This window comes from Streptosporangium sp. NPDC005286 (genome assembly GCF_040607515.1).
Taxonomy (GTDB): domain Bacteria; phylum Actinomycetota; class Actinomycetes; order Streptosporangiales; family Streptosporangiaceae; genus Streptosporangium.
In genome coordinates this window covers 1-56833 of sequence record NZ_JBEXGU010000037.1, presented here as the reverse complement: position 1 = coordinate 56833, position 56833 = coordinate 1, and the positions used below count along the sequence as shown (strand labels likewise).

Here is a 56833-nt window from a genome sequence, read left to right as displayed (position 1 = left end):
CCGAGGCGCCCTTGGCGTACGTGATCCCGTCGAAGTTGACCTCGACCGCGTGCATGTCGACGATGTCGGCGGCGATCGGGTGGGTCGAGGGCAGCTGGTCCTGGCGGTAGGCCCAGGACTTCTCGACGTTGGCGAAGGTGGTCCAGGCGCTCTGGCCCCAGCGGGTGGCCTCGGCCTGGCAGAGCACCGAGGCGTAGGTGGCGAACGACTCGTTCAGCCACAGGTCGTCCCACCAGCGCATGGTGACCAGGTCACCGAACCACATGTGCGCCATCTCGTGCAGGAGCGTCTCGGCGCGGCGCTCGATCATCGCGCCGGTGACACGCGAACGGAAGACGTAGTCCTCCAGGAAGGTCACGCAGCCCGCGTTCTCCATCGCCCCGGCGTTGAACTCGGGGACGAAGAGCTGGTCGTACTTCCCGAACGGGTAGCGGACGCCGAAGATCTCGTGGAAGAAGTCGAAGCCCTGCCTGGTCACCTCGAAGAGGTTCTCCGGGTCGAGGTGCTCGGCGAGCGAGGCCCGGCAGTACAGGCCCAGCGGGATGCCGTCGTGCTCGGAGGTCACCTTGTGGTACGGCCCGGCGCACAGCGCGGTGATGTAGGTCGACATCACCGGGGTGGGCGGGAAGTGCCAGCGCTTGGCCGCCTGGAGCGCACTGTGCTTGCCATGGTGCTCCGCCAGCTCCTCGGCCGAGTCGGGCGCCGCGTTGGAGATGACCTCCCAGTGGGACGGCGCGAGCACGGTCAGCTCGAAGGTGGCCTTCAGGTCGGGCTGGTCGAAGCACGCGTACATCCGGTGCGCGTCGGCCGTCTCGAACTGGCTGTACAGATAGACGCTCTTGTCGACCGGATCGACGAAGCGGTGCAGGCCCTCGCCGGTGCGGGTGTAGGAACAGTCGGCGTCCACGCGCAGCTCGTTGGTCTCGGCCAGACCCGGCAGCGGCAGCCGCCCGGTCTCCAGGTCATAGCCGCTCACGTCCAGCTCGACGCCGTTCAGGACCGCCTTGCGCACTTTCGCGCCGGCCAGGTCGACGAACGTCTCGGCACCCGGGCGGGTGCTGGTGAAGCGGACCGTGGTGACGCTCTCGAAGCGCTCCTCACCCTCGGTCAGGTCGAGCTCCACCGCATAGGACTGCACACTGAGCAGCCGTGCGCGCTCGCGCGCCTCATCACGGGTCAGATTGCCTGCCACTACCGCTCCCTCTTCACAGCTTCCCCCGCTCCGTTGCTAGGGGGTGACTGAATCCTGCCATGTAAGGCCGCGACGCGCGGCGTTGGCACAACCTGTGGGCTGATCATTAAATTTGAGAATAAAGCCACATGTAAAGGTATTAATCCACCCATGGAATAGGGAACTCGGCTGTCCGGGTTGTCGCTGTCGACGAAATCTTACGATCAGGAAGCCAAGAAGATGACTGAGCGAACCCCCGTTGACCTCTGGTTTGACCCCTTCTGCCCGTTCGCGTGGATGACCTCTCGCTGGCTGCTGGAAGTGGAGAAGGTGCGGCCGATCGAGCCGCGCTGGCACATCATGAGCCTCAACGTGCTGAACGAGGACAAGGAGGTCCCCGACAGCTACCGCGAGATGATCGCCAAGGCCATCGGCCCGGTCCGAGTGGTCACCGCGGTGCAGGAGAAGTACGACTCCGAGACGGTGGGCCGCCTCTACACCGAGCTTGGCACCCGCTTTCACAACCAGGGCAGGGTCAAGGAGCTCGACACGCTCCGCGAGACCGTCGAGGAGGCCCTGGAGGCCGCCGGGCTCGACCGCGCGTTCGCCGACGCGATGGACTCGACGGAGTTCGACGAGGCACTGCGCGCCTCGCACAACGACGGCATCGACCGGGTCGGCCAGGAGGTCGGCACCCCGGTGATCTCGGTCGAGGGCGTCGCCTTCTTCGGCCCGGTCATCTCGCCCGCGCCCAAGGGCGAGGACGCGGGCAAGCTCTGGGACGGGGTACGGCTGGTCGCGGCCACCGACGGCTTCTTCGAGCTCAAGCGGTCTAGGGACCGGCGTCCGATCTTCGACTGATTCGCGGCTCCGTCCTTTCCCCAGGCCCGCCGGGCGTGACCGCGGCGGGCCGGGGCCGGGCACGCCCGGCCTCCCCGGAGCCGTGGTCCGCCGGGCCGGTGGAATCGCGGTTGTGTCCCCGTACAACGATGATCTCTGTGTGATCGCGGTACCCGCCGCGCCCTCGCGAAACAGGGGCACGCGCGCAAAGATGAGGGGCATGCGTCACCTTTATCTGGATGGAGCCTGGCAGCCCTCCGCGTCGGGCGAGAGCATTGACGTGATCAACCCGGCGACCGAGGAGCTGATCGACAGGGTGCCCGCCGGGACGCCCGCCGACGTCGAGGTCGCCGTGGCCGCCGCCCGTGAGGCCTTTCCCTCCTGGTCGGCGACGGCTCCCGCCGAGCGAGGCCGGATCCTCGCCGCCGCCGCCGGGCTGATACGAGAACGCTCCGACCAGATAGCCAGGATCATCGCCACGGACATGGGCGCGCCGTACGGCGTGGCGATGAGGGTGCAGACGCTGATGCCGGCCGGGGTGCTGGCCTCCTACGCCCAGCTGGCCGAGACCTACGACTTCGAGGGCGGGCAGGTCGGCAACTCCCGCGTCTTCAGGGAGCCGGTCGGGGTGGTCGCCGCCATCACCCCCTGGAACTACCCCCTTCACCAGGTCGTCTGCAAGGTGGGCGCCGCGCTCGCCGCGGGCTGCACCGTCGTGCTGAAGCCCAGCGAGGTGGCTCCGCTGGCGGCCTTCGCGCTCGCCGGGATCTTCGACGAGGTCGGGTTGCCCGCCGGGGTCTTCAACATGCTCAGCGGTTACGGCCCGGTGGTGGGTGAGGCCCTGGTCACCCACCCGGAGGTGGACATGGTGTCGTTCACCGGTTCCACCGGGGCCGGGCGCCGGGTCGCCTCGCTCGCGGCCGAGACGATCAAGCGGGTGGCCCTGGAGCTCGGTGGCAAGTCCGCCAGCCTGGTCCTGCCGGACGCGGACCTTCCGGCGGCGGCCAAGGCGACGGTGGCCAACGCCTTCCTCAACTCCGGCCAGACCTGCTCCGCCTGGACCCGCATGATCGTCCACCGGGACCAGTACGACGAGGTGGTCCGTCTCGTCGTCGACGCCGCGCGGAAGTACACGGTCGGCGATCCCTTCGACGAGGCGACCCGGCTCGGCCCGCTCGTGTCGGCGGCCCAGCGTGACCGGGTGATCCGCTACATCAACCGAGGCCAGGAGGAAGGTGCCCGGCTGGTCACCGGAGGCACCGACCGGCCGATGGAGCGCGGTTTCTACGTGGAGCCCACGGTGTTCGCCGGGGTGGAGCCGGGGATGGTGATCGAGCAGGAGGAGATCTTCGGCCCGGTCCTCACGATCATTCCCTACACCCGGGGTGAGGACGAGGCCGTCGCCATCGCCAACGGCACCCCGTACGGCCTGGCCGGTGCGGTGTGGGCGGGTGGCGAGCAGCGCGCGGTCGAGGTCGCACGACGGCTGCGCACCGGCCAGGTGGCGATCAACGGCGGTCAGTTCAATCCGCGAGCCCCCTTCGGCGGCTACAAGCAGTCGGGCCTGGGCCGCGAGCTGGGCGAGTTCGGCCTTGAGGAGTATCTGGAGATCAAGGCGATCCAGCTCTGAGGGCGCCGGGCGCGGCTGTCCGCGCCCGGCCGGCCCCGCCGGATCAGGGCGCCTGGAGCAGGACCTTCCTGGCGGCGTCCTTGGCCAGCCGGTCCACGTAGAGCATGCCGTCGAGGTGGTCGGTCTCGTGCTGGAAGCAGCGTGCCAGCAGGCCGCGGGCCCTGAGCCGGATCGGCCGCCCCAGCCGGTCCAGGCCGCTTACCGTCACGCCGGCGGCCCGGGGCGTTCTGGCGTAGAGCGGGGTGCCGGTCTCGCGGCTGGGAACGGACAGGCAGCCCTCCTCGTCGAGGACCTCGGAGTCGTCGTCCACGGTCAGCTCAGGGTTGATCACGTGCCCCTTGCGGTTGCTGCAGTCGTAGACGAAGATCCTTTTCGACACGCCGATCTGCGGGCCCGCCAGGCCGACGCCCTGCGCGGCGTACATCACGTCGAACATCTCGTCGATCATGCGCCGCAGGTCGCGGTCGAACTCGGTGATCGGCTCGGCGGGCGTGCGCAGGACAGGGTCACCGACCACTCGGATGTCACGCATGTGGAGTTCTCTCTTGTAAGGGTTGGGTGAGCATAGGGACTATTACTCTAGCCGGGGCCGGGTAAAGCCGCCCGCGCACACCTGCGAAACTGGGTGGGTGCGCGTCTACATCGGTGCCGACCATGCCGGCTATGAGCTCAAAAACCACATCGTCTCCTGGTTGAAGGAGCACGGCCACGATGTCGTGGACTGCGGTCCCTTCGTCTACGACGCGGAGGACGACTACCCGCCGTTCGTGCTGCGCGCGGCCCAGGGCGTCGTGGACGACCCGGGCAGCCTGGGGGTCGTCATCGGTGGTTCGGGCAACGGCGAGCAGATCGCGGCCAACAAGGTACGCGGCATCCGCGCCGCCCTGGCCTGGAGCGAGGAGACCGCCAGGCTCGCCCGCGAGCACAACAACGCCAACGTCGTCAGCGTCGGCGCGCGGATGCACCCGGAGGAGGAGGCGACCCGGTTCGTCGAGGTCTTCCTCAACACCTCGTACTCCGGGGCCGAGCGCCACAACCGCCGGATCGCACAGCTCACCTCGTACGAGACCATCGGCCAGCTCCCGCCGCTGCCGTAGTCCTCACCGCCTGCGCGTGGGCTCCTTGCGGGGCGCCTCGTCGCGCAGCGGGCGGCGGTCCGCGCTGTCCTGCTGCTCCTGTGTCGGGCGCGAGACATCTCGCGCCCGCATCGCGGTGATCGCGTTGATCTGCAAGCTCTGCAGTGCCATGCCGCAACCATAACCCGCCCGGCCCGTCCGGGCGGGTCCACTCCGGGCCCGGCCCGATCGGCGGGCTGGGCGGCCGTGGTCAGAAGATCATGCCGCCCCAGGGGGCGGGACCCCACGACATCGCGGTGGACAGCTCCCGCAGGACCCCCGCGCGCGACTCGCGTACCACCCCCGCCGCCAGCAGGGCCGCCAGTGGGCGCCCGCCCAGGTAGGCCGCGCCCAGCACGGAGACCGGCAGTGCCAGGTCGGCCGGATCGTCGCAGGGCACGCAGCGGGCGGCGGAGGTGTCGGCGGTCAGCCGCCAGCGGCGCGCGTTCCACGGGCAGACGTCGTCCTCGACGTCGATCACCACGTCCACGGGCGCGGAGTAGCGGCGGGCCGGAAGGGCCCGCTCGACGTCCACGACGCGGATCCACAGCTCGTCCAGCCAGCGCGCGTGGAGCATCCGAGGTTCGGCCAGCAGGTGGATCAGCGGGTCGTCCGAGGGACGGTTCCTGGCGGTGACGTGCGAGACCAGGTCGCGGTCCAGGACGTGCCGCCAGAGCAGTGCGTAGGCGGCGGGATCGAGACCGAACAGCTCCTTGATCTGCAGTTCGCCGTCGGGGACGTCATCCTCGGTCCAGCTCTGCCTGATCCTGAAGAGCGCGTAGCCCCGCGGACCGGCGTCGTCCTCGACGATCACGGCGCGCAGCGGTCCGGCGCCGCCCTGGTCGGCCTCGTGGTCGCTCAACGCCGTGTCCCAGCGCCCGGGCGTGCGGGCGTACAGTCCCGGACGCTCGCCGAGCACCGACTCGTAGACCTTCTCGAAGGTGGCCCTGGCGTCCTCGGGCCTGACGACGCGCAGCCGCAGGCCCGGATCGACGGGGGCGTGCGGGGTGAAGGCCGCCTTCGCCGTGGGGATCCGGAAGACCAGGCTGTCCGCGGCCCTGCCGTAGCCGTAACGTCCGTAGATCGCGGCCTCGGAGGCGTAGAGCGCGGCGACCGCCTCACCCCGCTCGTGCAGGTCGGACAGCTGGCGGGTCATCAGCGAGGAGAGGACTCCCCGGCGGCGATGGGAGGGCAGCACGCCGACGGCGGTGATGCCGCCGACCGGGATCGGGCCGCCGGGCACGGTCATGGTGAAACTGCACACCGCCGTGGTGCCCACGAGCAGATCGCCGTCGAACACCCCGAGCGAACGGTCGAACTCGGTGACACCTCTGTACAGCTCCGCCCGGTGCGGGGGGACGGGAGCGCCGAACGCCTCCTCGTCGACGGTCATCCAACCTGACCACTCGGCTTCGGTGATCGGACGCAGGCTAAGAGTCATTTTTCACACGGTAGATGGGACAAACAGTTCCGGCCAGCTAATATCCACGCTTAGTGATCAAGGCATTGGTCAAGTCGGCTGCCCAAATGGGGGATAGCCAGATACAGTCAGGCGCATCATGAGTTCCCGTCCGGTGCCGCTGCTTCCCCCGGCGCTCCGTGCGTTCCTGGTCCGCATCCCGCTTCTCGTCCCCATCGTGCGTCTGCTGCGCCGGGGCCCTCTGGCGCGCGACAGAAACCTGCTCATCACGCTGATCCTGCTGACCCTGTTGATCGGTGTGCTGGCCGCGCGGGTCTCCATGGAGTGGTTCTCCCCGGCGCTCATGATCCCGATCACCCTGGTGGCCGGGCTTCAGCTCCGGCTGAACAGCCTTGTCAAGCTGCTGTGCGCGGTCGCGGCCTCGCTGATCTACGTGGCCGTGGTGCGAGGGGTGGACTACATCGGCCCCGGCCTGCTGGTCACCTTCGGTTTCACCGCCGTGCTGGCCGCGCTGATGGCCCGTACCCGGGGCAAGCTCGGCGTGCAGGGCCTGCGCGGCGACGCGATGCTGCTGGAACTGCGCGACCGTCTCAAGAGCCAGAGCGACCTGCCCTCGCTGCCCAAGGAGTGGGGCTCCAAGGTGGTGCTCAAGCAGGCCGGAGGATCCTCCTTCGGCGGTGACTTCCTGGTCTCCATCCGCGAGGGCGACACGATGGAGCTCGCCCTGGTCGACGTGTCGGGCAAGGGCGTCGACGCGGGCACCCGGGCACTGCTGCTGTCGGGCACCTTCGGCGGGCTGCTCGGCTCGGTCGACGACTTCCTGCCCGCCTGCAACACCTACCTGCACCGCCAGCGCGAGGCCGAGGGCTTCGTCACCGCGGTCCACCTGCGGCTCAACCTCGCGACGGGCGAGTACGTCATCACCTCGGCCGGTCATCCCCCGGTGGTCAAGTACGAGTCGGGCGCGGGAACGTGGCGGGTCTCCACGGCCAAGGGCGTCGTCCTCGGTGTCGTGCCCGACCTGCACTGCGAGGCGGACCAGGGGATGCTCCGCAAGGGCGACGCGCTCATGCTCTACACCGACGGCCTGATCGAGCAGCCGGGGCGCGACATCGACGCGGGCCTCGACCGCCTGCTGGGAGAGGCCGAGCGTCTGGTGCCCTCCGGGTTCCGCGATGGTGCCCGTAACCTGGTCACCTCCATGTCGGCAGGGCACAACGACGACTGCGCCCTCATCCTCATCTGGCGCCCCTGAGGTGTGAGAGGCGTCAGAGCCAACCGGAGTCGGCGGCGATGCGCACGGCGTCGAGACGGTTGCGGGCCTGGGTCTTGCACATGATCCGTGACAGGTGGTTGCGGACCGTTCCCACGGAGAGGAACAGCTGGTCGGCGACCTCACCGGACCTGGCGCCCCGCGCGACCAGCCGGAGCACGTCGAGCTCCCGGCGGGTCAGGGGGTTGTCCGCCGACCTCAGGGCCGCCACCGCGAGTTCGGAGTCGACCGCGCGGCGGCCGGCCGCGACCCGGCGGACGCCGTCGGCCAGCTGCCCGGGGTCGGCCTCCAGGCTCATGAAACCGAGCGCGTGGGCGGCGAAGGCGCGGCGGACCTGGCCCGGGTTCGGGGCGCGGGAGAGCAGCAGGACACTGCAGCGGGGAGCCTCCTCGTACAGCCGGAGGGCGGTGGTGAAACCGTCGGCCCCCGGCAGGTCGAGGTCGATGACCGCGGCCTCGGGCGCGTGCCGCAGAACGGCGGGGACGACCTCCTCGCCGTCGGCCACGTCGGCCACCACCCGCATGTCGCTCTCGCCCTCCAGCGACGCCACCAGCCCGCGCCGTATCAGGGGTAGGTGTTCGGCAACCAAAATTCCGATCAAAACGCTCCGATCTCTCGTCCTCACCATCATCAAAGAGTGATTGTGTGATCGCTTAATGTCAATGAAATGTGGCCGATCGGCAAAGTGCCCGCACGTGACTCGATGAGGAACGGGACCGTGAAGGCCGGATACTTCGGCTAATCTCTTATGGGGCATTGTCGGTGAAACCGCGATGGGAGTATGAACCTGTGAGCTGGCTCTCCGTGGTCGGAGTCGTTGTGTTCCTGGTGGGACTGATGGTGTCGATCGGGTTGCACGAGATCGGCCACCTGGTGCCGGCCAAGCTGTTCGGCGTCAAGGTCACCCAGTACATGGTCGGTTTCGGTCCGACGATGTGGTCGCGCCGCAAGGGCGAGACCGAGTACGGGATCAAGTGGCTCCCGCTCGGCGGCTACATCCGGATGATCGGCATGCTGCCGCCCCGGCCCACCGACGCCCCGGGCAAGGTGCGCTCGGTCTCCACCGGGCCATGGCAGGGCCTGATCGAGAACGCGCGTGACGTGGCCCTGGAGGACGTGCAGCCGGGCGACGAGAACCGGGTGTTCTACCGCAAGCCCTGGTGGCAGAAGGTCATCATCATGTCCGGCGGTCCGGCGATGAACTTCGTGCTGGCGTTCATCCTGTTCGGCGTCGTGCTCATGGGGTTCGGCATCCCCGTGCAGAAGACCGAGATCGCCTCGATCCCGCAGTGCGTGAAGACCGCGGCCGACTACGCCAAGAACCAGGAGTGCACCGCGGCCGACAGGCCCAGCCCGGCCAGCGTGGCGGGGCTGAGGCCGGGGGACGTCATCGTGGCCGTGGCGGGCAGGCCCGCCGCGAGCTGGGACGCCGCGACGCGGGCCATTCGCGACCACGGCGCGGGGCCGATCGCGATCGGTATCAGGCGCGGGGAGCAGGAGCTGACCGTCAACGCCACCCTCATCGCCCAGGACCGCGAGTCGCTCGACGAGCCCGGAAAGATCGAAAAGGGTGTCGGATACCTCGGGGTCAGCCCGAAGATCGCCATAGAGCAGCAGAGCTTCGGCGCCGTGACCGAGCACATGTGGGACCTCACCTCGGCCACCGCCTCCGCGCTGCTCAGGTTTCCCGAGAAGATGGTGGGCGTCTGGAACGCCGCCTTCTCCGGTGACGAGCGTGACAAGAACGGCCCGATCGGCGTCATCGGCGTCAGCCGCATCGGCGGTGAGATCGCCGCCTCCGCGATCCCGCTGGAGAACAAGATCGTCGTCTTCATCAACCTGCTGGCGGGCTTCAACCTGGCGATCGGCCTGTTCAACCTGATCCCGCTGCTCCCGCTGGACGGCGGCCACGTCGCCGGTGGCCTCTGGGAGGGCCTCAAGCGCGGCTTCGCGCGCGTCGCCCGCCGCCCCACCCCCGGCCACGTCGACATCGCCAAGGCGCTTCCGCTCACGTACGCGATCGCCTTCCTGATGGTCATCATGGCGGGCCTGCTGATGTACGCCGATCTGGTCAACCCGGTCCGCCTGGCCGGCTGACCGTCTTCTGGCGGGGGCGCCCGTCGCCCCCCGCAGGCGTTAGGGTGGCGCCGTGAACGAGGGGACGCCCGGAGCGGTGATCGATGTGGCCCTGTTTCGGCTCCGCCGGATCTGGTCGCGGCCACTGCGCGCGCGCAGGGCCGAAGAGCCGCAGCGGCCGGTGCACATGTCGAACGTCATGGTCGTGCACGCCGTGCACAAGCTGAGTCTGGACGTGCCCGAGGTGACCGTGGGTGCCGTGGCCGAGCAGTTGGACGTCGATCCCTCCACCGCCAGCAGGCTGGTCAACGACGCGATCGGCGCGGGGCTCGTGGAGCGCGAGGAGTCGGCCGTGGACGCCAGGCGGGCCAGGCTCGTGCTGAGCGAGCGGGGCCGCCGCGTGCTGGAGGTGGTGGTCCGCCACCGGCGCACCTACCTGGACGGCCTGATGGCCGACTGGGACGAGCAGGACCGCGAGGTCTTCGCCCGGCTCCTGGCCCGTTTCGCCGATGCCGCCATCGCCCGTCCGGCGAGCCCGGCCAACCTCGACCGGCTGATCGCCGAGACGCTGGCGGAGACCCCCGCCCCCAGCTGAGCCGCCCGCTGCCGGTCCGCCTGGTTTCCGGCAGGCCCTGCCTACTCCCCGGCGACCCCGTCGATCCGCTCGCGGATGATGTCGGCGTGGCCGTTGTGCCGGGCGTACTCCTCGATCATGTGGACGAGGATCCAGCGCAACGACACGTCATGGCCGTGGCGTTGCGTCTTGCCCACGGTGTCGATGGGGAGCCCGGCGGACACCTCGCGAGAGTGGGCGATCTCCTCCCGCCAGCGGGCGAAGGCCTGCTCCGTCGTGGTCGTCTCCAGGGTGTCGAAGTCGCCGTCGGGATCGTCGTCGGAATAGTAGAACGGGCCGATGCCCTCACCGTTGAGGACGTTGCGGAACCAGTTGCGCTCGACCTCGGTCATGTGGCGGACCAGACCCAGCAGGGAGAGCGTGGACGGCTCGGCGGAGCGCAGGCGAAGCTGCTCGTCCGACAGCCCGGCGCATTTCACCGCCAGGGTCTCCCGGTGCCAGTCCAGCCAGGAGCACAGCATGGTGCGCTCGTCGGCGATGAAGGGGGTGTCAACGCGTGTGTCGGTCATGGGCCCGATCCTTTCGCCGTAGGTGGCCGTTGTCATGAGTTTTTCGCAGCCCGGCGGGCGCACACCGGGTCCGCGAAGGTGCCGGCGACGAGTCGTGACGAAGGGGAGGGCTTGTCCCGGATGTAATCGTTTAATCGTAAGGTGACTCCGGTGAAGGCGATCGGGGGATACGAGCTCAGGCGTGAGCTGGGCCGGGGCGGTATGGGCGTGGTGCACCTCGCCAGCACCCCGACCGGTGGCCTGGCCGCGGTGAAGGTGATTCACCCGGAGCTGGCCGGTGACCCGGCCTTCCGGCGGCGCTTCGACCGCGAGGTCACGGCGGCGCGCAGCGTGGCCAGGTTCTGCACCGCTCCCGTGCTCGACGCCGGGATCGAGGAAGGTTCCGCCTACCTCGTCACGGAGTACGTGAGGGGACCCGACCTGGCGCAGGCCGTACGCGAGCAGGGGCCGCTGACCGGCGCCAACCTGGAGGCGCTCGCGGTCGGGATCGCCACGGCGCTGCACGCCATCCACGGGGCGGGGGTGATCCATCGCGATCTCAAGCCGTCGAACGTGCTGCTGTCGCCGCTCGGCCCGCGCGTGATCGACTTCGGTATCGCCCAGCTCGTCGACCACCAGAGCCTGACCAGCCAGACGATCATGGGTACGCCCGCCTTCATGGCCCCCGAGCAGGTGCGCGGCGAGCCGCTGACGCCCGCGATCGACGTCTACGCGTGGGGCGGGATGATCGCGTTCGCCGGCACGGGACGGTTGCCGTTCGGCGGCGGTCCGCCGCCGGAGGTCCTCTACCGGATCCTCAACGAGGGGCCGAATCTCGACGGCCTCGACGAACGCATGCGCGCCGTCGTCGAGCGGGCCATGGCCAGGGATCCCGCGCGGCGGCCGAGCGCCCAGCAGTTGCTGGACGAGCTGATCGGCGGCCGGCCGACCCCGGCGGCGGCAAGCCAGGTGGTCGAGCGTGCCTGGGCCGTCACCGGTGCGCCGGGCGCATCCGAGGGACCGGTCACCGCAGAGACACGGCCCGGAAGGGGCACCCGGCGGTGGCCGTGGATCGCGGGCGCCATCGCGCTCGTGGCGCTCCTGGCAGGCGGATGGACCGCCTACGCCGGCCTCGGCACACCGGCGCTGCCCTACCACGCGGACTTCGCCGAATCCTGGGCCGTCGGCGTGTCCGACGGTGGCAGGGCCGAGCAGGACGGTGGGTCCTACCTGCTGACCGCGAACCCCGGCTGGCGGCTGTGGAAGTCGGCGCCCTTCTCCGCCGAGCCCGCCGAGGGCATCGTGGTCAGCTCCAGGATCCGGCTGGAGCGGGGCTCGGGGGAGTTCGGCGTCTGGTGCCACGGCGACGCGAGTACCGGTGACCGCTACGACTTCGCGGTCACCGGTTCGGGCAGCGCCTCGATCACCAAACGGCACGGCGGGCAGAGCACGGTCCTGCACGGGCCCGTACGGGTGAAGAAGTCAGCCGACAACCGGATCGTCGCCCAGTGCGAGCAGCGGGGGGACCGGGTCGCCCTGAGCATGTGGCTCAACGATGAACTGGTGAGCGAGGCCGCCGACACGCGGAACCCCTACGGCCCGGGGGACACCGGCGTCTACGCGGCGCCGGACACGGCCGAGCCCGTCCAGGTCAGGTTCCGCTCGTTCGAGCTTCGCCCGGCGAAGGGCTGAGCGGTGCGGTTCGGCGTGCTGGGACCGCTGCGGGTCCTTGACGGCGACCGTGACCTCACGCCCGGACCCGCCAAGCACCGGGCGCTGCTGGCCGCGCTGCTGCTGCGGCGAGGGCGGGTGCTGACCGTCGACCGGTTGATCGCCGAGGTGTGGGGCGAGGAGCCGCCGGCTTCGGCCGAGCCGGTGCTGCGGGTGTACGTGAGCGCGCTGCGCAAGGTGGTGGACGGGATCCGGACCGTGCCCGGAGGCTATCTCCTCGACGTCGACCCCGACCAGGTGGACGCGCACAGGTTCGAGCGCCTGGTGAGCGCCGGCAGGCGGGCCAGGGACGCGGGCAGGATCGCCGAGGCGGCCGACGAGCTGCGCGCCGCCCTGGCGCTCTGGCGGGGACCCGCGCTGGCCGGCATCGACTCGGGGCCGCTGCGGCTGGCCTATGCCGTACCACTGGAGGAGTTGCGGCTCACCGCGCTCGAAGAGCGCGTCGAGCTGGACCTGGCGCTCGGCCGCGGTGCGGAGCTGACCGGGGAGCTGCGCGCGCTCGTGGCCGCGTACCCGCTGCGGGAGCGGGCATGGGGGCAGCTCATGCTGGCGCTCAACCAGGCGGGACGCAGGCCGGAGGCGCTGGGCGCCTACCAGGAGGCGCGGCGGCTGCTGGTCGACGAGCTCGGCCTGGAACCCGGTGCCGAGCTGCGGGAGGCGCACGAGCGGGTACTGGCCAAGGACGCGTCTCCGAGAGCCGTGCCGAACGAGATGCCGCCGGACGTCGTCGATTTCGCCGGGCGAGAGCGCGTGCTGGACTGGATCCGCGGGGCGGTGCCCACGGCCGGTAGCGCGCCCGTCCACCTGGTGCTGCACGGCCCGGCGGGAGCGGGCAAGTCCGCGATGGCGATCCACGCGGCCACCGCGCTCGAATTCCCCGACGGACGGCTTTACGCCTCGCTCAGGGCCAGGACGCCGGGCGCGGTGCTGGAGGACCTGCTGCGCTCGCTCGGCTGCCCGCAGGGGGCCGTGCCCATCGAGCCGGCCGAGCGGGCCCGTCTCTACCGCAGCATGGTGAGCGGGCGGCGGCTGCTGGTGGTGCTGGACGACGCGGTCGACGAGGCACAGGTGCGCCCGCTGCTGCCCACCGGGCCCGGCTGCCTGACGCTGGTGACCAGCCGCTCGCCGTTGCTCGGCCTGGAGGCGGCGCGCGCCTGCGAGCTAGACGTGTTCGATCCCGGCGAGTCCGTGGCGATGCTGGCCAGGGTGGTGGGCGAGCAGCGCGTGCGGGCCGAGCCGCAGGCGGCGGCGCGGATCGCGGCGCTGTGCGGCGGGCTGCCGCTGGCGCTCAGGATCGCCGGGTCCAGGCTGGCGCGGCGGCCGGACTGGACACTGAAGCACCTGGCGGGACGACTTGAGGACGAGCGCGGCCGCCTCGACGAGCTCAGCGCGGGCGATCTGGCCGTACGGAGCAGCCTGGCGCTCGGCTACCACGCGCTCTCGGATCGGGAACGCCTGCTGCTGCGCCGCCTCGGTGCGCTGTCCGCGCCCGACTTCGCCCCGTGGGCGGCCTCGGCGGTCCTCGGCGCGCCCGCCGATCGGTTGCTGGAGGCGCTGGCCGAGGCGGGCCTGCTGCAGGTGCGCGGGCTCGACGCGACCGGCCAGGAGAGATACGGCTGGCACGATCTGACCAGGCTTTATGCCGCCGAGCGCCTGGACGAGGAGGAGGGCGAGCCCGGGCAGGTCCTCGCCGTGGCCGGACGGGAGATCCTTGACCGCACCCGGCGGGCCAGGGCACTGCTCCTGCCCGCGGAGCCGGGCTCGGGCCAGACCCTGGCCCATACGGCGGAGCAGGTCATGGCCCTTGCGACCACGCGGTTCAGGGAGTCGGCCCGCTGGCTGGCCGCCGAGCGGGGGTTCCTGGTCGCGGCGGTCGCCGACTTCCAGCGGGCCGGCCTGGACGAGGCGGCCTGGCGGCTGGCCTTCTACCTGACGCCCTTCTTCGAGCTCGGCGCGCACCACGAGGACTGGCACATGGCCGCGGAGATCGGCCTGCGGGCCGCGAGGCGGATGGGCCACCGCCACGGCGAGGCGCTGCTGTTGCGGTCCACGGCAGATCTGCACCGGGTGCGGGGCCACCTGGTGGCGGCGGCCGAGGCCCTCCAGCGGGCGCTTTCGCTGGCGGAGGCGGGAGAGGTGGCACGTACCCGGCACCGGCTCGGCCTGGTCCACCTTGCCAGGGGGCGGCCGCAGGAGGCGGAGGCGTGTTTTGTGGCCTGCCTGACCGCGTTCTCGGCCGCGGGCGACCAGCGCGGCAGGGCCGATGCGTTGCGCGCCCTCGGCGGGTTGCGGCGTGCGGAGGACCTGCTCGTCAGGAGCCTCGCGGCCTATCGCGAGCTGGGTGATCCGCGCGGCGAGGCGGCCGTCTCGCTCGACCTCGCCGGGCTCCATCTGGACCAGCGGCGCCCCATCGAGGCGCGTGAGCGGGCCGAACGCGGTCTCGGTCTGCTCAGGCGGCTGGGGGATCGGCTGCCCGAGGCCGCGGGACTGGTGATCCTGGCCAGGGTGGCCATGGCGGAGGGCCGGCCCGACGTCGCCCGCGGGGCCGCGGAGGAGGCGCTCGGTACGTTCCGCGAGCACGCGGACCGCAGGGGGGCCGCGCAGGCGCTGCTGACCCTGGCCGCAGCCCTTTTGGACCTTGATGAGATAGATGGTGCAGTTAGTGCGATAACAAGCTCTATGGGAGAGTTTGACGTTCTCGGTGACCGGCATGGCCTCGCCGGGGCAGAAGAACTCGCCGGCGAGGTACGGCGCCGCCGCGGCCTGCGCCTTTAGCGCACTATGCGGATCCTGAAGGTGTCTTGCCTACGGTCGGGTTCGATTCGATCCATGACGGCTACTAGAGGTGGGACGCGTTGAGAAGAGGAATCACGCCGGCGGTGGCCGCGTCCGTGCTGGCGATCGTGCTGGCCGGTTGCGGGGTGCTTCCCGGGCAGCAGCGCGGTGGCGGCGGCGAGGAGAAGCAGGCCACCGGCTCCACCGAGCCCGTCGACTCCGCTGACTCCGCTGACTCCGCAGAGCCTTCCGGGTCCGCCGAGCCTTCCGAAGCCGCTGGGGCCACCGAGCAGAAGGCCGCGCCCGCCGAGCAGGGCGAGGTGATCGCCGATAGGGAGGTCAAAGCCGGTGGTGCCGACCTGACCGTGCAGATCACCGGCCTCAAGCGGCAGGGCCGGCTCTCCACGCTGACCTGGACGGTCACCAACAAGGGCGACGAGCGCTGGCAGATGAGCAGCGACATGGGGGACACCCCCGGTGGCCTCGGCCTGACCGTGGCGGGGATCAGCCTGGTCGACCCGGTCAACGGCAAGCGGTACACCGTCGCGCGCACGGGCAAGTACCCCAGGGCCAAGTGCCTGTGCTCCGACTACGACGTGTTCACCGAGCCGGGCGAGGTGCTGCCGCTGCACGCCACGTTCGCCGCCCCGCCGCCGGACGTCACGAAGATCAATGTGGACCTCAAGGTGCTGGGCGTGTTCACCGATGTCCCGATCTCCTGAGCGTCTCGCGGTCCTCACGCTCGCGCTCACCCTGGTGGCGGGCCCGGCCGCGGTCGCGTGGGCGGATCCGGAGGACGCCGTGGCCGGGGTGGAGGACATCGTCGCCCCCGTCGAGGACGTCATCGCCGAGGTGGAGTCGCTCGACGGCGCCGAGAGCGAGTCCAAGCAGGGTGATCAGGTCACCGTGGCGCTCACCAGCGACGTGCTGTTCGCGCTTGACAGGGCCGCGCTGACGCCGCAGGCGCAACAGCGGCTGCGGCGGGTCGCCGAGCGGATCCAGGCCGACTCCGCGGGAGGGGTGGTCAGGATCGAGGGGCACACCGACGACCAGGGGAGCGACGCCTACAACGACGAGCTGTCCCTGCGGCGGGCGCGGGCCGTGCGGCAGGTCCTTGCGCAGCAGCTGTCAGGCGTGACCTTTCAGGCCGTGGGCTTCGGCGAGAGACGGCCCAGAGTGCCCAACGCCGTCCAGGGACGGCCGGTGAAGGAGAACCAGGCGAAGAACCGGCGGGTGGAGATCGTCTTCGACGCCAAGCGGTGATCCGAGCCCTGTCCGGCGCATCGGTGCGTCGAGATCCGATCCGTCATAAGCCACGTACCGCCCGGGAAAGGTCACTTGCTGAAACCGGCCGTCAGGCCGCTGAGCAGCTGACGGCGGCCGACCACGTACAGGATCAGGAGGGGGAGCGTGGTCAGCACGACGGAGGCGAGTACGGCGGGCACGTTCACGCTGTACTGTCCCTGGAAGGTCCACAGCGCGAGCGGCAGCGTGCGCTTGTCGGGGCTCTGGGTGAGGATCAGCGGCAGCAGGAATCCGTTCCAGATCGTCAGCGCGTTGTAGATCGTCACCGTCACCACGGCCGGCAGGGTGAGCGGTAGGGCCAGGCGCCAGAGCGTCGTCATCTCGCCCGCGCCGTCCAGCCGCATCGACTCGAACAGCTCTTTGGGCACGTCACGGATGAAGTTGGCCAAGACCAGCACCGACAGCGGGATCGCGAAGGCGATGGACGGGAGGATCAGCGCCGCCAGCGAGTCGTAGAGGCGCAGCCGGATGATGATCAGGTAGATCGGGATGATGGTCGCCTGCAGCGGGATGGCCAGCCCCATGAGAAAGAGCGAGTTCACCCCGCGCAGGAAGCGGTGGGCGCCGCCCCGGACGATCGCGTACGCCGCCATGAACGCGACCGTGACCGCCGGGACGACCGCGCCGACGGTCACGATGAGGCTGTTGAGGAAGTACAGCGGGAAGTCGGACTCGATGACCATCTTGTAGTTGCTGAGGGTCGGCTCGGTAGGCGGCGCCAGCGGATTGGTGGCGTAGTAGGTGCTCTGTGCCTTGAAGCTGGTGATGAGGATCCAGTAGATCGGCACGATCACGATCGCCAGCCACAGCCAGCCCGCGGCCCCGCCCAGCCAGTTGGGGCGTTCGCCGCCTGGACGCGGTCGGCGCCGGCGCGGTTCCGTTTCGGCCGCCGGGGTCCGCTTGAGCCCGGTCGTGTGGGTCAAGCCCATGGTCAGGCCCCTTCCATCTGGCTGGCTCCTGCGTCGCCGCCGCCGAGCCGGCGCAGGAGCAACGCCAGGGCCAGGCCCACGAGGACGAGGATGACGGCGATGGCACTGGCCGGTCCCATGAGGTTGGCCTGGAACCCGCGCTTGTACATGTCCAGGGCGAGCACCCGGGTGGCGTCGCCAGGACCGCCCGCGGTCAGCACGAAGATCAGGTCGAAGAAGGTCAGGGACCCGACGACCATGAGGGTGGAGGACGTGATGATCGTGTACTTGAGCTGCGGCAGCGTGATGCTGAAGAACTTGCGGACGCGGCCCGCGCCGTCCAGTTCGGCGGCCTCGTACATGGAGCGCGGGATCTGCCGTACGCCGCCCTGGTAGATCAGCGAGTGGAAGGGGATGAACTGCCACGACACCACGAAGATCACGACGCTGAAGGCGAGGAAGGGCTCGCCGAGCCAGTCCTGTGCGAGCAGCCCGATGTGCAGCCCGGCACCGAGCCCGAAGTTCGGATCGAGCAGCGCCTTGTAGGCGATGGCGACGGCGGCCGAGCTGAGCAGCAGTGGGATGAAGTACAGCACGGCCAGCAGCGCGCGATAGCGCTGGTGCCCGGCCAGGAACACCCCGATCAGGATGCTGATCGGCGTCTGAACCGCCCAGGAGGCGGCCATCACCAGCAACGTCACCCACAGCGCGTGCAGGAGGCCGGGGTCGCTGAGCACGGCCCACCAGCTGGTGAGCCCGGACATCTGGATGTCGCCGAGCCCGTCCCAGGACGTGAAGCTGAGGAACAGGACCCCGACCAGTGGAATTACCCCGAAGGCGACGAACACCGCCAGAGCCGGCACGGCCAGCCACGGGAGGACGCCGCCTCGGGCCTCTCGCGTGGCGGCCGGCGGCGTCCCCCTCCGAACGGGGGTGGCGAACGCGCTCAACTGCCGATGACCGCGTTCATGTTGGACACGAACTGCTGCGGCGTGATCGACAGCTGGAACAGCTTGGCGATGTTGTCCAGCAGCACCTCGGCTGCGGTGGGGCTGAGCGCCTGGTCCCAGGACTGGGCGAACGACTTGGCGTTGCTGGCGATGCCGTAGACGAACTTCAGGAAGTCCGCGTCCTTGGCGGTGGCGAACGCGCTGTCGGCGCCGTTGACGATCGGCACCGCGCCCGTGCCGGCCCACTCCTTGACCTCCTCGTCACTGAGCACGGCGGTGGCGAAGAACTTCTTGGCGATCTCCTTCTGCTCGGCGGTCGCGTTGGACGAGATCGACAGGTATTGGCCCGGGTTGCCGACGGTGTTGCTGGGGTCGCCCTTGCCGCCCTCGACCGGCGGGAAGTTCATGTAGCCGAGGTGGCCGCCGGAGACGAAGTCACCGCCGTCGGTCGACATGCTGCCGTACGTCCAGCCGCCGTGCAGCATCATCGCGGCCTTGCCGGTGTACAGCAGGGCCTGGTCGGCGTTGGAGTCGGCCGTGATCGAGGAGAAGCCCTTGATGAACCCGTCCGCCTTGACGAGGTCCTGCAGCTTGGTCAGGGCGTCGAGGGCGGCGGGGTGGGACCAGGCGTCCTTCTTGCCGTCGAACACGGCTTGGAACACCTCGGGGCCGCCGATGCGGTCGAAGAGGAACTCCAGCCACATCATGTTCGTCCAGCGGGACTGGCCTCCAAGGGAGAACGGGGCGATGCCGGCGGCGTTGAACTTGGGGACCAGGGCCATGATGTCGCCCCACGACTCCGGCGGCTGCACGCCGACCTGGTCGAAGATTTTCTTGTTGTAGTACAGGACGATGGGCTGCATGGTCTCGCACGGCATCGCGTAGATCTTGCCGTCGATCGTGGCCGCCCCGAAGGAGGAGGGGAACAGCCGGTCCTTCACGGCGGCGTTCTGGTCGAACCACGAGGTGAGGTCCTCCACCTGGCCGGCCTGCACGTACGTGCGCAGGGTCCCGCCGCCCCAACCCCAGATGATGGTGGGGGCCTGGCCCGCCCCGATCGCCGTCTTGATCTTCGTCTTGTACGCGTCGTTCTGGAGGATCGTCCCGGTGATCTGCCCGTTGGGGTTGGCCTTGTTGAACCGCTCCACGGCCCGGGTGCGCACGCCCTCCTGTGGCTGGACCGCCAAGTACCAGTAAGTGGCCTTGGTCCCACCGCCTCCGCCTCCGCCCGCCGCTGTGGGGCCGGAAGTGCCACAGGCCGCCAGCGCGGCTCCCAGGGGGATGCCCATGGAGAGGGTGAGGAAGGTGCGGCGAGATGGTGTCGTTGACTCCACGCTGATCTCCGTATGTCGAATGCCGAGCTGGGCGCGGCTCCGTGTGAAACATCAGTGGCGGTGGTCGTCGGTCGTGGATCAGCACCTCCGCTGCCAGGCATCCGCTCTTCTTGAGCCCAGCATGTCGAAACATTTCCGAAACAGGCCGCGTGGCACGCAAATTTAGATTTCCGCTACTTGCCTGTCAAGGGGTGGCCTCATATCGGCATGAGCTTCGTATGTAAGGTATGTAATGTACTCTCATCTGGGGCTTTTCCTGGTCATCTGAGGTGCGCCAGGATTCGAGCAGGGCTACCGCAACACACCGAAAAGTTTCGGAAAGTTGTCCGGATGAGTTTTTCTTGAGGAGAGAGCAGATGACGGCGCTAGATGGGGCCTCCGCGGCGGGCCGGATCCTCCGTCCGTGGCAGGACCCGGCACTCCCCGTGGCCGACCGGGTCGACGCCCTCCTTGAGGAGATGACCCTGGAGGAGAAGATCGGCCAGCTCGGCAGCCGGTGGCTCGGCAACGACATGCAGGCCGACCAGGGCGGGGAGCCCGAGGGGGAGGCCGAAGGCCCGGCGAACGTGGCCCCGATGCAGGACGTCTTCGCGGCCTCTGGGAGGGTGCCCTTCGAGGAGGCGATCCGCCACGGGCTCGGCCACCTGACGCGGGTGTTCGGCAGTGCTCCGGTGACCGCGGCGGAGGGCGCCGCGGAGGTGGTACGGCTGCAGTCCGAGGTGGTGAAGCATTCCCGGCTCGGCATCCCGGCGCTGGTCCACGAGGAGTGCCTGACCGGTTTCACCACTTACGGCGCGACCGTCTACCCGGCGGCCATCGCCTGGGGCGCGACGTTCGACCCGGACCTGGTAGAGCGGATGGCCGCCGCCATCGGGCGGGACATGCGCGCCGTGGGCGTCCACCAGGGCCTGTCGCCGGTGCTGGACGTGGTGCGCGACTACCGCTGGGGCCGGGTCGAGGAGACCATGGGTGAAGATCCGTACCTCGTCGCGATGCTCGGCGCGGCCTACGTGCGCGGCCTCGAGAGCGCCGGGATCATCGCCACGCTCAAGCACTTCGCCGGCTACTCCGCCTCCCGGGCGGCCCGCAACCACGGCCCGGTGCCGATGGGCCGGCGCGAGCTGATGGACATGATCCTGCCGACGTTCGAGACCGCCATCGTCGAGGGCGGCGCGCGTTCGGTCATGAACTCGTACTCCGACGTGGACGGCGTTCCCGCCGCGGCCGACTCGTGGCTGCTGACCGACCTGCTGCGCGACGAGTGGGGGTTCACCGGGACGGTGGTGTCGGACTACTGGGCGATCCCGTTCCTCGCGACGACGCACCAGGTCGCCGCGGACACCGACGAGGCCGGGGTGCAGGCGCTGACCGCGGGCATCGACGTCGAGCTGCCCGACACGCTCGGCTTCGGCCAGCACCTCGCCGGGCGGGTGCGGCGGGGCGAGCTGCCGGAGTCCCTGGTCGATCGGGCCGCCCGGCGCCTGCTCACGCAGAAGGTGCAGCTCGGACTGCTGGACCCGGACTGGACGCCGGAGAAGTCGGTGGCCGGGGCACGGGCCGTGGACCTGGACTCGCCGGCCAACCGGGCACTGGCCCGGGAACTGGCCGAGCGGTCGATCGTGCTGCTCGACGCGGGCACCGCGCTGCCGTTGCTCGGCGAGGGGCGTCCGGGGCCGCGCCGGGTGGCCGTGGTCGGCCCCTGCGCCGACGACCCGCACACGTTCATGGGCTGCTACGCCTTCCCCAACCACGTGCTGCCCCGTCATCCGGGGCTCGGGCTCGGCGTGGCCGCACCCAGCCTGCTCGACGCGCTGCGGGCCGAGCTGCCCGATGCCGAGCTGATCCACGAGCCAGGCTGCGACGTGCGGGGCGACGACCGCTCCGGCTTCGTCGCCGCGCTCCAGGCGGCCCGTGAGTCCGACGTGTGCGTGGCCGTCGTCGGCGACCTGGCGGGGATGTTCGGGCTGGGTACGTCGGGCGAAGGCTGCGACGCCGAAGACCTGCGGCTGCCCGGCGTGCAGGAGGACCTGCTGGCCGAGCTGGCCGCCACCGGCACGCCGGTCGTGGTGGTCGTCGTCTCGGGCCGTCCATACGCGCTGGGCCGGGTGTCCGGGACGGCCGCCGCGCTCGTCCAGGCGTTCATGCCCGGCGAGGAGGGCGGGGCGGCCGTCGCCGGGGTCCTGTCCGGCAGGGTGCAGCCCAGCGGAAAGCTGCCGGTGCAGATCCCACGCGGCCCGGGCGGGCAGCCGGGCACCTACCTGCAGCCGCCGCTGGGCTCCAACAGCCACGGCATCAGCAATCTCGACCCGACCCCGCTGTTCCCGTTCGGGCACGGCGCCTCGTACACCACCTTCGAGATCGACGACCTGCGGATCAGCGACGCCGAGGTGCCCACCGACGGCGAGTTCACCGTGTCGGTGCGGGTACGCAACACCGGGGGCCGGGCGGGAGAGGAGGTCGTCCAGCTCTTCCTGTACGATGTGGTCGCCCAGGTCACCCGACCGGTGCGGCAGCTCACCGGGTTCGCCCGGGTCCGGCTGGAGCCCGGCGCGAGCGCCCTGGCGACCTTCACCGTGCCCGCCGACCGGACCGCGTTCACCGGGCGCGACCTGCGGCGTATCGTCGAACCGGGGGACCTTGAGGTGCTCGTGGGCACGTCGGCGTCCGACCTGCCCTGCCGGGGCCACATACGATTGACCGGTCCGCTGCGTCACGTCGGCCTGGGCCGCCGGCTGGTCACCCGCGTGGATGTGGAACCGAGACCGGGCTCTTCCGCCACACAGCAGGGAGGAACAGATGCCGGCCAGTCCTAAACGGGCCACGCTGGCCACGGTCGCGGCCTCGGCGGGCGTGTCGGTCGCGACCGTGTCGAAGGTGCTCAACGGCCGAGGTGACGTCTCCCCGGTGACCCGCTCCCTCGTGGAGTCGTTGCTGGAGCAGCACGACTACGTCGCGCCGCCGCAGCGCCGCCGGGGCGACGCGGCCGTGCTGGACACGATCGAAGTGGAGCTGGACGCCGATCTCAACGCGTACTCGACCGAGATCGTCCAGGGCGCTGTGCAGGCCGGGGCCGAGGTCGACGCGGCGATCGTGGTGAGCATCCGGACGAACGCCGACCGCGCCGGAGCCTGGGCGCGCGGCCTGGTCACGGCCGGACGGCGGGCCCTGATCGCCATCACCAGCGAGTTGACCGCCGGGCAGCTCGCCGCCCTGTCCCGCGTGCGGTTGCCACTGGTCGTGATCGACCCGCTGAACCTGCCGCAGACCAGGGGGGTCACCAGCGTCGGCTCGACGAACTTCGCCGGGGGCCTGGCCGCGACGCAGCACCTGCTCACGCTCGGACATCGGCGCATCGCCTACCTCGGCGGCCCGGCCACCGCCGCCTGCAACCAGGCCCGGCTACACGGCTACCGCGCCGCCATGGAGGCCGCAGGCGCTTCGGTTCCTCCGGGTTACGTACGGGCGGGGCACTTCCGCTACCAGGAGGGTGTGACGGGCGGCGCGGCCCTGTTCGACCTGCCTGAGGTCCCCACTGCCATCTTCACCGGCTGCGACGACATCGCGCTCGGCGTGCTGGAGGCGGCCAGGGCGCGAGGGTTGCGCGTGCCCGAGGATCTCAGCATCGTCGGCTTCGACGACACCCAGGTCGCCTGTATGGCCTCGCCCCCGCTGACCACCGTACGCCAGCCGCTGCGAGAGATGGGCGGCGTCGCCGTACGCACGGCCCTGCGCCTGGCGGCAGGCGAACGAGTCGACTCCCACCACGTCGAACTCGCCACCGAACTGGTGGTACGCGGTTCCACCGCCCCCGCCCCACCCGAGGGCTCCACCGGCCGCAACTGACCCGCTTACGACCGCCCACCGGAGGGTGGCGCGTGCCCGTCTCGCCGTCCTCATGGACGTGAAGATGCCGGACATGGACGGCATCGAGGCGACACGGCGTATCTGTGCCGACCCGGCCGACGCCGGCATCCGCGTACTGATCCTCACCACGTTCGATCAGGACGAATACGTCTACGCGTCGCTACGGGCAGGTGCGAGCGGCTTCCTCCTCAAGCACGCCACGGCGACCGAGCTCCTGGCCGCCATCAAAGTCGTCGCCGCCGGCGAAGCGCTGCTCGCGCCCACCGTCACCCGTCGGCTCATCGCCGAATTCCTGCGACGCCCCCACCCCGCCTCGGCCGCGCGAGACCTCGACGACATCACCCAGCGCGAGCGCGAGGTGCTCACCCTCATCGGCAGGGGAATGTCCAACTCCGAGATCGCCGAGCACCTGCACCTCACCGTCGGCACGGTCAAGACCCATATCGGCCGACTCCTGGCCAAACTGCACGCCCGGGACCGGGCTCAGCTCGTCATCGCCGCCTACGAAGGCAGGCTCGTCAACCCGTCGCCGCAATGATCACCAAGCTCGCCGGCCCCAGCCGCGGTCAGGCCTTCCCGAACCGGCGGCCTGCCTCTGCGTGATCACCTACCGACACGAACATCATTTCAGCTCGTGTATGCATCCCTTCTAGTACATCGAGATGTGCGGGTGGTCGTAGTGGTTGGCGGTGATGCCGCCGCGGTTGGACATGGTTCTCCAGCCGGAGCCGTGGTTGATGCGCTGGCGCCAGATCACGTACTTCACTCCGAGCTTGGACTTGTTCTTGATGGCCCAGGCGGCGATCTCGTCGCCGAGCCGGAGGTTGGCGGCTGAGGGCATCGTGCCGCCGGTGCTCATCATGAAGTCGCAGGCGCGGCCGAGGGGGTGCTCGCCGCCGTCGTTCGCGGACCGGTAGCAACCGACGGCGTACGGGAGGTTGAAGCGTCTCTTGACGGCCTCACGCATGATCCGGGTCCGGTCGGTGATGTTGTCGGCGCCGGTGGGGAGTTGCGGGGCCCAGCTGCCGTCGGCGCGGCGCCCGGAGCCGACGGGGGCGAGCTGGTCGAGCCTGTTCTTGATGTCCTTGATCAGATCTTCGACCTCGTCACGCTGGGTCTGCATCTCCTTGGCCTCCTCACCGATTTCGTCGGTGAGCCTGGCGGCCGTCTCGGTCGCCCTCTTCCTGCGTTCGAAGCTCTCGGCGAAGCCCTGCAGGTGCGCGCTCTGCTGGGCGGTGAGCTGCTCCATCACCGCTGCTCCACCCATGTCGTCGGCGAACAGCAGCGCGGGCAGCCCTCCGATGCTGCTCTGGTAGCGGAGCTGGACTATGGAGTCGACCTGCTTTTCCGCCCTGGCGTAGAGGTCGGAGGCCCTGGCCAGGTTCTGCTTGGCGACGGCCTCGGCCTTCTGTGCCTTCTTGAGGGACTCGCGCTTGGCCGCGTATGCTTCGATCAGCCCGTCGACCTTCTTGCCGAGCTTGGCCAGCTCGGCGCGGAGTTTGGCCTCGGTCGGCTTGGGTTCCGCGCTTCCCGCGGTGGGGGCACCGAGGGTGAACGTGGCGACCAGGCTCAAACAAAGGGCCAGAGCCGCATGCCGACGGAACGTGGGGGACGGGGCCGCCACGAACTCTCCTCTCCTTCCGCCTACCGGGTTAGCTGACGGGTTCGGGCTGGAGAACGCCCTTCCACCGAAGTGGTTTCACCCCAGGTGCGGTGGTTCCCCGGCTCCCGGGCGATGCGCCTGGGATTAGGCATATCGGCTGTTGCAGCCGATGTGGGAAGGATAGTAGTGGTAAACACAGGGTCACGCGACTTCAAGACGAGACCAATTGGTGATTAGTTCGTGACAACAGAGCGCAGAAGGTGTGCTGCCTCCTCGGGCAGTACGTCGTTCACGAAGGCACCCATGGCCGACTCGGAGCCGGCGAGATATTTCAGCTTGTTCGGCGCGCGGCGGATGCTGAACAGCTCCATGTGCGCGTACGACAGGTCGCGACCGGTGTTGACCGGCGCCTGGTGCCAGGCCGCGATGTAGGGCATCGGCACGCCGAACAGCCCGTCGAGGCGGCGGAGCACGTCGGTGTAGAGCGGTCCGAACGCCGCGCGCTCCGCGGGCTCCAGTCCGACCAGGTCGGGGACCTGCCGGTGGGGGTAGAGGTGAACCTCCACCGGCCAGCGCGCCGCGGCCGGGACGAACGCCGTCCAGTGCTCGTTCGAGGCCACCACCCGGACCCCGGCCTCCCGCTCCGCGGCGAGCACGTCGGCGAACAGGTTGCCGCCGGTCCGCTCCCGGTGGCGCCCGGCCGCCCCGAGGGTCAGCTTGGTGCGCGGGGTCACGTAGGGGTACGCGTAGATCTGGCCGTGCGGGTGGGCCAGGGTGATGCCGATCTCTGCTCCCCGGTTCTCGAAACAGAACACCTGCTCCACGCCCGGCATCGCCGACAACTCCGCCGTACGGTCGATCCAGGCCTCCATGACCAGCTCCACCTGCTCGGGGGGGAGCATCGCGAATGAGGAGTCGTGCTCGGCGGTGAAACAGACCACCTCACAGCGGCCGATCCCGGGGCGGACCTCACTCAACCCGCCAACCTGCTGATAGTCGCCCAGATAGGTGGAGAACGAGGGGAACCTGTTCTCGAAGACCGCCACGTCGTAGGCCGCGGAGGGGATCTCGGTGAGGTTGCCGGAGGTGGAAGGGCAGAGCGGGCACTCGCTGGCCGGGGGCAGGAAGGTGCGGCCCTGGCGGTGTCCGGCCACCGCGATCCACTCCTCGGTCAGCGGGTCGTAACGCAACTCGGAGGCGGCGGGGCGGGGCGGCAGGTCGCGGCTGTCGACCGCTCCGCGGTCGGTGTCGTCGCGGCGGTCGAAGTAGAACAGCTCCCGGCCGTCGGCCAGGTGGGTGATCGTACGCTTCATCGGCCGACGCTCTCGCTCTCCTGCTGTGGCTCTGTGATGATCAGCTCTCCCACCGAGGCGGCGAGCTCCTCGCGGGCCTCCTCGGCCAGGCCGGAGTCGGTGACCACGATGTGGGCCTGGGCCAGCTCGGCGATCGTGCTGATGCCGACCGTGCCCCACTTGGTGTGGTCGGCGAGCACCACCAGGCGGTGCGCGGAGGCGACCAGCTCGCGGTTGGTCTCGGCCTCCAGCAGGTTGGGCGTGGTGAACCCGGCTCGGGCGCTCATCCCGTGCACGCCGAGGAAGAGGGTGTCGACGTGGAGTCCCCGGATCGCCGTGACCGCGACCGGGCCGACCAGCGCGTCGGAGGGGGTGCGGACCCCGCCGGTGAGCACGACCGTGCGATCGGCCCTGGGGGAGCGGTGGAAGACGTCGGCGATCCGGATCGAGTTGGTGATCACGGTCAGCTCGGGCACGTCGGTCACGTGGTGGGCGAGCGTCCAGGTCGTGGTTCCCGCGGAGAGTGCGATGGCGGTGTCGGGCCGGACGAGCCGGGCGGCCTGCTGGGCGATCGTCTCCTTCTCCGCCTGCTGGCGCGCCGACTTGGCGGCGAAGCCCGGTTCCTCGGTCGAGCCGGACCCGGTGGCGGTGGCGCCACCGTGGACCTTCTCCACCAGCCCGCGCTCGGAGAGCACCTCAAGGTCGCGCCGGATCGTCATGTCGGACACGCCGAGCTCCCGGACGAGATCGGCGACCCTGACCCCGCCCCTGCTCCGCACCCTCTCCAGGATCGCCTGCTGCCGCTGCTGGGCGAGCATTGACTCACTCCCTTTAATTCACCAGATTCCACCAAAATACCACGGCGGGTACCGGGAAATACTGTTGAATTATGGTGGTCACCTGCTCACAGCCGCTCAAGCTCCGCCATGATGTTCGCCCGCGCCGCCTCCTCCAGATCGGCGATGTGGAAGATCGCCGCAAGGTCGAGCAGCGAGCGCAGCACCGCGGCCCTGCCGGACCTGAAAGCGTCGTCGGGCACGAAGGCGTACTCCTCGCGCACGGCGGTCGCGTAGGCGGCGTAGACCTTCGGCGACGCGCCCAGGATCGCCAGGTCCGCGTCGGACAGCACGGCCCCGTCCGCGTCGCCCGGTGCGGGGGCGTGCGTGACGGTCAGCCTGACCAGCCGGGCGACCGTGGCCACCGCCTCGGGGGAGAGCCCCATCTCCGGCAGCGCGCGCTCGGCCAGGATGGCGCTCCGCTCCTCGTTGTCGCCGCGCCGCGGGTCGTAGACGGCGTCGTGGAACCAGGCCGCCAGCCGTACCAGGTCCGGGTGCTCGGCATGAGAGGCCAGGGTGTCGATGTGGGCGAGCACGGCCTCCAGGTGGGTGGTGGTGTGATACCTGCGGTGCGGCTCGTCGTACCGGGTGATCAGTTCACGGCCGAGGGGTTCGGCCTCGGGGCCGGACAGGGACAGCCAGCGGGCCATCAGCTTCTCGCGCATGAGGGCGAGCCTAGAACCTGGCCGGAGGGGAGGATCCTCAGGTGCGGGAGGCGCTGATCGTCAAGGTTGGGGCAACGCACCCACCGGAGCGGGGCGGATCGCGGTTCGGGCCTTGTGCGCCGGGCGTCGCAGGAGGAACGTGAAGGTCTGAACCGGTGGCATCGAGTCCCGTACGGGTCCGGAATCACGGGTCCGGAATCACGGAGACCGGCACTCGCGGGACCTGGAAGGACCTCAGGGAAGGGGTGGTCGGCATGGCCAGAAGATCGCGTAAGGGCAAGGCCCGCAAGAAGCACAAGGCCAACCACGGCAAGCGGCCGACCGCTCGCTAGCCGTACTGATCACAGAGGCCGAGTCCACGGGGACGGGCGGTCACGCGCGGCGGCCCCAGGAGGCCAGCAGCCGGGTCTGCGCGTCGGTGTCGGAGGGCACCTTCCGGTGCTCTCCGGCCTGGTGCTCCCCGACGGCCGCGGTCTGCCGGTAGCCGGGTTCCGCGTCGGCGAACCAGGTGGCGCAGGCCGCGACCAACTCCGGGTCGAGCCGCTCGTCGGCGCCGATGGCGCGGGCCAGGTCCCAGGTGTGGATGAGGGCGTCGGCGAACAGTTCGGTGATGTACTCCCGGCCGGGCACGTCGCCGAAGGGCAGGTGGACGACGCGGTCGAGGACCCGGTGATCGATCGCCGCCTGGATGGCGGGCACGGCCGAGGTGTCGAACGCCTTGATGGGGTCGTCGCCGAGCAGATCGCCCTCGAAGGCGTCGCCGATCTCCGCGTGGGCCCGCCCGGCCAGCAACTCGGGAGCCCACAGGTTCTCGCCGACCACGTGGTTGACGAGGGAGCGCACGTCCCAGTCGACGCACGGCGTCGGATTCTCCCACTGGTCGGGGCCGATCCGGTGGACGAGAGCGCCGAAGTCGTCCAGCGCGCGACGGTAAGCCTCGGGTACGTCGATGGTCATCATGCCCTCCCGATGCCCTCCCGGGTTCTCTCCCGGCCCTCATCTTGACCGTAACCCCTGGCCCGCCAGTAGTCATCGCGTCAATGGACATGACCGGCACGTCCGGGAGCGCATCCGACCGGACGGCTTCATCTCCCGGTCATCTCGGCGTCAGGGGAGAGTCACGGTATGTCGTGAGGATCTCTCCTATGCGCACCACGACCTTCACCCGAGCGGCCGTCGCCGCGGCCACCGGCCTGATCCTGCTGCCCGCGGCCGTGGCCCCTGCCGCCGCCGAATCCGGCCCCCGAGGCATCGAACTGACCTTCCTCGGCCGCTACACCACCGGCACCGTCGCCGCCGGTGCCTCGGAGATCACCGCGTACGACGCCAAGACCCGCCGGGTGTTCGTCGTGAACGCGCAGGCCGGCACCGTTGACGTGCTCGACATCCGCGACCCGCGCAAGCCTCGCAAGGTCGCCACCCTGGCCACCCCCGGGGCCAACAGCGTCGCGGTACGCGACGGCCTGGTCGCCGTCGCCCAGCAGGCCGCGGTCAAGACCGACCCGGGCACCGTCGCCTTCTTCGACGCCCGGAGCGGGAAGAAGCTCAAGCAGGTGACCGTCGGCGCGCTGCCCGACATGGTGACCTTCACCCCCGACGGGCACCGGGTGGTCGTGGCCAACGAGGGCGAGCCGTCCTCCTACTGCGAGGGGGAGAAGGTCGACCCCGAGGGCTCGGTGAGCGTCGTCGATCTGAAGCGCTGGACGGTGCGGACCGCGGGGTTCCAGAAGTTCGACGCCGAGCGACTGCGGGCCAAGGGGGTGCGGATCACCGGTCCCGGGGCCACCGCCGCCCAGGACCTGGAACCCGAGTACGTCACGGTCGACGGTGACACCGCCTACGTCACCCTCCAGGAGAACAACGCGCTCGCGATCGTCGACCTGAAGCGGGTGGAGGTCCGCGACGTCGTCCCGCTGGGCCTGAAGGACTGGTCGAAGAGCGGTTTCGACGCCTCGGACAGGGACGGGAAGATCGACATCAGGCCCAGGCCGGTGAAGGGCCTCTACCAGCCCGACGGGATCGCGCACTTCCGCGACCGCGGGCGCACCTACCTGGTCACCGCGAACGAGGGTGACGGGCGTGACTGGGGCTGCCACGCCGACGAGGTCAGGGTGAAGTCGCTGAACCTCGCGATGCCCGACGCGGAGAACCTCAAGAAGGACGGCGAGCTCGGCCGGCTGAACGTGGCCGTCGACTCGCCCAGGGACGCGAGCGGCGCCTACACCGAGCTGCACGCGTTCGGCGCCCGTTCGATCTCGATCAGGTCCGCCTCCGGAGAGCTCGTCTGGGACTCCGGCGACGAGCTGGAGCGGCTCGTCGCCAAGGAGTTGCCCGAGGCGTTCAACGCCGACAACGAGGCGAACGACTCCTTCGACAGCCGCAGTGACAACAAGGGCCCCGAGCCCGAGGGGGTCGCGGTCGGTGAGGTGCGCGGCCGCACCTACGCCTTCGCCGGGCTGGAGCGGGTCGGCGGGATCGTCGCCTACGACATCGACAATCCCCGGGCGCCGAGCCTGGCCGGATACCTCAACACCCGCGACTTCGCCGGCTCGGTCGCGGACGGCACCGCCGGGGACGTAGGCCCCGAGGGCGTGCTGTTCATCTCCGCCTCCGACAGCCCGACCCGCCACGCGCTCCTGGTGGTGGGCAACGAGGTCAGCGGCACCACCGCGATCTACCAGGTTCGCTGAGCCGCGCGGCCGCGAAGACACGCCGCACACCAACCGGCCTGTTCCCACGCCGAGCACGTCAACGGCGCGGGAACAGGCCGGTGACGTTGCCGGTCTGATCGGACGACCGTGGGGCGCGGGCAGGACCGGGAGTGATCCCGGCACCGTGCGGCGAAGCGGCGATCCACCCGAAGCCGCACACGCGGCAGGGCGGAGAGGATGTCAACGCAGCCGCTGCTCGATCCAGACGATCTTGCCCTTCGGGGTGAGGCGGGAGCCCCAGCGGTGGGCGAGCCAGTTGATGAGGTGCAGGCCGCGACCGGTGTCGCTGGTGGTGGACGCCTCCCGCATCACCGGCTCGGACGCGGAGCTGTCGGACACCTCGCAGACCAGCGTGGGCCCGCGCAACAGGCGTAGCTCGACCTCGCCCTGGCCGTGCTCGACCGCGTTGGCGACCAGCTCGCTGACCATCAGCTCGGTGTTGTCGCACAGGGAGTCGAGTCCCCAGCCTCCGAGTGTGGCCCGGACGAAGCGGCGGGCCTGTGCGGCGGAGCGGCGGTCGGCGGGCAGCGACGTCTCGACGAACTCCTTCTCCGTCAGCTCGGACACCCTGGCCAGCAGCAGGGCGATGTCGTCGCGCTCGTGCCCCGGCCGCTGGGCGCCGATCGTGAGGTCGCAGACCTCCTCCAGGTCCTGGTCCTGGCCGGAGAGCAGGCCGCGCAGCGCGCTGATGCCCTCCTCGATGTCCCGGTCGCGGCTCTCCACCAGGCCGTCGGTGTAGAAGGCGAGCACGCTGCCGTCGGGAAGCGTGAACTCCCGCATCTCGGCGGGCTCGTTGCCGATGCCCAGGGGCAGTCCCGGCGGCAGCTCCAGCAGCTCGGTCTCGCCGCCAGGGCGCACCAGAATCGGCGGAACGTGACCCGCGCAGGCTATCGCGCACCGCCGCGTGACCGGATCGTAGGTGGCGTACACGCACGTGGCGATCTGGCTGGCGTCCAGGTCCTGGCTCATCAGATTGAGCCGGAACAGCACGTCGGCCGGGCTCAGGTCCAGGCTGGCCAGCGTGCGGGCGGCCGTGCGGAGCTGGCCCATGGTGGCGGCGGCCCTGATGCCGTGCCCCATCACGTCGCCGACGACGAGGGCGACCCGGCAGCCGGGCAGCGGGATCACGTCGTACCAGTCGCCGCCCACCCCGACCAGATCGCTGGCGGGCAGGTAGCGGGAGGCGATCGTCAGGCCCAGCGGCTGGGTGAGGTCGACGGGCAGCAGGCTGCTCTGCAGGGTCAGCGCGGTACGGCGCTCACGGTTGTAGAGCCTGGAGTTGTCGAGGCACACCCCGGTCCTGGCCGCCAGTTCCTCGGCCAGGTTGACGTCCTGCTCGTCGAAGGGCTGGCTGGTGGGACGGCGGGTGAAGATGACGAAACCGAGTACCCGGCCGCGCGCCTTCAGCGGCACCACCAGGAACGAGCTGTCCTCCAGCACCTTCGACACCGAGTCGCGCTTCCAGAACCGCCCGATCTCCTCGGCGGTCCGGCGCCCCAGGCGGGGGTAGAGGATCGGGTTGCCGGTGGCCATGCACCGGGCGTAGGGGGTCCATGACTCGTAGACGGCCACCTCGTCCACCGGGAACGCGGCGGCGTACACGCCGGGGGCGGGATCGGCCACGCCGACCGCGATCCGCCGCACCAGCGCCGAGCCGTCGGTGGTCTGCTGGGGGAACTCCCCCTCGGTCACCAACCGGTCCTGTACCAGGATGCCGGCCGCGTCCGCGAAGCGCGGCACGGCGACGTCCATGAGTTCCCTGCCGGTCTCGAACATGTCCAGTGTGCTGCCGATGCGTTTGCTGGCCGCGTTGAGCAGGGACAGCTGCTCGTGCATGGATGCGGGACTGCCCATCCTGAACCCTGGCGTCGCTGGATCTTTGGTGACGAAACGGGACTTCACTCGCTCCACCGGGGTGCGGGAACCGGCGTCCACCAGGTTGCCAGTTCGAGATCTTCTGCGATGGCGTTGGCGCCGTTGTATCCGGGGGCCGCGGAGACCGAGCCGCCGGGGTGGCTGCTGGCGCCACAGAGATAGAGGCCGTCGATGGGGGTGCGGTACCGGCCCATCTCGGGGACCGGCCGGTTGCCGCCCAGCTGGGACGGCTCGTAGGCCCCCACGTGGTGGCTGCCTCGCACCATGTTGACGCAGTGCCGCTCGATGTCGAGCGGTGAGAAGACCCGCCTGCCGAGGACGGCGCCTCCCGCGAGGTTGGGGGCGTACTCGGCCCACTCGGCGAGCAGCCGCTCACCGACCTCCTCGCGCCGACGGTCCCAGTTCGCCGCGTCGCCACCGAGGTCGTACGGGGCCCATGGCCACCAGAAGGCCACGTGTTTACCGTCCGGCGCGTACGAGGGGTCGAACAGCGAGGGGCATGCGCCGTTGCCGGCCAGCCGGTCGGGCAGCTGTCCCTGATGGATCTGGTCGAAGGTGCGGCCGAGCTGCTCGCTGTCGTCGGCGCCGAGCACGACGAGGAAGGCCCGGTCCACGTCGGGCTCGAACTCGGCGGCCCGGTAGCGCGGCGCCTCGTCGAGTGCCAGGTGGAGGGTGACGAGGCTGTGCCCGGCCCACTTGTAGTCCTCGACCTTGGCCGCGATCTCCGGGCCGAAGTTCTCCGGGCCCGCCAGCCGGACGGTCTGCGGGGCGTCCACCGCGCTGGCCACGAACCGGCGGGCGGTGAGAACGTCGCCGCCTGCCAGCTCCACCCCGGTGGCCCGCCCGTCATCGACGAGGATCCGCTCGACATGGGCGCCGGTCACCACGGTGCCGCCGTGCTCCTCGATGACGGCGCGTAGCGCGCTGGCGACGTTCCCCGCACCGCCCACGGGCACGCCGAGCCGGGCGATGCGCGACAGCAGCCGGGGGAAGAATCCGCCGGTGCCCGGCACGTCCTCGATGGAGATGGCGTGCAGGAAGGATTTGAACAGGACCCTGACCTGGTCGCTCTCGAAGTTCCTGTCGACGGCCTCGTACAGCGAGAGCGGCATGTAGCTCATCAGGTCGCGGCCCAGGTCGCCCTTGAGCCGCTCGGCGAGCACAGGGGGTGGTAGCGGGCTGGAGTACAGGAACCCGTTCATCAGTTCCCTGGCCGCCTCGGCGTAGCGCTCGTGCAGCTCCAGCCAGCGCTCGGCGTCGGCCTTGGAGAACCGGGCGAAGGAGTCGGCGGTGCGTTTGGGGTCGGTGTAGACGGTGATCGCCCGGCCGTCCCGGAAGATCGTGGCGTGCTGGGTCTCGGGATAGACGTAGCTCAGGCCGTACCGCTGGAGTTCCAGGTCGGCGGGGACCGGGCCCTCCTCCAGGAAGTGGTAGCTGCTGTGGGTGTTGTGTCGAAACCCCGGGAGGGTGAGCTCCTGGGTGCTGCAACCACCGCCGGCGACGTCGTTGCGCTCGACGACCGCGACCGACAACCCCGCCTTCGCGAGGTAGGCGGCACACGTGAGGCCGTTGTGGCCCCCGCCCACGATGACGCCGTCGAACTCCGACACGTTCCCTCCAGGGCACTCTGACTGCTGGTATGGAGGATTGTAAAGAATGATCTATATGCGAACCCTGTGTTTAACAGAGATTCGTAGATATTTCCACATGGACTAGGACTTAGCGGTGCTTAGCCGACGAAGTGGCCGCACCAGGCCGCACCGGGAACTCCCTGAGTTCCCGGTGCGTGCCGGACTACAGGGAGGGCAGCCCGGCCAGGGCCGTGTCGATCCGGTCCTGCGGCAGCGAGAGATCCTCAAGCCGCCCCGACAGGTAGCGGTCGTAGCCGTCCAGGTCGAAGTGCCCGTGCCCGCACACCGCGGTCAGCAGGACCTTCTCCTCACCCGTCTCCCTGCATCGCAGTGCCTCGGCGACGACCTCGGCCAGCGCGTGGGCCGCCTCGGGGGCGGGGACGACCCCCTCGGACCTGGCGAAGCGCAGCCCCGCCTCGAAGCAGTCGTTCTGGCCCATGGCCACCGCCTCGAACATCCCCAGTTCGTACAGGTGCGACAGCAGCGGGGACATGCCGTGGTAGCGCAGCCCACCCGCGTGGATGGGATCGGGGACGAAGCCGTGGCCCAGGGTGTGCATCTTCAGCAGCGGGGTCAGCCCCGCGGCGTCGCCGAAGTCGTAGGCGTAGACGCCCCTGGTGAGGGACGGGCAGGCCGCCGGCTCGACCGCCCGGATCACCGGGGCCATCCGCCCGGCCAGCTTCTCCCGCAGGAACGGAAAGGCCAGCCCGGAGAAGTTGGAACCGCCTCCGGTGCACCCCACGACCATGTCCGGTGCCTCGCCGAACGCGGCCATCTGCTCGATCGCCTCCTCGCCGATCACCGTCTGGTGCAGCAGCACATGGTTCAGCAGGCTGCCCAGCGCGTACCGGGTGCCCGGTTCGGCCCCCGCGGCCTCGACGGCCTCGCTGATCGCGATGCCGAGGCTGCCCGGCGAGTCGGGGTCGTGGGCCAGCGCCTCGGCGCCGTACGCCGTCAGCGGGGACGGGCTCGGGTGCACGGTCGCGCCGTAGGCCCGCATCAGGCTCCTGCGGCCGGGTTTCCCGTCGTACGAGACGCGGACCATCCACACCTCGCACTCCAGGCCGTACTGCGCGCAGGCGAACGCCAGTGCCGAGCCCCACTGGCCCGCCCCGGTCTCCGTGACCAGCTTCCCGACCCCCTGGCGCGCGTTGTAGTAGGCCTGCGGGACGGCGGTGTTCGGCTTGTGCGAGCCGGCGGGTGAGCCGCCCTCGTACTTGTAGTAGATCCTCGCGGGGGTACCGAGGGCACGTTCGAGCCTGCGGGCCCGGATCAGCGGGGTGGGCCGCCAGAGCCGGTAGACGTCGCGGACGCTCGCCGGGATCGGGACGAACCGTTCGGCGCTCGCCTCCTGGTCGATCAGCTCCACCGGGAACAGCGGCATGAGATCGTCCGGCTCGACGGGCCGCGAGGTGACCGGATGCAGGATCGGTGGCGGCGGGACCGGGAGGTCGGCCACGATGTTGTACCAGTTGTGGGGGATACGGGACTCGTCGAGCAGGATTCGGGTGGCTTCGGTCATCGGGTGCCTCCACGTGTCGGATCCACTCAGTGCCGTTCTCATCACCCACCGTAGTTCAGCTCGCGCGCGACGTCCCGGTTCCTCGCGACACCCGCGCCACCGAGGCCGCGACGGCCCGATCGGTTTCCGGCGAGAGAATCCGCGCCCCTGAACACGCCCGCCACGCGGAGAAACCATCATTCATATAACGACTCTGAAAGCGGGAAAAAGCCCCGGGAAAGCAGTAGGGCCAGCTCGCCCACTAGGGGTCTGAGCTGGCCCTAAGCCATTCGGAGCGGACGACGGGAATCGAACCCGCGTAGCCAGTTTGGAAGATTTCGGTACGCGGCTCCCTGAACTGCTGCGGTGCAGGTGAGAGGTGGTCTTCCCCTGTCCGTGAGTCCCCGTGATTCCCCCCTGTTCCCCGGTCGTACTGGCACGCGAGTGGCACGTCACCTACGACTCTTGATCGCTGCCTCAATACGTAGCCCAATTCCGACGGTCGCGAAGATGAGCGCTCCAAGGAGGGCGTTAGTCGTGAGCTCTTCTTCGATGATGAAGCCGAGGATGGGAACTGCTGCGCTCAGGGCAAGAGTTGCGTTCCCCCACCCGTCCACTGGTTGGGTGCCGTCAGTTGCCTTCCCCTGACGTGCGGCAGGATCTTCTTGTTCACTCATGCGCTGAGCCTCCCATTGGTGTGTGAGGTCAGCAAAGGGATAGACCATGCGTACGCACGCCCCTTCTCGCCGGATCTTCCCGTCTGCCTCGTCCCACCCCGGAGGGGCAACAGCTCGGGGACGGAGGATCAAGGCCGTCTTCGCGTGTACGTCAGCCGGTAGCCGTTCCTCGGCCATTGGACGCCAACGGTCACAGACGGCCTTGATCCGGAGGAGTCGAGATGTTGGGCTTGCCTGGGACGTGGCAGGCGGGAAGATCAGGCCCCACCTCAGCCATCTACGGCTCTACGGATTCATTCGGGCGATCATCCCGGAGCCGAGTGCCCCCGCCGGAGGCATGGTTTTCGTTTTTGAAGCGCTCGATGAGCACGGCCAAGATGCCGGACAACATCAGGCCGATACCGATCAGGGCCATGGTGATCCCCATGCCCGCCCAGCGAATCGCTGTCGCTGTGGATGCCGTCTCACCGGGAAGCGTCATCACCAGATACAGCATGCTGAAGGACAGGATGATGGGGCCAAGCACAGGGTGAAACCTGAACCGATTCATGTCGGCCGATCTTAGAGCGCGGTGCTGAACGGCAATGGAGAGTCCAGTCGGCGGAAGCGGACGGCTGGCGCCGATCCGAAAGACGCCGGAGGTGCCGCGTAGCGCTCTGAGGCGGTGCTCGAAGAGACCTTACAGGCGGCGGCGCGGCCTCGGTGCGGCAGGTTGGATGGGTACGGCGGGCGCTGGGTGCGGCGAGCGGCCCGATTCCCGCCGCCGTTCGGGACCGGCGCCCACGCCGCACGCCCGGACGGCGGGCGGGTGGAGGGCCGTGCGGCGGCGCGCCGCGCCGCCGCCTTGATAACCCATAAGAACAATTCGGCAAGCTACTCGCTACGTTCGGCGTCCTTGCGTGCCTCGGCGATGAGTTCGATGAGATCAGCGAGGATTTTGGGGCTCGCCGCGATGGTGGCCGCGGAGTTCATGGTGTGCGGGCTGCCGTCCAGGTCGACGACGGTGGCTCCGGCTTCGCGGGCGATGAGTGCTCCTGCGGCGGTGTCCCATGGTTTGTTGCTGAGCATGATGAGGGCGTCGATCTTGCCTTCCGCTACCCAGGCGAGATCGATCGAGGCTGCTCCGAACATCCGGACGCGTTGCACGCGGGCGGCGAGTTCGTGGGTGAGTGCCAGGCGGAGACGGTTTTTCGTTTTCGCGCCGCTGCCTACGGCGTAATCACCGATGGCGACCACAGCGGCGTGAAGGTCACCGGTTTCGCTCGCGTGGATCTCTTGTCCGTTGGCTTGGGCTCCGTACCCCTCGGCCGCGCTGTAGCGGAAGCCGAGGAACGGCAGGTCGATCACTCCGAGGGTCGGCATGTCCTTGTCGACCAGGCCGAGGGAGACACCGCACAGCGGGATGCCGCGCAGGAAGTTGGCGGTTCCGTCGACCGGGTCGAGTATCCACTTGAGGCCGCTTTCGGCAGCCGCGGTGGCCCCTTCCTCTTCGCCGACGAACCCGATCTCGGGTGTCTCGCGGCTCAGGAAGTCACGGACCGCGTGCTCTACGGCGTAGTCCACTTCGGTGGCCATGTCGCGATCGCCCTTGGCGGTGATGGTTCCAGGGAGGCGGGTCTTCACGATCTCGCCGGCGATGGTGACGGCCTGCTCGGCGATCGGCAGGAGTGCGCGGGCGTCGACGGTCATACGGGGCTGCTCCGCTCCCACATTGAGGTGAACACCTGGTCGAAGACGGGGAACAGCCCATCAGCGGCCGTGTTGTCATTGATCACGATGGTAGGTGAGTCGACTCCACGAGCCTGTGGGAGGTAGGGCTGGACCACGCATGTGGTCCCGTCCACGATGAGGATGTTGAAGCGGATCGTCTCGTCGTAGACGCGCAGCTCAAGCAGTTCGGCCGCCTCCGGGGTGAGTTTCGTCTTGAGACGGGTCAGCATGCTGATATTGAGCGCGGTCAGCGTGGTGAGTGTGCCATCTTCGTAGCCTTCCTCGTCTTCGCGGGCGCGGATGGCGTTTCCCTGGGGATCGAGGAACAGGCACCGAATTTTGGTCCCGCTTTCGAGGAGTCGCTTAAGCCGGTGGTCGGGGTAGCTCTGGCAGAGCACGTTGAGTGACAGCCCAGCGGCATTGATTTCTCTGGCCGTGTCGAACAGAGCTGAAGGCGGATAGGCGGATGCGAAAGCCGATCGGCTGCTGAACACGGCCGCCACGTCGGCCATCTGGGATGTGGGACAGATTTCGGTGACGTGGCCGCTGTTCTTCGTCGGCTCGGCTGTGATCGGCGGCGCGGGGGTTCCGCCATCGTTCAGGGAGAACAGCTCTTCGATGGACCGGCCGGGAAACATCGTCTCCAGGACTCGGCAGTGATCGGAGTACGGCAGACCTTTGAGTTCTCCGGAGAGCCAGCGGTGAAGCTGGGCACGACTCGGCCACTTCCCTTGAAGTGTTGAATCAACCAGTTTGGCGGCTTTGTCATATTCCTTGCAAAAGGTCTTGTATGTCTGCCAATGGCGTTGCTGTAGGAGTTTCTTCAGCATGATCTGTCGACCAGTCATGATCAACGCCTTGAATAGGAGGGGCTTCGCAACGCCAGGCTATCCATGAATGCGAAGCGATAGGAGACATAGAAGAGACAAAGTGAAACGCCATGATCGCAAACGGCACATGAACGCCGTCGAGACGTGACGTGGCCTCGGGAAATCCTGACGTCATGGTTGAGCAGTGCATTTCATGCGGCGGACGAGGTTGGAAGTACGTAAGTCCTCGACGTGGGTTGCTCGCTGGGTCCGGTGAGACCGCGTCCCTGTTCCGTGTCCGTGATCGGTGCTCGATGTGCTGGGGTCTGCATTCCGCATCCGGCGCGCTACGGGAGCAGCGGTCATGAGGGAGGTGGCCGGGCCTGCTGAACCGCTGATTCCCACGGGGATGTCTCCGGTGGAGACGGCGGAGACGCTTCGGGCCTGGCTCGCCGACCGGGGGATCGCCTGTGACGTCCACGACGGGTACGGGCTGGCGTTGGTGTCGGTCTGGGTGGGCCTGGTGGTCTGGTGCGACGGCGACCGGTTCTGGTGGCGCACCGGCTGGAGTGTCCAGCGTGGTCGCTTCGTCTACGCCTGGCATCCGGCTACCGACCCCGAACGGGCCGCGCACCGCATCGCGCTCATATACGCGGATCTTCGGGAGCGGCACATGCCGTCCTGGCTGGTCCCGGAGAACGCTGGGGTTCATCATGGGCCGCGCTGAGTGCCAGGCGCCGCCGGATGCCGAACCTGCTGAGGTGTGCAGGGCCGATGAGCTACGGGGCGGGGAGTACCTGGCCTTCACCTACGGCCCTGCGGCGAGACCGCCGGGAATCGGGATGGCTCCTGTGCGGGGCGGCGACCATAGGCGCGAAGGTCTGGCGCAGGGGTGGGTGTGGGGGAAGGTCGCCGAGGTCGGCGAGCAGCAATGGCACGGCTTTCCGCCGCTGACCGAGGTGCGCAGGGTCTGGGTGCTGTGCGAGTTCGGCGATCAGTCGTCGATCATCACGACTCTTCCTGTCGGGGACATGATCGTGGTGCGCCGGTTGCCCGCGTAGACGAGTGCGGCGGCGTTCGGTGGTCGAGGTCCGGGAGGGAAACCTCGGCACTGGCCGGCGTCGCCGTACTCTCCAGGGGGAGGGGTTCGCTATGCAGGCCGGGCACGGGTGTCTATGCTGACGATAAGTCGAGTAGTTGGGTTCTTGAGATGTCCGTTTCCGGCGAGGAATACGCGCCTCCGAAGTACGCCCAGATCGTTGCGGCGATCCGGCACAAGATCGCGGACGGTACCTATCCGCCTGGTTCTCTGCTGCCTTCTGAGTCGCAGTTGATCCGGGAGTTCGCGGTCAGTCGTCCCACCGTGGTGCGGGCGCTTCAGGTGTTGCAGCTGCGGGGCTTCATCGACCGTGAGCACGGCAAGGGGTCGTATGTGAAGGCGGCGCCCCCGGTGGCTGAGGCGGACTTCTCCCGGCCTGGTCGCGCTGTCCTCGATCGTCCTGAAGCCAATCAGGGCGCCTCGGTGCTGGAGGCGGGGTCGCGTCCGGCTCCTGCGAGCGTCGCGGCGATGCTGGCCCTGCCCGCAGAGGCACCGGTCGTGATGCGGCGCGTTTTGCTGAGTGACGGCAGCGAGCCGTGTGAGCTGATCACCTTGTGGTGTCCGATCGAGCTGGCCGAGGGAACCGATCTCGGCAAGGCACTGCCGTTGATGGCAGGCATTCGTCAGCACGTGCAGGCGGTCAAGGGGCTGCGGCTGGATCACGTTGTGGAGCGCTTGGCGGCTCGTCATCCGACAGCCGATGAGATCAAGCTGTTGGGGCTGGGCAAGGCGGCGGCGGTGCTGGGGGTGGTGTCTCGGGTCTTCGCCGGGACTCGTCCTGTCATGGTCCTTGAGATCGCGCTTCCGGGGATGCTCCATGAGCTGGAAGACACCTATTCGCTCTAGTGTGATGTAGGTCACATAGCAAGACGGAAACTCGTACTGTCGAGTGTGCGTTTCATCAGTTAGCTTGTAACTCGACAGTACGAGTTACCGACAGTGCGACTAGACAATAGGAGAACACATCATGGCCATTCAAGGCCCCATCCCCGTCAGCTTCGATTTGGTCTTTCCGCACGGCTGCTACGTCGTCGGTGAGGTCGAGCAGGTCAAGGACTTCACCGCCTCGACCGGCGGGCGCACGGTCTACGCCAAGGACAAGACCACCGGCGAACTCGTCTGGCAGGTCGCCGTCATGGATGCGGACCCCACGCTCAAGGCCGGACAGAAGACGGTGGCGGTCAAGATCCTGTCCCCGGTCCAGCCGGTTCCCCCGCCCCCGCTGCCCGGCCTGCCGTTCGTCCCGGTGGAGTTCGACGGCATGACCGCCACCGCCTACGTCGCCGAGAAGACCGGCCGCCTGGCCTGGTCCCTGCGGGCAACGGCGATGCGTGCTCCCCGCACCGCAGCGGCTCCGGCCAAGGCTTCGGCCGGTAAGGACGTGGCGGCGTGAGCGAACACCTGCCCTACACCTACGTCACAGCGTCGATCCGTGAGGGCGTCACCCGATTCGATGTCTCCTTCTGCACCTCGGAGGTGTCGGCCAAGGCGTTCGGGGGCGACGGTGAGCGACCGTTCCTGACCTTGTCCAGCACTGAGGCACAGATGACGGTCACCACCACGGGCGGCGGGCCGGTCACCGAACGGGACGTGAACCTCGCCCGGGAGATCTTCGCCGCTTCCGCGCGCTACCTGGCCGACTGCGAACGCCTGCACACCGAACAGTCCGCCGACTCCGACCAGGCCGAGCAGGGCAAGGCGGCCTGACATGCAAGCGGGGCCGCTGGAACTGGCATTCCGGCGGCCCCTCGGTTCTCCCCAGACAGCGAATCAAGGAAGAGGCTCAAGCCTAATGTTCAAAAAGCTGCCCGGTGACGAGGCTCGTACTCTCGTCTCCACGACCCCCGACACCGCCGTCGTGTTCCGCCCGGCCGTGGTCCGTACCCCGGCCATCCTCACCATCACCATCTTCCTGTGGCGTCTGCTGGCAGGAGCGATCCGGCTCATCTGGCGTCACCCGGTCGCGGTGACCGTGCTCGCCGTTCCCGCCGTGCTCGGTGTCCTGTACGGCTGGCGCGTCGCCCTGGTCGTCGTCACCGTTCCCCTCTCACTCCTCGCCCCGTGGCCGTTCTTCGATCGGATCTCGTTCAACCACTGGGTGGGCCGGCGACTGCTGGCCTTCTGGCGGCTGGTGTGGATCTACCGGCGGCACTGGCAACCGGTGATGATCGTCTCCGGGCTCGGCCGTCACCTCCAGGGCCGCGACTACCTGCCTCACCTCGTCGGCGTCTCCTGTACCTCCTGGGCCGACGTGGTCACGGTGAGGATGATCAGCGGGCAGTCGGTCAAGGACTGGGCCGACCGCATCGACCACCTCGCCCACGGGTTCGGCGCCTCCTCCTGCCGGGTGGCTGTCGTGCGGGCCGGTCGTCTCCAGCTGACCTTCCCTCGCCGTGACCCGCTGGCCGTCCCGCTGCCGGCGGTTCCGCTCCCGGTGGCTGTCTCGGTGGGGCCGGTCGAGATCGGCAAGTGTGAGGACGGCTGCCCGTACCGGCTCAAGGTGCACGGCACACACGTGCTGATCGCGGGTGCGACCGGTGCAGGCAAGGGCTCTTTCCTGTGGTCGGCCATCCGTGGTCTCCTCCCGGCGGTCCGGGCAGGCATCGCTGAGGTGTGGGCACTCGATCCCAAGCGGATGGAACTGTCCTACGGACGCGAGATCTTCGAAGACCGGTACGCCGCTGATCCGGCCGCGTGCGCGGATCTGCTGGAAGCGGCAGTGAAGATCATGCAGGAGCGGGCCGACCGCTACGCCGGGCTCCAGCGCTCCCACACTCCCACCCCTGATGACCCGTTCGTCCTGGTGCTCGTTGACGAGGTGGCGTTCCTGACCGCCTACCAGTCCGACAAGGGCCTCAAGCTCCGTATCTCCGCTGCCCTGGCCACCCTCACCACACAGGGTCGCGCGGTCGGGTTCGGCGTGATGGCGGCTCTCCAGGACCCGCGCAAGGAGGTCATGAACATCCGCAACCTGTTCCCCGACAAGATCGCGCTCCGGCTGGATGAGTCCGAGCAGGTGGACATGGTCCTCGGCGACGGCGCACGGGACAGGGGAGCGCTGGCCGATCACATCTCACCGATCCCTGAGCAGGGCGCGGGCGTCGCCTACGTCCGACTGGAGACCTCACCCGACCCCATCCGGGTCCGCGCGGCCTACGTCTCCGATGCCGACATCCGGACCATGGCGGCCCTGGTCACGAGTGACACCCCGCCGATCGAGATGGAGGGGGCGGCCTGATGCACATCATCCTGCACGGCACCCCGGCCCAAATCGAGGGCTTGCCCTTCCGGCGGCTGCGCACCCTCGACGGCTCCGACCTCGCCGAAGTGACGGTGATCGTTGACCTCGACTCCGCCCGGCTGCGCAAGCACCCCTACCGCGACGCCTACCGGATCTGCGCCGACCTGATTGACCCGAAGGGGGCCATGTGACCGATACCCCTGCCCACCCGTCCACCCCCTCGACCGACACCCCGCCGAACGGCTCAGACCGCACCCTGCCCCGCCTCGTCCGCGACACCCTGCCCGTCGCCCTGGACGTGGCCATCGAGGTCGCCAAGCTCAACGGCGTCTGCATCCGCCCCATCGAGATGCGGCGCCTGGACACCCACACCGGCACCGTCGAGCCGTTCGACATCCCCTGTGGCACCACGCAAGAGGCCAAGTGTCCGCCGTGCGCCAAGCGCAATCAGCAGCTGCGCCGGGCGCAGTGCCGGGAAGGCTGGCACCTCGACCACGAACCGATCGCCGAACCCCACCCCTCCACCGAAGACCAGCGATGGCTGATCGAGTTCCGAGCCGATGTCCAGGCCAAGCGCGACGAGGCCGAGCGGGACGGGGAAGAGGTCGCCGACTGGGACGAGGCCATCGCGGGCATCGATGCGGAGATCAACGCCGCCGGGATGCGGGGCAACGTCCTGGGCGGCCGAACGACCCCGAAACGCTCGCGCTCGACCAGGCGGCGCCAGGACGCGCCGGACCTGCCCAAGCGCACCAAGCAGGACACCACCCTCGGCCGGACCTTCATCGCCACCGACGGCAGGGTCTACCGGCCCTCGCTGTTCGTCACCCTCACCCTGCCCTCCTACGGCAAGATCCGCTCCGGCCTGGGCGTACCGGTCGATCCCAGCACCTACGACTACGCGGCGGCGGCCCGCGACGCCTTGCACTTCTCCAAGCTCGTCGATCGGTTCGTGCAGAACCTACGCCGGGTGGCGGGCTACGACGTGCAGTACTTCGCCACGGTGGAACCTCAGAAGCGGCTCGCGCCTCACCTGCACATGGCAATCCGCGGGACCATGCCCCGCGCGGAGATCAAGGCGATTGCCGCCGCGACCTACCACCAGGTGTGGTGGCCCTCGGTCGATGAAGTGAAGTTCGACGGTGACCACCTGCCCATCTGGGCACCACGGGCCGACCTGGACGACGGCGCCACCTACCCGGACGGGCAGGCAGGCGACTACCTCGACCCCGAAACCGGGGAACTGTTGCCCACCTGGGACGAGGCGCTCGACCAGCTCGACCAGGACGACGAGACCGAACCGCTGCATGTGGTCCGCTTCGGTCCCCAGGTCGATGTTCAGGGCATCGTCGCCGGATCACCGGACGCTCACAAGCGCATCGGCTACCTCACCAAGTACCTGACCAAGAACCTCGGCGACCCCCTCGACCCCGACGACCCCACCACCAACGACCTCGCCCGCCGTGACCACGCCGTTCGGATGGTCGAAGCACTCCGCTACGAACCCTGCTCGCCCACCTGCCCGAACTGGCTCCGCTACGGCATTCAGCCCAAGGGCGCCAAGGCGGGCATGCTGCCGGGCCGGTGCAAGGGCAAGGCGCACAAGGCCGAACACCTCGGCTACGCGGGCCGTCGCGTCCTGGTCTCGCGCAAGTGGTCCAACAAGACCCTTCGTGAGCACAAGGCCGACCGCCGGGCCTGGGTCCTCGACATGCTCGGCCTGCCCGACGACCCCGTGACCGACTCCCACCGCTACGTCTGGCGACCTGTCTCGACCAGCGACCCCACCCGGACCCCGCTGGCCAAACGGCTGCTGCGCGGGGTCGCCGATCGCCATCGCACCAAAGCGCGCTTGGCCGAACTCCAGGCCAGAGCGGACGGCATCCCTGTTCCAGCTCTTTCGGCAACTCCGGTCCTGGGGGTGGCGGCGTGACCAGGAAGACCAGGCAAGAGCCCGTCTCGCTCCTCCCGGAACTCGCGCGGGGGCGGCTGCTCACCGTGGAAGAGGCCGCCGAACGGCTCAACACCACGCCTCGTTTCCCTCGGCGCCTGATCGAAGAACGCCGGATCGCCTTCGTTCACGTCGGGCGCAACGTCCGTATCCCCGAAGCGGCCCTTGAGGCGTTCATCGTTGCCGGGCTGGTCGAGCCGATCACCACCACTCGGAGAGGTAGGGCGGCCTGATGGCAGAGTCCCGGCGCAAGTTCGGCAACATCCGTGAGCTTCCTTCCGGGCGCTTCCAAGCGCGCTACAAGGGGCCAGACGGGCGTTCGCATGGCGCTCCGGACACTTTCACCACGAAGGCGGACGCTGGCCGTTGGCTGGTCCTCAGAGAGGCGGAGATCCTTCGCGGCGACTGGACGGACCCCAACGCCGGGAAGATCCCCTTCGGCGCCTTCGCGGCCCAGTGGATCAGTGATCGTGTGCTCAAGCCACGAACCGAGGACTTGTATCGAGGGCTTCTCAAGAACCACCTTGCTCCGACTTTCGGCAACTGCTACCTCGCCGACATCAAAGAGGCCGATGTGCGGCGCTGGCGCAAGGAACGGCTCGGCGTCGTCGGACAGTCCACCGTGGCCAAGGCTTACCAGCTCCTCAAGTCGATCATGGGTACGGCGGTGGATGACGAACTGATCCGCCGTAACCCCTGCCGGATCAAGGGAGCCGGCACGCCGGACACCCCCGAACGCGAGATGATCCCGCTGGCCAAGGTCCTGGAGATCGCGGCCAAGGTTCCGAAGCGATACCGGGTGCTCGTGCTCCTGGGCACCTTCGCAAGCCTGCGATGGGGAGAACTCGCCGGTCTCCGTCGCGGACAGCTCGACCTGGAGGAGGGCGTTGTGCGAGTCGTCGGCGCGCTGGCCGAACTCGACGGGGGCAAGCTCCTCCACGACACGCCCAAGTCGCGAGCGGGGCGCCGGGTCGTCTCCATCCCCGAAGAGATCATTCCGGAGCTGCGGGCGCACCTGGACGAGTTCGCGGAGCCGGGGGAGAACGGGCATGTCTTCGTCGGGCCGAAGGGCGGATTGCTGCGGCGTTCGGGATTCCGCCGGATCTGGAACAAGGTTCGCAAGGATGTCGGGCTTCCCGGCCTCCGCTTCCACGACCTCCGGCACGTTGGTAACACTTTGGCTGCGGCCAATGGGGCAAGCCTCAAAGAGCTGATGTCCCGCATGGGGCACGCCTCCGCGCGGGCGGCGCTCATCTACCAACACGCGAGCCGAGACCGGGACAAAGTCATTGCTGCGGCGCTGGGCAAGGCGCTGACGGTGGCACAGGAAAAAGAAAAAAAGAAAGTTAGTGGCACGCAGGTGGCACGGAAGATCGATGCGGGCGCGTGAAACCCAAAAGGCCAGGTCAACCATATGCCGGTTGACCTGGCCTTTTGCCATTCTGAGCGGACGACGGGAATCGAACCCGCGTAGCCAGTTTGGAAGACTGGGGCTCTACCATTGAGCTACGTCCGCGCGAAGCGGCTTCAGTCTGGTCTAGACTTCATCCGTTCGTCAGGGCGTAAGCGTACCGGAGTTCCGGAGCGTGCGCGCACTCGACCTACCGGGGTGTGGCGCAGTTTGGTAGCGCACCTGCTTTGGGAGCAGGGGGCCGCAGGTTCAAATCCTGTCACCCCGACGCATGCCGGGCATCGGTTCCGACCGGTGCCCGGTTTCTCGTTGTACGGGGGGCGAGTTCTCGGCCAGGCGAGACAGGCAGGGCACATGGATGACGCATGTCTGGAAGATCGCCTCGCGGCGCGGGAGCGCGGTGCGGAACGTCAGCGGTGGGCGCTGAAGAGGGCCCAGACGGCCTTGCCGCCGCAGTTGAGGTAGTCCCAGCCCCAGCCCTGACTGTAGGTCTCCACGATGTAGAGGCCCCGGCCGTTCTCCGAGATGAAGTCCGGCTCCTTGGGGGTCGGAACCTCGTTGCTGGGGTCCATCACGGCCAGGAGCACGTGGGGCGAGAGACGCAGCAGGACGAGCGTGATCGGGGTGATTCCCGGCTGGCCGGGCGGACACAGCGCGTAACGGACCGCGTTGGTGACGAGTTCCGAAACCACTAGCGCTGCGTCATCGCTGAGCTCCGCCAGTCCCCAGTCGCGGAGCGTCGAGCGTGTCACGTCCCGGGCGGTCTTCACCGAGTCGGCCTGGCTGGGCAGAGGGCATGCGGTGGCGTCGGACTGGTTGGCCTCGAGCAGCTCGTCAAAGCCCACCTCGCGGGTCGCCTGCAGGTAGTCGGCAGCCGATTTTGGCTCCTCCACCATCCTGCCGGTACCTCCCGCTGTCATCGTGAGTCTCCGTACCACGTGAGAGTTTTCAGAGCTTGTGCACCATAAGCCCAATATGCACTAAGCCATCATGGGTCACTGGAACGTCTGCTGCAAGACCCAAATGCACGTGCAGTTGCAATGTGCAGCAGCATGGACGGTTAGGTCGGCGACTTGGCGAATTGGGCAGTGACTTGAGACCTTGTCATAGCGGCCGGAAGTAGTGACACTGTGTGCGCTGGCCCAAGTAGAGAGGGAGGCGAAGTGGCGCAGGTTCAACCGGGATCAGGTCCCACAGCTCTGCGTATCCTCTTAGGCTCCCAACTGCGTCGTCTGCGCGAGGCCAAGGGGCTCTCGCGAGAGGAGGCAGGCCATCTGATCCGCGGATCCGAATCCAAGATCAGTAGGATGGAGCTCGGCCGGGTTGGCCTGAGAGAGCGCGATGTGGCGGATCTGCTCACCTTCTACGGGGTGGAGGACGATCGCGCCCGGTCGGCGATCATGGATCTGCTGCTCAGAGCCAACGAGCCAGGCTGGTGGCACCGGTTCAACGACCTGCTGCCCTCATGGTTCCAGACGTACGTCGGCCTGGAGGAGGCAGCCTCCCGGATCCGTACGTACGAGGTGCAGTTCGTGCCGGGCCTGCTGCAGACGAAGGAGTACGCCAGGGCGGTCATCACCGCGGGGAGCGCCGGCATAGCGCCCGACGAGATCACCCGCCGGGTCGACCTGCGGATGGAGCGCCAGCAGGTGCTCAGGCGGCCCGACGGCCCGTTCTTCTGGGCCGTCATCGACGAGGCCGCGCTGCGACGTCCCATCGGTGGTGCGGACGTCATGCGGGCACAGCTGGAGCACCTGCTCGACCTCATGCGGCAGCCGAACATCACAATCCAGGTGATGCCCTTCAGCTTCGGCGGTCACAGCGCGGAGGGCGGTGCCTTCAGCGTGCTCCGCTTCAACGACAGCGAGCTCCCGGACGTGGTCTACGTCGAGCAGCTGGCCAGCGCCCTCTACCTGGACAAGCGTGAGGATGTCGACCGCTACAGCGAGGTCATGGAACGGCTGTGCGCGGTCAGCACCACCCCCGGTGAGACGAACGACATCCTGAGGCGGATCATCAAGGAGGACTGAGCGGCCATTGGTCGCTCCAAGGTGCCGCTCTGCCCTAGACTGGCCTGCGGCGCTGAACACCCGCCGCAGTGGAGCGTGCCCTAATCTCGCGCGTCTCGATGGCTGTGCCAGGTGCCACTCATGTGGGCGCGGCGCGAGAGCTTGCCGCGATAGCCGCTACGACTTGGCGCGCCCGCGATCACTCGAAGTTTGATCAAGGAGACGACCCCGTGAAGACCGCTGTGGAGGAGCTCAGCCCGACCCGGGTAAGGCTTACCGTCGAGGTGCCGTTCGAGGAGCTCGGTGAGAGCCTGCAGGCGGCGTACAAGAAGGTCGCGCAGCAGGTGCGCGTCCCCGGGTTCCGCCCCGGCAAGGTTCCGGCCCGCATCATCGAGCAGCGGTTCGGCCGCGCGGTGGTGCTGGAGGAGACCCTCAATGACGCGGTGCCCAAGCTGTACGGCCAGGCCGTCGACGAGAGCGAGATCTTCCCGGTCAGCCAGCCGGAGATCGAGGTCACCAAGATCGAGGACGGTCAGCAGGTCGAGTTCACCGCCGAGGTGGACATCCGTCCCGAGTTCGACGTCCCCGACTACCAGGGCATCGAGGTGACCGTCCCGGTCTCCGAGGTCTCCGACTCCGACATCGACACCCAGCTGGACGGCCTGCGCCAGCGTTTCGCCACGCTGACCGGCGTCGAGCGCGCCGCCGCCGTAGGCGACTTCGTCGTCATGGACCTGGCCGCCTCGATCGACGGTGTCAACATCGAGGAGCAGCAGGCCAACGACGTCTCCTACGAGGTCGGCGCCGGCTCGGTGCTGCAGGGCCTGGACGACGCCCTGGTCGGCCTGTCCGCCGGTGAGACCAAGGAGTTCACCACCAACCTGGTCGGCGGCGAGAACGCCGGCGAGGAGGCCGTGGTCACCATCACCGTCAAGAGCGTCAAGGAGAAGGTCCTCCCCGAGCTCGACGACGAGTTCGCCCAGCTCGCCAGCGAGTTCGACACCCTTGACGAGCTCAAGGCGAGCATCAGCGAGCAGGCCCGCCGCAACAAGCTGATCGACCAGGTCGTCCAGGCCCGTGAGAACGCGCTCGACGCCCTGCTCGGCAAGATCGACATTCCGCTGCCGGAGAGCGCACTCAAGGTCGAGGTCGACAACCGCAAGCACAACCTCGAGCACCAGATCGCCGACAGTGGCCTGAGCAAGGAGGCGTTCTTCCGCCTCTACCAGACCACCGAGGAGGAGCGCCTCGCCGAGTTCGACGAGAGCGCCGCGAAGGCGCTCAAGACGGGCTTCGTCCTCGACAAGATCGTCAAGAGCGAGGAGCTCGGCGTCAGCGAGCAGGAGCTGACCAACTTCGTGGTGCGCCGCGCCATGCAGATGAACGTCGCGCCCAACACGCTGGCCCAGCACCTGGCCGACAACGACCAGCTCACGCTGGCCATGGTCGAGATCGTCCGTGACAAGGCCAAGAGTGTCATCGGCGATGCCGCGAAGGTGACCGACGAGGCGGGCAACGAGGTCGACCTCAAGGCCATCTACACCGAGATCAACGGTGAGGAGTCCGCCGAGACCGAGGAGGCCACCGAGGCTCCCGAGGCTGACGCCGCGAAGTAGTCCCAGGCCGAAGCGAGGGGGTGCCGTCGAGTGCCCCGGACGCCCCCGCCGCGCTCAGCGTGACGGGGGCGTCCGCGCGCTCCCGGTCCCGGTCAGGGCCTTCGGCCGCTCCTCCGGGGCCGAGCCGAGGGCGATGTGGGGGTGAGCGCGCCGCAGAGCGCTGCCCTGGCGCTCTCCTGGACTCCTCCGGTTCCTCCCCGGCTTCCAAGGGGTTCGCAGGCTCCTGGGCCCTCTGAGAGCCGCGATCCCCCTCTCTTTTCGCGCCGGAAGTCCTCTCAGCGGTCCTTCGCGATCCGCTTCCGGCGTCCGCACACGTATCCCGCGAGCTCCGACACGCCGTACGGGCTCAGGTTTCCGAGCCTTTACCGAGGCGCGCGGCGGGAGGTTCCAGGCACGGTGCGGAGGCGGCGGGCAGCATGCGCCGTCAGCGAACAGTGCGTTGAGGGGGCATGTCCGGTAGGCCACGCGCGTTAAGGTCACAAGCAAAGCCAATCGATTACGACGCATCGGAAGGTGACGCTGTGACCAGCCCGCCGACCTTCTACCAGCCGACCGGCTCCGGGCCCGAGTCGATGAGCCAGCCGAATGGCTCGTTCAGGCTCGAAGACCAGCTCTACCAGCGGCTGCTGCGTGAGCGCATCATCGTGCTGGGCACCCAGGTCAACGACGAGATCGCCAACCGAATCTGCGCAGAGCTGCTGCTGCTCGCCGCGGACGACTCAGAGCGCGACATCTGGCTCTACATCAACTCGCCAGGCGGTTCCGTGACCGCTGGGATGGCGATTTACGACATGATGGAATACGTGCCTAACAATGTGTGCACGGTCGCGATGGGTCTGGCCGCTTCCATGGGCCAGTTCCTGCTCTGCGCCGGCGAGCGGGGCAAGCGTTACGCCCTGCCGCACGCTCGCATCATGATGCACCAGCCGTCCGGCGGCATCGGCGGTACCGCAGCCGACATCGCCATCCAGGCTGAGCAGATGCTATATGTCAAGAAGACCCTCGCCGAGCGCATCGCGTTCCACACCGGTCAGAATCTGGAGCAGATCGAGGCCGACTCCGACCGTGACCGCTGGTTCACGGCCGAGGAGGCCAAGGACTACGGCTTCATCGACCAGGTCGTGCGCAGCGCTCGACAGGTGCCCTCCACGGGCGCCGTCTCCTGAAGGGGCACAAGGTGAGTGAGTTGATCCGGCCGGGAGACATCAACGGCCGTTACGTTCTTCCGTCCTTCAGTGAGCGCACGTCCTACGGCGTGCGGGAGATGAACCCGTACGCCAAGCTCTTCGAGGACCGCATCATCTTCCTCGGCGTGCAGGTGGACGACGCGTCGGCCAATGACGTCATGGCGCAGTTGCTGACCCTGGAGTCGCTCGACCCCGACCGTGACATCAGCATCTACATCAACTCGCCGGGCGGTTCCTTCACCGCCATGACGGCGATCTACGACACGATGCAGTTCGTCCGGCCGGAGATCCAGACGGTCTGTCTGGGCCAGGCGGCCTCGGCGGCGGCGGTCCTGCTGGCCGGCGGTACGCCCGGCAAGCGCTTCGCCCTGCCGAACGCCCGCATGCTGATCCACCAGCCCTCCACCGAGGGGGGTGGCCAGGGAAGCGACATCGAGATCCAGGCGCGTGAGATCCTCAGGATGCGCGCGCAGATGGAGAGCATCATCGCTCAGCACTCGGGCAGGGCGCCGGAGGCGGTCCGCAAGGACATCGAGCGGGACAAGATCCTTGACGCCGTGGAGGCCAAGGAGTACGGGCTGATCGACGACATCATCCCGTCCCGCAAGAAGCTCGCGAAGGCCGTAGCCTCCTAACGAGGCATATCGCACCGGAACCGTGCCGAATCGGGCACGTTCCGGTGCGACTCGCCGCTAGGGGGCTCACTGAGGGCTCAGAAGACGGTAACGTCGAAACCTAAGCGGGATGACTTTTCGATCGGGTATCGGGCCGGTCGGAAGAAACGGACCGCGGCAGCCAGGGCGGTCCCACGCAAAGGAGTATCTGGGGTGGCACGCATCGGCGACGGGGGAGACCTGCTGAAGTGCTCTTTCTGTGGAAAGAGCCAGAAGCAAGTCAAAAAGCTCATCGCCGGACCCGGCGTATACATCTGCGATGAGTGCATTGACCTCTGCAACGAGATCATCGAGGAGGAGCTCAGCGAGTCCTCTGAGCTCAAGTGGGACAGCCTTCCCAAGCCGAGGGAGATCTACGAATTCCTCGACGCCTACGTCATCGGTCAGGACCAGGCGAAGAAGGCTCTCTCCGTAGCGGTCTACAACCACTACAAGCGGGTGCAGTCCGGCGAGCGCGGGCGTGACGACGGCATCGAACTGGCCAAGTCCAACATCCTGCTCCTGGGCCCGACCGGTTCCGGTAAGACGCTGCTCGCCCAGACGTTGGCGAAGATGCTGAACGTTCCGTTCGCCATCGCCGACGCCACAGCCCTGACAGAGGCGGGCTACGTGGGCGAGGACGTCGAGAACATACTGCTCAAGCTGATCCAGGCCGCCGACTACGACGTCAAGAAGGCCGAGACCGGCATCATCTACATCGACGAGGTCGACAAGATCGCTCGTAAGAGCGAGAACCCGTCGATCACCAGGGACGTCTCCGGTGAGGGCGTGCAGCAGGCCCTGCTGAAGATCCTGGAGGGCACGACCGCGAGTGTGCCGCCGCAGGGCGGCCGTAAGCACCCGCACCAGGAGTTCATCCAGATCGACACCACCAACGTGCTGTTCATCTGCGGTGGGGCCTTCGCCGGTCTCGAAAAGATCATCGAGTCCCGGATCGGCCGCAAGGGCATCGGTTTCAACGCGATCATCCGTTCCAAGGAAGACATCGACAGCTCCGACATCTTCGGGGACGTCATGCCCGAGGACCTGCTGAAGTTCGGCATGATCCCCGAGTTCGTCGGCCGGCTTCCGGTCATCACGAGCGTTCACAACCTTGACCGTGAGGCGCTCATCCAGATCCTCACCGAGCCGCGCAACGCCCTGGTCAAGCAGTACCGGCGCCTGTTCGAGCTGGACAATGTCGAACTCGAGTTCACAGACGACGCACTTGAGGCGATCGCGGACCAGGCGATCCTGCGCGGCACCGGCGCCCGTGGCCTGCGAGCGATCCTGGAGGAGGTTCTCCTCTCGGTGATGTACGAGGTACCGTCGCGGCAGGATGTGGCGCGCGTCGTCATCACCCGCGAGTCGGTTCTCGAACACGTCAACCCCACGCTCGTGCCGCGTGACCAACTCAACAAGCAGCAGCGGCCGCCGCGCGAGAAGTCCGCGTGATCCAGCCTGGACAAACCGGTTTTCACGGCCGACGCCCCCGCAGGGAGATCCTGCGGGGGCGTCGCCGTTTCCGGCGGTTTCCGCCGGGCCGGCCGGTGGCGCATTCGCCGGACGATTTCCGCAGCCGGTCCGCGGGGCCGATGGCATGGCGGGGCTCGCGAGATGGGGGAACATGTCGCAACTCTTCGGCTGGGGAACATCGAGTGCGCGGACATCCCTAGACTTGGGCATCGTGACGACGCCAGAGCTGCCCACCCAGTACACACCTGCCGACGTGGAGACCCGGAGCTACGAGCGCTGGGTATCGGAGGGATACTTCACCGCTGATCCGAGCGGCGAGCGCGAGCCTTACAGCATCGTCCTGCCTCCGCCGAACGTGACCGGTGTCCTGCACATCGGCCACGCACTCGACCACTCGATCCAGGATGCGCTGACCAGGCGCGCTCGCATGCGCGGCCAGGAGACGCTCTGGCTGCCAGGCATGGACCACGCCGGCATCGCCACCCAGAACGTCGTCGAACGCGAGCTCGCCAAGGAGAGCCTGTCCCGGCACGACCTCGGCCGAGAGGCGTTCGTCGAACGGGTCTGGCAGTGGAAGGAGGAGTCCGGTGGCCGGATCCTCGGCCAGATGAAGAAACTCGGCGATGGCGTCGACTGGTCACGCGAGCGCTTCACCATGGACCCCGGACTCTCCCGCGCCGTTCAGACGATCTTCAAGAGGCTCTTCGACGACGGGCTCATCTATCGCGCCGAGCGCATCATCAACTGGTGCCCGCGCTGCCTGACCGCGCTGTCGGACATCGAGGTCGAGCACAGCGAGGACGAGGGCGAGCTCGTCTCGATCCGCTACGGCGACGGCGACGACTCCATCGTGGTCGCCACGACCCGGGCCGAGACGATGCTCGGTGACACCGCCGTGGCCGTGCACCCCTCCGACGAGCGCTACGCGCACCTGATCGGAAGGGAAGTGGAGCTACCGCTCACCGGGCGTCTCATCCCGATCGTCGCCGACGAGCACGTCGACCCGGCCTTCGGCACCGGAGCGGTCAAGGTCACCCCGGCGCACGACCCGAACGACTTCGAGATCGGACGCCGCCACTCGCTGCCGTCCCTGACGATCATGGACGAGCGCGGTGTGGTCACGGCCCACGGCCCGTTCCAGGGGCTCGACCGCTTCGAGGCCAGGCCCGCAGTGGTGGCCGCACTACGCGCCGAGGGCCGGATCGTGGCGGAGAAGCGCCCCTACCTGCACTCCGTCGGGCACTGCTCGCGCTGCAAGACCGTGGTCGAGCCGCGGCTCTCACTCCAGTGGTTCGTCAACGTCTCGCCCCTGGCGAAGGCGGCGGGCGACGCGGTCCGTGACGGCCGGACGAAGATCCACCCGCCGGAGCTGGCCAAGCGCTACTTCGACTGGGTCGACGACATGCACGACTGGTGCATCTCCCGGCAGCTGTGGTGGGGGCACCGTATCCCGGTCTGGTACGGCCCCGACGGTGAGGTCGTCTGCGTCGGCCCCGACGAGCAGGCACCCGATGGCTACGTCCAGGACCCCGATGTCCTCGACACCTGGTTCTCCTCCGGGTTGTGGCCGTTCTCCACTCTCGGCTGGCCGGACAGGACACCTGAACTGGCGAAGTTCTACCCGACCTCCGTCCTGGTGACCGGCTACGACATCCTGTTCTTCTGGGTCGCCCGGATGATGATGTTCGGCATCTACGCGATGGACGGCGAGCCGCCGTTCCGGACCGTGGCTCTGCACGGCATGGTCCGGGACCAGTACGGCAAGAAGATGTCGAAGTCGTTCGGCAACGTCGTCGACCCGCTCGACTGGATCGAGCGCTTCGGCGCCGACGCCACCCGTTTCACGCTGCTACGCGGAGCCAACCCCGGCTCCGACGTGGCGATCAGCGAGGAATGGGCAGGAGGGTCGCGCAACTTCTGTAACAAGATCTGGAACGCCACTCGCTTCGCGCTGATGAACGGTGCCGTGACGGGTGAACTTCCGGTTGAGGAACTGACCGCCGCCGACAGGTGGATCCTGTCCAGACTCCAGGAGATCGTCGCGTCGGTGGACGCCGCGTTCGAGGACTTCGAGTTCGCCAAGATCTCCGACCTGCTCTACCACTTCGCGTGGGATGAGGTCTGCGACTGGTACGTGGAACTCGCCAAGATCCAGATCGCCTCCGGACAGGAGCACACCCGGCTCGTGCTGGGCCATGTCTTCGACTCGTTGCTCCGTCTGCTCCACCCGCTGGTTCCGTTCGTCACCGAGGAACTGTGGCGAGCGGTCACCGGGCACGAGTCGATCGTGGTCGCGCCATGGCCGACGGTCCAGGAGTCATTGCGTGATCCCTCGGCGGAGGAGGAGATCATCGCGGTGCAGGGGCTGATCACCGAGGTGCGCAGGTTCCGTTCCGATCAGGGCCTCAAGCCAGGGCAGCGGGTCGCCGCGCGGCTCTCGCTCGCCGGTACGGCTCTGGCCTCTCACGAAGGGGCGATCCGGTCGTTGCTCCGGCTCGACCAGCCGTCCGATTCGTTCGCCGCGACCGCTCGTCTCGATGTGAGCGGGGTTGTCGTGGAGATCGACACGGCGGGGACGATCGATGTGGCCGCCGAGCGTAAGCGCCTGGAGAAGGATCTCGCGGTGGCGCGTAAGGAGGCGGCCCAGGTCGCGGCCAAGCTCGGCAATGAGCAGTTCATGGCCAAGGCGCCGGACGATGTGGTGACCAAGGTGCGGTCCCGTGCCGCACAGGCCGACCAGGACATCGCGCGGTTGCTCGCTCAGCTGGCGGCGTTGCCGGCGAGCTGACTGGCCGATGGCCTGAGTTCGAGAGCAGTGCGAGAGTCCTGACCCGGAGTTCCAGCCGGTGGCTGGGAGGGGAACAGTCCAGGTCAGGAAGTTGGGACAAGCCGAGAACCCGGAGTCTTTTGACTCCGGGTTCTCGTGTTTGAGAGCTTGAGTCTCAGGGAAGACCTAGTTGTTACCAGGAAGTTGGTCATGGTGGCCCTAGGAGGCTGCTAGAGTTCTTCAGGCAGGGCAAAGTCCTGCAGCCCCCTCTGAAAATCTGGCAAATCGGGCGTGTCTGCACAAGTTGGACACCGACCGGATGTTGGAGTAAGTTAGAGGGGTTGCCCTGGAAACAGGGTGGTCGCAATCCTAGCGGATTCGGCGGGTCTGAGTCGATGGTCGGGAAGCCGACAAGTTGACACAAACCCGGCAGATCTGATAAGATGGTGACACGGAATGGAACGCCCCGAAGTTCGGGACACCGCGAACGCGGGTCTGTGGACAACGGTGTACGCGTCCGTTTCTTGAGAACTCAACAGTGTGTTAAAAGCCAGTGCATGAAGCACAACCCTGTCCAACCTGCCCTTTCATCGGGGTGG

51 protein-coding genes, 2 tRNA genes and 1 riboswitch (1 of these 54 cut by a window edge) are annotated in these 56833 nt (G+C 68.5%); of the genes, 31 read left to right on the top strand and 22 right to left on the bottom strand.

Features of this window, described 5'->3' with window-relative positions; genetic code table 11:
* Nucleotides 1–1192, bottom strand: partial view of an aminopeptidase N gene (gene pepN, locus ABZU75_RS16425; protein WP_355554686.1) — the 5' portion only. The gene continues 1376 nt to the left of window position 1, outside the view; the window shows 1192 of its 2568 coding nt (coding positions 1–1192); it begins with the start codon at nt 1190–1192; the stop codon falls past the left edge of the window.
* A 219-nt stretch (nt 1193–1411) separates the two neighbouring features.
* On the opposite strand from pepN, the gene ABZU75_RS16420 reads away from it, so the two are divergent.
* Together ABZU75_RS16420 and ABZU75_RS16415 are read left to right on the top strand one after the other, a co-directional pair.
* A complete protein-coding gene (locus ABZU75_RS16420; RefSeq protein WP_350964248.1) occupies nt 1412–2032 on the top strand; it encodes a disulfide bond formation protein DsbA in 621 nt (206 codons plus the stop codon).
* 199 nt (nt 2033–2231) lie between these two features.
* Nucleotides 2232–3641 carry an aldehyde dehydrogenase family protein gene (locus ABZU75_RS16415; protein WP_355554683.1) on the top strand — a complete coding sequence of 470 codons (1410 nt, stop codon included), beginning with the start codon at nt 2232–2234 and terminating at the stop codon, nt 3639–3641.
* A 43-nt stretch (nt 3642–3684) separates the two neighbouring features.
* On the opposite strand, the gene def is transcribed toward ABZU75_RS16415, so the two are convergent.
* Nucleotides 3685–4173, bottom strand: a complete 489-nt coding sequence (def, locus tag ABZU75_RS16410) for a peptide deformylase (RefSeq protein ID WP_350929719.1) — start codon at nt 4171–4173, stop codon at nt 3685–3687.
* A gap of 97 nt (nt 4174–4270) precedes the next feature.
* On the opposite strand from def, the gene ABZU75_RS16405 reads away from it, so the two are divergent.
* Nucleotides 4271–4738 carry a ribose-5-phosphate isomerase gene (locus ABZU75_RS16405; RefSeq protein WP_350929718.1) on the top strand — a complete coding sequence of 156 codons (468 nt, stop codon included), beginning with the start codon at nt 4271–4273 and terminating at the stop codon, nt 4736–4738.
* A 3-nt stretch (nt 4739–4741) separates the two neighbouring features.
* On the opposite strand, the gene ABZU75_RS16400 is transcribed toward ABZU75_RS16405, so the two are convergent.
* Complete coding sequence (locus ABZU75_RS16400) at nt 4742–4888, bottom strand: hypothetical protein (protein ID WP_350964245.1); 147 nt, start codon at nt 4886–4888, stop codon at nt 4742–4744.
* A gap of 79 nt (nt 4889–4967) precedes the next feature.
* Nucleotides 4968–6197 carry a GNAT family N-acetyltransferase gene (locus ABZU75_RS16395; RefSeq protein WP_355554679.1) on the bottom strand — a complete coding sequence of 410 codons (1230 nt, stop codon included), beginning with the start codon at nt 6195–6197 and terminating at the stop codon, nt 4968–4970.
* A 118-nt stretch (nt 6198–6315) separates the two neighbouring features.
* On the opposite strand from ABZU75_RS16395, the gene ABZU75_RS16390 reads away from it, so the two are divergent.
* Nucleotides 6316–7431, top strand: a complete 1116-nt coding sequence (locus ABZU75_RS16390) for a PP2C family protein-serine/threonine phosphatase (RefSeq protein WP_350929715.1) — start codon at nt 6316–6318, stop codon at nt 7429–7431.
* 13 nt (nt 7432–7444) lie between these two features.
* Here ABZU75_RS16390 and ABZU75_RS16385 read toward each other — a convergent pair whose 3' ends face one another.
* Nucleotides 7445–8038: a response regulator transcription factor gene (locus tag ABZU75_RS16385; RefSeq protein ID WP_355554677.1), complete on the bottom strand. Its 594-nt coding sequence runs from the start codon at nt 8036–8038 to the stop codon at nt 7445–7447.
* Nucleotides 8039–8238: 200 nt separating this feature from the next.
* Between ABZU75_RS16385 and ABZU75_RS16380 the strand changes: the two genes are divergently transcribed.
* Entirely contained in the window at nt 8239–9546 is a 1308-nt protein-coding gene (locus ABZU75_RS16380; protein WP_355554675.1) for a site-2 protease family protein, read from the top strand.
* A gap of 52 nt (nt 9547–9598) precedes the next feature.
* Entirely contained in the window at nt 9599–10120 is a 522-nt protein-coding gene (locus ABZU75_RS16375; RefSeq protein ID WP_355554673.1) for a MarR family winged helix-turn-helix transcriptional regulator, read from the top strand.
* 41 nt (nt 10121–10161) lie between these two features.
* Here the strand turns inward: ABZU75_RS16375 and ABZU75_RS16370 are convergent, their stop codons facing one another.
* Nucleotides 10162–10668, bottom strand: coding sequence for a DinB family protein (locus ABZU75_RS16370; protein WP_355554671.1), 507 nt, complete (start codon nt 10666–10668; stop codon nt 10162–10164).
* A gap of 150 nt (nt 10669–10818) precedes the next feature.
* Here ABZU75_RS16370 and ABZU75_RS16365 point away from each other — a divergent pair, with 150 nt between their 5' ends.
* From ABZU75_RS16365 to ABZU75_RS16350, 4 genes are all read left to right on the top strand, one after another.
* Nucleotides 10819–12339, top strand: coding sequence for a protein kinase (locus ABZU75_RS16365; RefSeq protein ID WP_355554669.1), 1521 nt, complete (start codon nt 10819–10821; stop codon nt 12337–12339).
* A gap of 3 nt (nt 12340–12342) precedes the next feature.
* The gene (locus tag ABZU75_RS16360) at nt 12343–15153 is read left to right on the top strand and encodes a BTAD domain-containing putative transcriptional regulator (RefSeq protein WP_355554667.1); all 2811 of its coding nucleotides are present in this window, start codon (nt 12343–12345) and stop codon (nt 15151–15153) included.
* A gap of 80 nt (nt 15154–15233) precedes the next feature.
* Nucleotides 15234–15875 (top strand): hypothetical protein, encoded by a 642-nt coding sequence (locus ABZU75_RS16355; protein WP_355554665.1) that lies wholly within the window; start codon nt 15234–15236, stop codon nt 15873–15875.
* Nucleotides 15859–16416 (top strand): OmpA family protein, encoded by a 558-nt coding sequence (locus ABZU75_RS16350; RefSeq protein WP_355554663.1) that lies wholly within the window; start codon nt 15859–15861, stop codon nt 16414–16416. The genes ABZU75_RS16355 and ABZU75_RS16350 overlap by 17 nt, the downstream gene beginning before the upstream one ends.
* Before the next feature lie 71 nt (nt 16417–16487).
* On the opposite strand, the gene ABZU75_RS16345 is transcribed toward ABZU75_RS16350, so the two are convergent.
* The 3 genes from ABZU75_RS16345 to ABZU75_RS16335 form a co-directional block, all read right to left on the bottom strand.
* Entirely contained in the window at nt 16488–17387 is a 900-nt protein-coding gene (locus ABZU75_RS16345) for a carbohydrate ABC transporter permease (RefSeq protein ID WP_355554661.1), read from the bottom strand.
* Nucleotides 17388–17389: 2 nt separating this feature from the next.
* Nucleotides 17390–18229: a sugar ABC transporter permease gene (locus ABZU75_RS16340; protein WP_355554659.1), complete on the bottom strand. Its 840-nt coding sequence runs from the start codon at nt 18227–18229 to the stop codon at nt 17390–17392.
* Nucleotides 18230–18312: 83 nt separating this feature from the next.
* A complete protein-coding gene (locus ABZU75_RS16335; protein ID WP_350929704.1) occupies nt 18313–19650 on the bottom strand; it encodes an extracellular solute-binding protein in 1338 nt (445 codons plus the stop codon).
* 356 nt (nt 19651–20006) lie between these two features.
* On the opposite strand from ABZU75_RS16335, the gene ABZU75_RS16330 reads away from it, so the two are divergent.
* From ABZU75_RS16330 to ABZU75_RS16320, 3 genes are read left to right on the top strand one after another with little or no spacing between them, the layout of a single operon-like run.
* A complete protein-coding gene (locus ABZU75_RS16330) occupies nt 20007–22463 on the top strand; it encodes a glycoside hydrolase family 3 N-terminal domain-containing protein (protein WP_355554657.1) in 2457 nt (818 codons plus the stop codon).
* Nucleotides 22447–23493, top strand: coding sequence for a LacI family DNA-binding transcriptional regulator (locus ABZU75_RS16325; protein WP_355554655.1), 1047 nt, complete (start codon nt 22447–22449; stop codon nt 23491–23493). The genes ABZU75_RS16330 and ABZU75_RS16325 overlap by 17 nt, the downstream gene beginning before the upstream one ends.
* A gap of 52 nt (nt 23494–23545) precedes the next feature.
* Nucleotides 23546–24052, top strand: a complete 507-nt coding sequence (locus tag ABZU75_RS16320; protein ID WP_355554653.1) for a response regulator transcription factor — start codon at nt 23546–23548, stop codon at nt 24050–24052.
* Nucleotides 24053–24163: 111 nt separating this feature from the next.
* Here the strand turns inward: ABZU75_RS16320 and ABZU75_RS16315 are convergent, their stop codons facing one another.
* From ABZU75_RS16315 to ABZU75_RS16295, 5 genes are all read right to left on the bottom strand, one after another.
* Nucleotides 24164–25087, bottom strand: coding sequence for a hypothetical protein (locus ABZU75_RS16315; protein ID WP_355554651.1), 924 nt, complete (start codon nt 25085–25087; stop codon nt 24164–24166).
* Between the two features lie 54 nt (nt 25088–25141).
* A riboswitch (cyclic di-AMP (ydaO/yuaA leader) is annotated at nt 25142–25278 on the bottom strand.
* A gap of 72 nt (nt 25279–25350) precedes the next feature.
* Nucleotides 25351–26430: a galactose-1-phosphate uridylyltransferase gene (gene galT, locus ABZU75_RS16310; protein ID WP_355554649.1), complete on the bottom strand. Its 1080-nt coding sequence runs from the start codon at nt 26428–26430 to the stop codon at nt 25351–25353.
* Nucleotides 26427–27227 (bottom strand): DeoR/GlpR family DNA-binding transcription regulator, encoded by an 801-nt coding sequence (locus ABZU75_RS16305; protein ID WP_355554647.1) that lies wholly within the window; start codon nt 27225–27227, stop codon nt 26427–26429. Before ABZU75_RS16305 ends, galT begins: the two co-directional genes overlap by 4 nt.
* Nucleotides 27228–27313: 86 nt before the next feature.
* Nucleotides 27314–27910 carry a metal-dependent phosphohydrolase gene (locus tag ABZU75_RS16300; RefSeq protein ID WP_355554645.1) on the bottom strand — a complete coding sequence of 199 codons (597 nt, stop codon included), beginning with the start codon at nt 27908–27910 and terminating at the stop codon, nt 27314–27316.
* 372 nt (nt 27911–28282) lie between these two features.
* Complete coding sequence (locus tag ABZU75_RS16295; protein WP_355554643.1) at nt 28283–28870, bottom strand: TIGR03086 family metal-binding protein; 588 nt, start codon at nt 28868–28870, stop codon at nt 28283–28285.
* Between the two features lie 185 nt (nt 28871–29055).
* On the opposite strand from ABZU75_RS16295, the gene ABZU75_RS16290 reads away from it, so the two are divergent.
* A complete protein-coding gene (locus tag ABZU75_RS16290) occupies nt 29056–30600 on the top strand; it encodes a choice-of-anchor I family protein (RefSeq protein ID WP_355554641.1) in 1545 nt (514 codons plus the stop codon).
* Between the two features lie 201 nt (nt 30601–30801).
* Here ABZU75_RS16290 and ABZU75_RS16285 read toward each other — a convergent pair whose 3' ends face one another.
* The 6 genes from ABZU75_RS16285 to ABZU75_RS16260 form a co-directional block, all read right to left on the bottom strand.
* A complete protein-coding gene (locus tag ABZU75_RS16285; protein ID WP_355554639.1) occupies nt 30802–32475 on the bottom strand; it encodes a SpoIIE family protein phosphatase in 1674 nt (557 codons plus the stop codon).
* 44 nt (nt 32476–32519) lie between these two features.
* A complete protein-coding gene (locus ABZU75_RS16280; RefSeq protein ID WP_355554637.1) occupies nt 32520–34106 on the bottom strand; it encodes an NAD(P)/FAD-dependent oxidoreductase in 1587 nt (528 codons plus the stop codon).
* Between the two features lie 184 nt (nt 34107–34290).
* Entirely contained in the window at nt 34291–35649 is a 1359-nt protein-coding gene (locus tag ABZU75_RS16275; protein WP_355554635.1) for a TrpB-like pyridoxal phosphate-dependent enzyme, read from the bottom strand.
* Nucleotides 35650–36582: 933 nt separating this feature from the next.
* Complete coding sequence (locus ABZU75_RS16270; protein WP_355554633.1) at nt 36583–36831, bottom strand: hypothetical protein; 249 nt, start codon at nt 36829–36831, stop codon at nt 36583–36585.
* 347 nt (nt 36832–37178) lie between these two features.
* The gene (locus tag ABZU75_RS16265) at nt 37179–37994 is read right to left on the bottom strand and encodes an inositol monophosphatase family protein (RefSeq protein WP_355554631.1); all 816 of its coding nucleotides are present in this window, start codon (nt 37992–37994) and stop codon (nt 37179–37181) included.
* Nucleotides 37991–38863: a DUF5919 domain-containing protein gene (locus ABZU75_RS16260; RefSeq protein WP_355554629.1), complete on the bottom strand. Its 873-nt coding sequence runs from the start codon at nt 38861–38863 to the stop codon at nt 37991–37993. The genes ABZU75_RS16265 and ABZU75_RS16260 overlap by 4 nt, the downstream gene beginning before the upstream one ends.
* 379 nt (nt 38864–39242) lie before the next feature.
* Between ABZU75_RS16260 and ABZU75_RS16255 the strand changes: the two genes are divergently transcribed.
* The 10 genes from ABZU75_RS16255 (at nt 39243) to ABZU75_RS16210 (ending at nt 46505) form a co-directional block, all read left to right on the top strand.
* Nucleotides 39243–39551: a hypothetical protein gene (locus ABZU75_RS16255; RefSeq protein WP_355554627.1), complete on the top strand. Its 309-nt coding sequence runs from the start codon at nt 39243–39245 to the stop codon at nt 39549–39551.
* Nucleotides 39552–39585: 34 nt separating this feature from the next.
* Nucleotides 39586–39885: a hypothetical protein gene (locus ABZU75_RS16250; RefSeq protein ID WP_355554625.1), complete on the top strand. Its 300-nt coding sequence runs from the start codon at nt 39586–39588 to the stop codon at nt 39883–39885.
* A gap of 149 nt (nt 39886–40034) precedes the next feature.
* Complete coding sequence (locus ABZU75_RS16245; protein WP_355554623.1) at nt 40035–40769, top strand: GntR family transcriptional regulator; 735 nt, start codon at nt 40035–40037, stop codon at nt 40767–40769.
* A 121-nt stretch (nt 40770–40890) separates the two neighbouring features.
* Nucleotides 40891–41316: a plasmid replication, integration and excision activator gene (locus tag ABZU75_RS16240; RefSeq protein WP_355554621.1), complete on the top strand. Its 426-nt coding sequence runs from the start codon at nt 40891–40893 to the stop codon at nt 41314–41316.
* The gene (locus ABZU75_RS16235) at nt 41313–41630 is read left to right on the top strand and encodes a hypothetical protein (RefSeq protein WP_355554619.1); all 318 of its coding nucleotides are present in this window, start codon (nt 41313–41315) and stop codon (nt 41628–41630) included. Before ABZU75_RS16240 ends, ABZU75_RS16235 begins: the two co-directional genes overlap by 4 nt.
* Nucleotides 41631–41715: 85 nt before the next feature.
* Nucleotides 41716–43161 carry an FtsK/SpoIIIE domain-containing protein gene (locus tag ABZU75_RS16230; protein WP_355554617.1) on the top strand — a complete coding sequence of 482 codons (1446 nt, stop codon included), beginning with the start codon at nt 41716–41718 and terminating at the stop codon, nt 43159–43161.
* Entirely contained in the window at nt 43161–43355 is a 195-nt protein-coding gene (locus ABZU75_RS16225; RefSeq protein WP_355554615.1) for a hypothetical protein, read from the top strand. Before ABZU75_RS16230 ends, ABZU75_RS16225 begins: the two co-directional genes overlap by 1 nt.
* Nucleotides 43352–45097 carry a replication initiator gene (locus ABZU75_RS16220; RefSeq protein WP_355554613.1) on the top strand — a complete coding sequence of 582 codons (1746 nt, stop codon included), beginning with the start codon at nt 43352–43354 and terminating at the stop codon, nt 45095–45097. The genes ABZU75_RS16225 and ABZU75_RS16220 overlap by 4 nt, the downstream gene beginning before the upstream one ends.
* A complete protein-coding gene (locus ABZU75_RS16215) occupies nt 45094–45348 on the top strand; it encodes an excisionase family DNA-binding protein (RefSeq protein WP_355554611.1) in 255 nt (84 codons plus the stop codon). Before ABZU75_RS16220 ends, ABZU75_RS16215 begins: the two co-directional genes overlap by 4 nt.
* Nucleotides 45348–46505 carry a site-specific integrase gene (locus ABZU75_RS16210; RefSeq protein ID WP_355554609.1) on the top strand — a complete coding sequence of 386 codons (1158 nt, stop codon included), beginning with the start codon at nt 45348–45350 and terminating at the stop codon, nt 46503–46505. The genes ABZU75_RS16215 and ABZU75_RS16210 overlap by 1 nt, the downstream gene beginning before the upstream one ends.
* A 55-nt stretch (nt 46506–46560) precedes the next feature.
* Here ABZU75_RS16210 and ABZU75_RS16205 read toward each other — a convergent pair.
* Nucleotides 46561–46631, bottom strand: a tRNA-Gly gene (locus tag ABZU75_RS16205).
* An 89-nt stretch (nt 46632–46720) separates the two neighbouring features.
* Here ABZU75_RS16205 and ABZU75_RS16200 point away from each other — a divergent pair.
* Nucleotides 46721–46794: transfer RNA gene (locus ABZU75_RS16200), tRNA-Pro, on the top strand.
* A 142-nt stretch (nt 46795–46936) separates the two neighbouring features.
* On the opposite strand, the gene ABZU75_RS16195 is transcribed toward ABZU75_RS16200, so the two are convergent.
* The gene (locus tag ABZU75_RS16195) at nt 46937–47446 is read right to left on the bottom strand and encodes an ATP-binding protein (RefSeq protein WP_355554607.1); all 510 of its coding nucleotides are present in this window, start codon (nt 47444–47446) and stop codon (nt 46937–46939) included.
* 243 nt (nt 47447–47689) lie between these two features.
* Between ABZU75_RS16195 and ABZU75_RS16190 the strand changes: the two genes are divergently transcribed.
* From ABZU75_RS16190 to ABZU75_RS16165, 6 genes are all read left to right on the top strand, one after another.
* The gene (locus ABZU75_RS16190; RefSeq protein WP_030917746.1) at nt 47690–48556 is read left to right on the top strand and encodes a helix-turn-helix transcriptional regulator; all 867 of its coding nucleotides are present in this window, start codon (nt 47690–47692) and stop codon (nt 48554–48556) included.
* 209 nt (nt 48557–48765) lie between these two features.
* A complete protein-coding gene (gene tig, locus ABZU75_RS16185) occupies nt 48766–50151 on the top strand; it encodes a trigger factor (RefSeq protein WP_355554605.1) in 1386 nt (461 codons plus the stop codon).
* Nucleotides 50152–50723: 572 nt separating this feature from the next.
* Entirely contained in the window at nt 50724–51317 is a 594-nt protein-coding gene (locus ABZU75_RS16180) for an ATP-dependent Clp protease proteolytic subunit (RefSeq protein WP_051752985.1), read from the top strand.
* Between the two features lie 11 nt (nt 51318–51328).
* Nucleotides 51329–51973, top strand: coding sequence for an ATP-dependent Clp protease proteolytic subunit (locus tag ABZU75_RS16175; protein ID WP_030917740.1), 645 nt, complete (start codon nt 51329–51331; stop codon nt 51971–51973).
* A 192-nt stretch (nt 51974–52165) separates the two neighbouring features.
* A complete protein-coding gene (gene clpX / locus ABZU75_RS16170; RefSeq protein WP_030917736.1) occupies nt 52166–53446 on the top strand; it encodes an ATP-dependent Clp protease ATP-binding subunit ClpX in 1281 nt (426 codons plus the stop codon).
* Between the two features lie 172 nt (nt 53447–53618).
* Entirely contained in the window at nt 53619–56255 is a 2637-nt protein-coding gene (locus ABZU75_RS16165; RefSeq protein ID WP_355554602.1) for a valine--tRNA ligase, read from the top strand.
* Nucleotides 56256–56833 lie beyond the last annotated feature (578 nt).

What these genes read in the sequence shown, in the direction of transcription:
- ABZU75_RS16420 (WP_350964248.1), top strand. Translation starts at nt 1,412, where the DNA reads ATGACTGAGCGAACCCCCGTTGACCTCTGGTTTGACCCCTTCTGCCCG.
- ABZU75_RS16415 (WP_355554683.1), top strand. Translation starts at nt 2,232, where the DNA reads ATGCGTCACCTTTATCTGGATGGAGCCTGGCAGCCCTCCGCGTCGGGC.
- def (WP_350929719.1), bottom strand. Translation starts at nt 4,173, where the DNA reads ATGCGTGACATCCGAGTGGTCGGTGACCCTGTCCTGCGCACGCCCGCC.
- ABZU75_RS16400 (WP_350964245.1), bottom strand. Translation starts at nt 4,888, where the DNA reads ATGGCACTGCAGAGCTTGCAGATCAACGCGATCACCGCGATGCGGGCG.
- ABZU75_RS16395 (WP_355554679.1), bottom strand. Translation starts at nt 6,197, where the DNA reads ATGACTCTTAGCCTGCGTCCGATCACCGAAGCCGAGTGGTCAGGTTGG.
- ABZU75_RS16390 (WP_350929715.1), top strand. Translation starts at nt 6,316, where the DNA reads ATGAGTTCCCGTCCGGTGCCGCTGCTTCCCCCGGCGCTCCGTGCGTTC.
- ABZU75_RS16370 (WP_355554671.1), bottom strand. Translation starts at nt 10,668, where the DNA reads ATGACCGACACACGCGTTGACACCCCCTTCATCGCCGACGAGCGCACC.
- ABZU75_RS16350 (WP_355554663.1), top strand. Translation starts at nt 15,859, where the DNA reads ATGTCCCGATCTCCTGAGCGTCTCGCGGTCCTCACGCTCGCGCTCACC.
- ABZU75_RS16345 (WP_355554661.1), bottom strand. Translation starts at nt 17,387, where the DNA reads ATGGGCTTGACCCACACGACCGGGCTCAAGCGGACCCCGGCGGCCGAA.
- ABZU75_RS16330 (WP_355554657.1), top strand. Translation starts at nt 20,007, where the DNA reads ATGACGGCGCTAGATGGGGCCTCCGCGGCGGGCCGGATCCTCCGTCCG.
- ABZU75_RS16325 (WP_355554655.1), top strand. Translation starts at nt 22,447, where the DNA reads ATGCCGGCCAGTCCTAAACGGGCCACGCTGGCCACGGTCGCGGCCTCG.
- ABZU75_RS16320 (WP_355554653.1), top strand. Translation starts at nt 23,546, where the DNA reads ATGGACGTGAAGATGCCGGACATGGACGGCATCGAGGCGACACGGCGT.
- galT (WP_355554649.1), bottom strand. Translation starts at nt 26,430, where the DNA reads ATGAAGCGTACGATCACCCACCTGGCCGACGGCCGGGAGCTGTTCTAC.
- ABZU75_RS16305 (WP_355554647.1), bottom strand. Translation starts at nt 27,227, where the DNA reads ATGCTCGCCCAGCAGCGGCAGCAGGCGATCCTGGAGAGGGTGCGGAGC.
- ABZU75_RS16300 (WP_355554645.1), bottom strand. Translation starts at nt 27,910, where the DNA reads ATGCGCGAGAAGCTGATGGCCCGCTGGCTGTCCCTGTCCGGCCCCGAG.
- ABZU75_RS16295 (WP_355554643.1), bottom strand. Translation starts at nt 28,870, where the DNA reads ATGATGACCATCGACGTACCCGAGGCTTACCGTCGCGCGCTGGACGAC.
- ABZU75_RS16290 (WP_355554641.1), top strand. Translation starts at nt 29,056, where the DNA reads ATGCGCACCACGACCTTCACCCGAGCGGCCGTCGCCGCGGCCACCGGC.
- ABZU75_RS16285 (WP_355554639.1), bottom strand. Translation starts at nt 32,475, where the DNA reads ATGGGCAGTCCCGCATCCATGCACGAGCAGCTGTCCCTGCTCAACGCG.
- ABZU75_RS16275 (WP_355554635.1), bottom strand. Translation starts at nt 35,649, where the DNA reads ATGACCGAAGCCACCCGAATCCTGCTCGACGAGTCCCGTATCCCCCAC.
- ABZU75_RS16265 (WP_355554631.1), bottom strand. Translation starts at nt 37,994, where the DNA reads ATGACCGTCGACGCCCGCGCACTCCTGCCGATCGCCGAGCAGGCCGTC.
- ABZU75_RS16260 (WP_355554629.1), bottom strand. Translation starts at nt 38,863, where the DNA reads ATGACTGGTCGACAGATCATGCTGAAGAAACTCCTACAGCAACGCCAT.
- ABZU75_RS16245 (WP_355554623.1), top strand. Translation starts at nt 40,035, where the DNA reads ATGTCCGTTTCCGGCGAGGAATACGCGCCTCCGAAGTACGCCCAGATC.
- ABZU75_RS16240 (WP_355554621.1), top strand. Translation starts at nt 40,891, where the DNA reads ATGGCCATTCAAGGCCCCATCCCCGTCAGCTTCGATTTGGTCTTTCCG.
- ABZU75_RS16230 (WP_355554617.1), top strand. Translation starts at nt 41,716, where the DNA reads ATGTTCAAAAAGCTGCCCGGTGACGAGGCTCGTACTCTCGTCTCCACG.
- ABZU75_RS16225 (WP_355554615.1), top strand. Translation starts at nt 43,161, where the DNA reads ATGCACATCATCCTGCACGGCACCCCGGCCCAAATCGAGGGCTTGCCC.
- ABZU75_RS16210 (WP_355554609.1), top strand. Translation starts at nt 45,348, where the DNA reads ATGGCAGAGTCCCGGCGCAAGTTCGGCAACATCCGTGAGCTTCCTTCC.
- ABZU75_RS16195 (WP_355554607.1), bottom strand. Translation starts at nt 47,446, where the DNA reads ATGACAGCGGGAGGTACCGGCAGGATGGTGGAGGAGCCAAAATCGGCT.
- ABZU75_RS16180 (WP_051752985.1), top strand. Translation starts at nt 50,724, where the DNA reads ATGAGCCAGCCGAATGGCTCGTTCAGGCTCGAAGACCAGCTCTACCAG.
- ABZU75_RS16165 (WP_355554602.1), top strand. Translation starts at nt 53,619, where the DNA reads ATGTCGCAACTCTTCGGCTGGGGAACATCGAGTGCGCGGACATCCCTA.